Genomic DNA, 57671 nt, shown 5'->3' with positions numbered 1-57671 from the left:
AAGCCTTTTCCCACACCGGGAACGTCAGCCACGCCCTTGATGCCGTACGCGGCAAGTTCCGCGGCGGGACCAACACCGGAAAGGAGAAGCACATGCGGCGAGTTGAAGGCGCCACCGCACAGGATAACCTCGCGCTCGGCTTCAACTGACTGAACCACGCCATCCTTCTCGAATGTGACACCGACAGCTTTCCGCCCACTGAAATCGACCTTGTGAACCAGGGCGTTCAAAAGCAGCTCGACATTGCCGCGCTTGATGGCTGGGCGAAGATAGGCTCTGCCCCCACTCGCGCGGATGCCATTGTCGATGTTGGCCTGATAGGCGTGGACGCCTTCCTGGCGATAGGCGTTGTAGTCTTCGCTCAACGGGTGCCCGGCCTGTTGCCCGGCTTCCAGGAACGCACGGAAGGGCTCGAGCTCGGCCTTCAGCGTCGTGATCCGTATTGGCCCCTGCCCGCCCCTGTATTCATTGCCTCCCTTGTCATACGATTCCAGTTTCTTGAAATAGGGAAGGCAGTGGGCATAGGACCAGTTGGGCAGACCATTTTCCGCCCAGCGGTCGAAGTCGCGTGGATTTCCCCGCACATAGACCATGCCATTCAGGGATCCCGAGCCGCCAAGCATCTTGCCGCGAAGATGGGTGACCATGCGGCCATCGAGAGCCGCCTCGGGCCCCGTTTCGAATTCCCACGTCCGCTTTTTGTCAGTCAGCGGATAGGACATTGCGGCGGGCATGCGAACATAGATTGAATTGTCGTGCGGCCCCGCCTCGAGGACGAGAACATTTACATTACGGTCCTCGCCGAGCCGGGCGGCGACAATGGAACCGGCCGCTCCAGATCCCACGACAATATAATCGTATTTCTTCGAACGCACCTGGCTCACTCCGGCTTCAGAATTCGGCGATAAACCGGCGGACAAGCTAGTGCCACTGTCCGCCGGTTCTTCTCAATATGACGATCCGAAGATCATGATGATGATCCAGAGATCATGCGGCCTGCGGCAGCGAGTAGTTTTCGAGCTGCTTGATCGCGTCCTTGATTGTACGCGTCACGAATTCCCGCTCGTCGCCAACGAGCGGCAGGCGCGGTCCACGCACCCACTCGGGCGCGCCATAGACCAGGCTCTCGGAGAGCTTGATGTACTGGACGAGCTTCACGTGAGTATCGAGATGGAAAGCCGGCGTCAGCAACCTGTAAAGCTGCAGCGCCTCATCCTTGCGCCCCTGGTTGCAAAGGTTGAACAGCGTGACGCATTCCTTGGGCCATACATTTGTCATGCCCGACACCCAGCCGACCGCACCGAGGGCGACGCTCTCGACGACCTGATCGTCGACGCCACAGAAAATCTGATACCGATTGCCGAGCGCGACATACATGTCGGTCACGCGACGGACATCGCCGGTCTCTTCCTTGACGGCTACGATGGTCGGCGAGTCGGCCAGTTCCTGCAAAACCCGAGGGGTAACGTCGACACCGTAGGCGATCGGATTGTTGTATATCATGATCGGTAGCCCACTGGCCCTGGCAAGGCTCTTGTACCATTCGGCTGTCTCTCGAGCATCGGACTTGTACCCAAGGGTGGGGAACGCCATCAGGCCCTCCACACCAAGTTTCTCGAATTCGCGGGCACGAGAATTGGCGTCGGCCTGGGTGATCTCGGCAAGTCCGGACAGAACTGGAACCCGCCCGCCAGCCGCTTCCTGCGCGCTGCGGATGACGAGTTCCTTCTCGGAAGGAGTGAGGCAGGCATTTTCGCCGAGCATCGGCAAAACGATCACGCCCGAAACCCCGTTGGTGATCAGCCTGTCAATGGCAGACTGATTAGCCTGCACATTGATCGAGCCGTCCTGATTCAGCTTGGTGGTTACGGCGGGAAACACCCCAGTCCAGTTGTTCATTTTTTCCTCTTGCGTTCGATGGCATACCTTACGCCATCACTATATCCAATCTACAATATCCAATATTTCGAGTCTAGCCCTGACCTTCCCGGCAATTCGAAAACCCTGGACGAAAAGCTCAACTCCGTTTCGGAATGGAGTGGCCTACGCCTCCCGCAGAAAGTGACGGAGCACGTTGCCCGTCAGCGTCGCGACGTTGTTGTCGTAGTTGTCGTAGGCAAGCGATCCGGCCCAACAGATCGACCCGACGGAGAATATCCCGCCACCAGCACCGGTTTCGATGAAGACGACATCGGACCTGACATTCGGGTTGTTCGGTCCGCTGACATTTGGCTCGACCTGCGTGACGGACTCGAGGAACGGATAGTAGGTATCGTTGTGCCGCGAGCTCAGGATCACGCGGGCATTGCCCGGCGTCCCGGCGGCGAAGTCAGCGCTGTCCAACTCGTCGCCCGCGGCGCCCCCGAGGACATAGCCAAAGTCACCGATCATCTCATCGCCGATGCCCTCGAACATGAAGGCGAGGTCGGGACTGTACGAGTCCTGCGTGCGAGAATAGCCCGAAGCGGTGCCCCAACCGACGCCGGCCGATGCGACGCCGAAAAACAGGCGGCTGCTTTGACCTCGGTGCGAATAGAGGCCTCCGATCTCTCCGGTCGTGGTATGCATCAACTCAGCCGGATGAGACGTCCAGTTGCGCTCACCCGAATAGCCGCGCCGGCACTCCAGCGTCATGGTGTCGTCGCCGTCATAGCTCGTCACCCAATACCAGCCATTGCCGCCGAGATACATGAGGCTCCCGCCCTGTCCGGCATAGGCCTTCAGCGCATCCATCTCCAGCGATGTCGGATATTCCGGGTGAGATCCCGAGACAACGACATCATAGCGGGCCAGCAGTTCCAGGCCCATGCGATGCAGGTCCTCGTCCGTCGCCACGTCGAAACCGACGCCGGATCTCTCCAGCCAGCCGGTGATGTAAAAGTCCGCCGCGAAATGCCGGCGCGCGGCGTTGAGCCAGGTGATGTAGTTGGGCGAAAAATTGACGACAGGCCGCTTCCACGAGGAGTGCATGACCCCGCTGCCATCCGCATGCCGATCGTAAATCGAAAGCCCCAGTTCGGGGTGCGTATGAACGAAAACATCCGTCTCATTGAGCTGGATCTTGTCGCGCATGCGCTTTTGGTGAGCCTCGCCGCGTTCACCGTATCCCAGATGCTCGTTGGCATAGGCGAGATAGGTGTTCGTGGGCGCCAGAAACAGGACCTTGTTTTTGGATCGCTCGGTCGGCTGGATGTAGAAGGGCAGATGCTCGACCTGGTCGCCCTGTGTGAGCTTGGCGGCATAAATGCCGCTCGGCGTCGCCTCGGGAAACGTGGCACTGAAGTCAGTTTCCCATCGTGCATCGTTCAGATCATCCTCATGGAAATGGATGGCGGACCACTCGGATGGATTTTCCTGATAGCGGACCTTCGTTCCTTTCCACAGATGCCCCCGAACCCCGCGTGCCGGCCGATTGACAAGCGTTCCATGCAGGTCGTTGCCTGAAACATCGGTGACGATAAGTGTGTCGATCCCCATCGCAAAGTCCCATGACGCGATCGGCCTTCCCCCCTCTCCGGGTGCGGACAACACGGAGGGATTGTCGATCCGGCCGTTGAACCGGTCCACCGGGCGGTCGCGCTCATCCAGGTTTGAACCGATGAGAATGCGATCGACTCGGGCGGGCTCCGGCGTATCCGGCAATGCGAGAAATCGCGTTTGCCCAAAGCGTTGCGATGGCCATAGTCCATCGACGGCAAACTCAAGGGCAATGCCGCGATCGCTGCGCCCGCCCTTGATATGGATCCACTTCCCCACGTGGTCATCGAGGTTCATGGAAAGAACCTTGGCGTCGTCTCCCCAGCCGACGCGCAATTCAAGCTGGTCCCTCGCGATGACGAGAGACCAGGAAGCCGTGGTCCGGTCGGTGGCGACAGCCAGGATTGTCTGGCGCTCGCGATCCTTGAGAGTTGGCTGGACCCAGACCTCGAAACCAAAAGTCGAGATCACCGGGGAAAACGTTGGCACCACGATCGCGTACGAACCCGGATCAAGGTCCTGAAGCCGCCCCTCGTAGAAACCGGCCGCCGCGTTGACAATCCTTTCTTCTCTCACTGATTGGTCATCGCCATTGATGGCTACGCCATGCAGCCGAACAAACTCGACCGAATATGGCGCTTGGGCCGCACTGACCTTGAAATCGATCGTACCACCCGGCTGGATGCTCACATGACTTGCATACCCCAGAATTTTCACCGTGTTTCCTCGAAATACACTGCTGCACACCCGGTCAACACCGCCGCCGAACCAAGTTGCGTCGGCAAGCTCATGATTTTGCATCCCGCGACAGGAGCCCATCGGCGGTGACGGCAAGCACCAGTATCAACCCCTGAACCAGGTACTTGATCTCGGTGGGGGCACTGAGCAGCGAAAGCCCATTGGTGATGCTGCCGATAAGCAAGGCCCCAAGGAGGGCTGCCCATACGGACCCACGGCCGCCAAAAAGGCTGGCCCCGCCGATGACTGCGGCGGCCACCGCCTCGAGCAAGAGCGTTCCGCTGCCGGATTGAGCGGAAACCCCCAATGTGCGTGACGCGGAGATGATGCCGGCAATGCCGGCCAGCGCGCCAGCGATGATGAACGTGTAAATGCGGATCCGGCCGACATTGATGGCGGCGCGCCGGCTGGCCTCCACGTTCCCGCCAATGGCGTAGAGATAGGTGCCGAACTTCGTCTGGGTCGTGACATAGGCCATGATCGAGAGGAGAACGATCAATATCGCCACCGGCGTTGGAACGCCGCGATCGAGATTGAGAATGGCGACGACGAGACCGCCGGCTAGGCTCAGAGCCGCGATTGGCAGCAAAACATTGCTCGGGATTGATTGATGGATGCCGAGACGCCTCTTGTGGTTTGACGACTGGACAAGGAGCGCGGCAACCACGCCGATACCGATGGCCAGAAGCAGGTAGCCGGCCATCGGCGGCAAGAAGCTGTTGGCGATCCACTGGATATCGGTCCCCGATAGCGGGATCGACCCGCTCCTCGGCAAGAGCATCAGCAGCACGCCCTGCATGGCAAGCGAGGTGCCTAGGGTAACGATGAAAGCGGGCGCCCGGAATCTCGAGATGATCAGACCCTGGACCAAGCCGACCGCCGATCCCGTGACAATTGCCGCCAACAGGCACAGCCACGACGGAAGGCCGACCGTGACCAACAGATAACCCATGACACCGGATGCCACCGCACTAAGTGCGGCCACCGAAAGATCGATCTCCTTCACGATGAGAACGAGCACGAGACCCAGCGCCAGCATGGCCGTCACAACGATCTGAACGGCGAGGTTCGTCAGGTTTCGCGGTGAGAGGAAGCGGTCGTTCATCGCATAGAAGAAAGCCCAGACGAGCGCGATCGCGATAAGGACGGGGATAAACCGATACTTGCCGCTGATCCCACTCAGTATCCGTCTCTGCAGATCCCGGGAGCGTGTACGATCATTTTGCAAATTGGCCCCCTTGCTTATCCGCAGGCCTTTTGAATTGTTCATGGACTTTCCTAGGCGGCTGATGCGGACAGACCGGTGATTGCCGAGACCAGATCGTCGCGCGAGAACGTTCCACGGCTGAATTCAGCCACTTTGCGACCAAGCCGCAGGACGACAACCGTATCAGCCATCTCCTGTACATCGGCCAGGTCGTGCGAAATGACGATGACGCCATGATTGGTCTGACGAAGTCGCATGATCAACGCCATGACCTCCTTGCGCTGGGCGACCCCCAGCGCCGCCGTCGGCTCGTCGAGCAATACAACTTTCGGTTCCCAGAGCACCGAGCGGCAGATGGCGACCGACTGGCGTTGGCCCCCCGAGAGGCTGCCTACCGGCACCGTGAGGTCGCGCAATGTACTGACCCCCAGTTCGCGCAACACCTTCCGCGCCCGGCTCTCCATGTCGGCACGACGCAAACGGCCAGCGGTCAGGATCCCGCCCTGCAGTTCACGCCCCAGAAACAGGTTCTGGACCGTATCGAGATTGTCGCACAAGGCGAGATCCTGATAGACGGTCTGGATACCCAGCCGCATTGCATCATGTGGCGCGGTGATCCTGACTTTTGCGCCATTGACCCGCATTTCCCCGGCATCGGGCATGTTGATGCCGGCGATGGTTTTGACCAAGGTCGACTTTCCGGCGCCGTTGTCGCCAACCAGTGCGACAACCTCTCCAGGACGAACCGCCAAGGATACGCTTTCGAGAGCGTGGACGCCGCCGAAGTGCTTGCTGATATTTATGAGTTCGAGAACGGGCTGGCTGTTCGTGTTTGTGGAACCCATCGCGCTCACCGTCACTTGGTGCACAAGGCGCTCTTGACGGCGGGACCCGCGCAGACTTCCTCGCGTGTCAGAATTCCCTTGTCGATCAGTTCCGCCTGCACGTTGTCGCGGGTGATGAAGACGTTCTCGTTGAAGATCGCCGGAACCGCCTTCATGCCGTTATCGTAGGTCCCGTTCACCATCTTCTTTTCTTCGCCATTCTTTTCGAGAAGGGCGACGACCAGCCGGACGGCGCTGTCGGCCATCGCACGATATGGCGGCACCATATCGTTCTCGATGTTGCCGGCGAGAAGATGCTGGATCGTCCCGGCCTGACTGTCATAGCCGCCGAAAACCTTGACCTTTCCAAGCAGATCCTGTGCCGCCAGCGCGGCTATGGTGCCGTTCGCGGAACTGTCATTATGGACAAGGAACGCGTCGATATCGCCACCCGCCTGCTGCAGGCAACCGTCCGTCGCGACGCGGGCATTTTCCTCCGAGAGCTGCAGGTTGTCGCTCTTGCAGACGATCTCGACCTCGCCTTTTTGAACCAGGGGGGCGAGGACCTTCTCCGTGCCGCTGACGATCTCGCGGTCAAAGAAGAAGGATGGGTCGCCCGTAATCAGGCCAATTCGGATCGGCTTCTTTGCATCGGCCAGCGTCTTGACCGCGAAATTGGCAGCCGCCTCGCCGATCGGCTCAAACGGCACGGTGACATAGTAGTCGATGTCGCTGTTGTCGGAATTGTAGGCATACCCGACGATCGGAATGCTGGCGTCGTGCGCCACCTGCACAATGCCCTGGCTTTGATTGGGCACAGCCGGCGCCAGAATGATCGCCTTGGCGCCTTGGGTCACGGCCGCCTGGGCCTGCTCGAGTTGCCTCGACGGATCGTTGTCGGCGCTCAGAACGACAAGCTTGAGATTGGGAGCGTATTTCTTCAGTGCCTCATCCATCCCCGGTTTGTCATAGGCTTCAAACCGCGTGATTTGGGAATTGGGCGTAAGGAAATATACCGTTCCCTCGATCTTTGAGGCGACTTCCTCGGCTTGGGCCGTGAGAGCCCCCATCGCGCCCAATCCCGAAAAGGCAACCGTCAATGCGAACAGGCCGCGCGCAACATTCCTGGTGAGTTTCATACCATTCCCCTTGGTTTTCATGTTTATAAAGGATATTGGATACAAAAAAGAAAGCTGTCAAGCCGCATGGTGACGGGTATGAGGGCCTGAGCCTCAAAAAAAGCTGTTCGCCCTTGAGCAGGCGCGACATGACGCAGATAGCTGAGATGCTTCGCAAGCGGAGTGGCCGCCGCGGAATAACGGACGACGCGCCTTGACGACGGCGCCGCGCGATCGCGAGGCGATCGGGCGATTGGCCTGAATGCTGGCGCGCTGACCGTAACCAAACCGGGAGCGGTTGCCCGATACGATCCGTCCTGAATGCGATACCCACCGCCGGCTTTCTTCGCGGCGGCGCGATGAAGGGCCGCTTGTCCAATTATCCCCGGCCTTTTCCGCTTCGATCGCCACATCAGGGCGCCTGTCGTCGCGGACCAACTTGACGATCGGCTGGCTATGAGCAATTGTCGACTAGTATACCAGTTGGAGTTGCCATGCTTGAGATCCTTGTCCGGACCCCGCAGTTGCTGGAAGTTCGGCAGGGCGCGATGCCCGCGCCCGGTCCTGGCGAGGTCGTCGTGCATGTCAGCCGGGCTGGCATCTGCGGCTCCGACATTCACATCTTGCACGGCTCCAATCCGTTCGCCGTCTATCCGCGCATCATCGGCCATGAATTCGCGGGCACCGTAACCGCGCTCGGCCGCGATGTGACCGGCATCGCGGCCGGAGACCGCGTGGTGGTCGATCCCGTGGTGTCGTGCGGCCACTGCTATCCCTGCCGGGTCGGCCGCTCCAATGTCTGTGCCAATCTCGAAGTGATGGGCGTTCACCGCGATGGCGGTTTTCGCGGCTTCGTGGCAGTGCCGGCTGCCAATGCCATACCGATTCCGGCGAACATGCCGTTTGGGCTGGCGGCACTGGCCGAGCCGTTTTCCATCGCCGCCAATGTGCTTGATCGCACCGGCTGTAGACCCGAGGACACGGTGCTGATCTATGGCGCCGGCACGGTCGGCGTCACCGTGCTGCAGGTCGCCAAGCTCAAGGGTGCCCGTTGCATCGTGGCCGATATCGATGAAGCGCGCCTGGAGCGAGCGCTTCGCTTCGGGGCCGACAGGGTAATCCACTCCGTACGCGATCCGGTGCCGGCCGCGGTGCGCACTGAAAATGATGGCCTTGGCCCGACGCTGGTCATCGACGGCGCCGGCATTCCCGCCCTTCTGGACGAGGCTTGCCGCCTGGCCAGTCCGGCAGGCCGCATCGGCCTGCTCGGCTTTTCGGATGCCCCGTCCAACCTCAGCCAGCAGGAAGTGGTGCGCAAGGAACTGGCCATCGTCGGTTCCCGCCTGAACCGCCGGCTGTTGCCGCGCGTCGTCGAATGGCTAGCCGACGAGCGGCTCGATCCGCAAGACATGATCACGCAGGTTTTCGCCGCGTCGGAAGCGCGCGCTGCCTTCGATCTGATCGAGCGGGAACCGCAGCGAACGCTCAAGGTTCAGCTGGATTTTTCTTAGACTAGACCAGCGCCACGGCGCGCAGCGGCGATCCGGTGCCGCCCTCGATCGGAAGCGGCAGCGTGATCAGGAAACACAGCGGCGGCATTTCGCCTAGCCGGGCGAAATTCTCGCCGATTAGGACGCCAGCCGAAAGCAGCGTATTGTGCGCCGGGAAATCCTCGCTGCCGAAACAATCGACCGACAGGCAATCCGAACCGACAATGCGCACGCCACGCTCGACCAGCAATTCGCAGGTCCGCCGCGACAGGCCGGGCCAGTCGGCGAGAAACGCGGCGTGCTGCGCCGGATCGTCCCAGAATTGGTCCCAGCCGAAATGGAAGAACACGGCGTCGCCTTGCTGTATGCGGCCATGCTCGGCCTCGAAAGCGAACACATGCCCCGGCTCGACCGCTTGCCGGGGCTGGCAGCCACGAGCATCGATTGTCACCATGCGGCCGAAGAACCGTTCGACCGGAATGTCCGAGATGGCGGCGCCGCCGCGGATGAAATGGACCGGCGCGTCGAAATGCGTGCCGGTGTGCTCGCTCATGGCCAGTGCGTGATTGCAGGCGACGTCGCCACGGTCGTAGGATTCCACCATCTTCTGGCAGTAGTGCGGGTGCGTCGGCCACACCGGCATGCCAGGCTTCATCGGATGTGTCAGGTCGACTAAGGAGACCGCCTTTGTTTCGAACAGGTCAGCGAGGGTGTCGGTGGCGGATGTCATCTGACGCGCGGCCTCGGCACCAGAGCGACGATCAGGATGATCAGCACGCCGGTCAGAAGGAAGCGCACGCCTGCCTGGATGCCGAAGGTGTTGAGCATGGTGGACATCAGGTTGAAGAACAATGCGGCCCCCCATATGCCGATGGCGTTGGCCTGTCCACCGGCGACGCTGGTGCCGCCAAGCACCACCACGGCGATCGATTCCATCAGATAGGCATCGCCCATGTTGAGGGCTGCCCCGCCGCTGAAGCCGGCAAGCAGGAAGCCGGCTAGCGCGGCGGCCGTGCCGCACAGCATATAGGCCATCAGCCGCACCCGGGCGACGTTGATGCCGGCAAGCCGCGCCGCCGGTTCGCTCTGGCCGGTGGCCAGCAATTGCCGGCCCCAGACCGTGCGTTTGAGGGCAAACATCGCAACGAGGGTTAGCGCCATCACGACTATAGGCATGACCTGCACACCCCCCAGGCTCAACGAGGTGAAGCGGGAAAGGCCTGCCGGCGGCTTCAGCGTCGCCTGGCCGCCGAGATTGAAGGCAAGCGACTGGAAGACGAAGCTCCAGGCAAGCGTGGCGATGATCGGCGGCAGCCTGAGCGCGACGATGGCAAGGAAGTTCGCGGCCCCTGCGAAGGCGCCGACGGCAAGTGCTGCAAGCAGGCCGGGCAACAGCATGCCATCGGCCCCTTGCATGACCGTCATCGACACATAGGCGGCGAGCGTCAGCACGGATGGCACGGACAGGTCGATATTGCCCGGTCCGGAGGCGACCACGAACATCTGCCCGGTTCCCACCACGACGCTGAAAGCCCCGAAGGCCAGCGCACCCGAAAGCGTGGCGCCGGCGCTGCCGATACCCGAATAGGCCGATGTCGCCATCCACATGGCGAGCGCCACGACGAAGCCGTACGTCCACGGCGCGAGGCTCAACCTTCGGGTCATCGCGCCCGCTCCGACAACAGCACCCGCCCGGCCAGGACGAGAAACAGGATAATGCCCTGGGCACCGATCTGCCATGTCGGCGGCACCTGCAGGAAGGACAAAAGCGAGCCCGCGAGCGACAGCGTCAACGCACCGATCACCGTGCCGACCGGCGAGACGACCCCGCCGGTGAAAGCGCCGCCACCAAGGATGACCGCGCCGACGCCGAGCAGCGTATAGGCCGGCGCGACATTGGCGTCGCCCGATGTGGTGAGGCCGGTCAGCGTCAGCCCGGCCAGACAGGCGAGCAGGCCGGCTGAGGCATAGACCGCGACGCGGATGCCGATAACGGACCAGCCGGCGCGCTCGACGGCGCGCGGATTGCCGCCGGCGCCGCGCAGCACCGCGCCATAGGAGGAGCGCGAGATGACGAGATGGCCGGCGAGCGCGGCCAGCGCCGCCAGCCAGATCGACAGCGGCATCAGAGGCGGCTGCCAGCTCATGAACGAAGCCAGCCATGCCGGTGCCGAGCCACCCGGCGCCGGCAGCAGGATGACGGCGATGCCAAGCCAGATGAAGGACATGCCCAGCGTCACGATGATCGACGGCAGTTGCCGTGAGTGGATGAGCAGGCCGAAGCCGGCATAGGCGGCGACGAGGACCAGATAGCACAGCAGCGCGAGCGCAGGCGCGTCCTGCAGATAGAGCGCGGTGACGCAGGTGACCAGCCCGACAAAGGCGCCATTCGAAAGATCGATGTCGCCCAGCATAATCACCATCATCTGCGCCAGCGCGGCGAACACCAGCGGCACCGAGAGCTTGAACAACAGGTGGAAGCCGAAATAGCTCATCGCCGCCGGGCGAATGCTGAAGATGATGGCAAGCATGACCAGCAGCGCGATCGCCGGCAGGCCGACCTGCAGGGCATTGAGCAAGGCCGGGCGCGCCTGGGAAGACGAACGGGCAGCAACACGGGCAGCCGCGTCAGACATGCTCGCCTCCGAATGACGCCTGCAGGATACGGCCGGTCTCAATGGCGTCGCCTTCCAGCCTGGTCACGGCGCGGCCTTCGCGGAAGACATAGATACGCTCGCAATTGGTGAGTTCTTCGAGCTCGGTGGTGTACCAGACGAAGGAACGTCCGCTCTCGGCCTCTGCACGGATCAGCCGGTAGACTTCCTGCTTGGTGCCGACATCGACGCCGCGCATCGGATCGTCGAGAAAGATCACTTGCGCGTCGGAGGCCAGCGCTCGGGCGAACAGCACCTTCTGCTGGTTGCCGCCGGACAGCGACAGGATCGGCGTGTCGATCGAAGGCGCCTTGACCCTGAGCCGGTCCGACCAGTTGCCGGCCAGCTTGCGGGCGGCGGCGCTCGAGATCATGCCGCCGCGGGTCAGCGCATTGAGGCTGCGGATGGTCAGGTTGTCGGCGATCGACCACAGCGCGAAGACGCCCTCCGAGCCGCGATCGCCGGCGACATAGGCACCAGGTAAGGCTTCCCGTTGGCCGCGCGCGGCATAGAACATGGCGCGCAGCCGGTCGCGCTGGCCGTGACCGTCAAGCCCGGCGAAGCCGATGATCTCGCCCTTGCCGACTTCGATGGTCAGATCGGCGGTGTCTCGGCCGGCATGCCGGATCACCGGGGCTTGCGTCGGGGCCGCCTTGCCGACGGAACGGTCGTGCGGCCGTTCGATGCTGCCCATCAGCTCGACCAATGCGGCGCGCGACAGGCCGGCTGTCGGCCGCTCGGCAACCACCTTGCCGTCGACCATGACCACGGTGCGGTCGCAGACGGCGAGGATCTCGTTCAGGCGATGGGTGATCAGGATGCAGGCGATACCGCGTCCTGCGGCGCGACGGATATGGGCGAGCAATTGTTCCGTCGCCTCATGGCCAAGCGCCGACGTCGGCTCGTCGAGAATGACGCAGCGCAGCCCGATGTCGGTTTGCGTGAAGGCGCGGGCGATCTCGACCATCTGTCGCTCGCCGATCGGCAGGTCGGCGACCTTCCTGTCGAGGTCGATGCCATGGCCGGGGAATATCTCGTCCAGCGCCGGGCCGATCACCTGGCGCGCGCGCCGGCGCCAGCCCAGACCACGCAAGGGCCTGTGCACGATGCGGGTGTTTTCCGCCGACGTCAGGTTGGCGCACAGCGACAGTTCCTGGAAGATGCAGCGCAATCCGGCTTGCTGGGCTCTGGCCGGGCTCCAGGCACCAATCTCGCTCCCGCCAAGGCGAAAGCTGCCGCTGCTGCGCTCGATCGTGCCGGCCAGCACGTTCATCAGCGTCGACTTGCCGGCGCCGTTGTGGCCGACGATGCCGACGACCTCGCCGGGTTTCAGATGAAAATCCACGCCGCCCAGGGCATGCACGGCATCATAGTGCTTGCGGACATCGCGCACCTCGATAAAGGGGCTGTCCGCATCACTTGCAGTGGCTGCGTCCGTCCTGGGCGGCGTGGGATCGTTCATCATTCAGCCATGCTGCTCATTTCGGCGCGGGAACGCCCGGCAGGGGCTCCTTCTTTACGTTTGCGTCGATGATCTTGGCCACCAGTTCCTGTGGGTACTCGGCATTGACCACGCCGCCCTCGGGAACTGTCTTCAGCCACGCGTCGAGATCCGGCTGATTGATCTGCAGCAGCGGCACTTCGACGAATTTCGGCACCTGCTTGCCGGCCAGGATCTGCTGCGCAACCCAGAACGCGACCTGGGAGACGCTGGGCGTCGCACCCAGCGAGAAGGTTTCGTAGCCGCCGGCGTCGTGCTCCTGCTTCCACAGCGCCAGTTCGTCCTGGCGGTTGCCCATGATGATGATCGGCAGCGGCCGGTTGGCGGCCTTGAATGCCTGCGCGGCACCATAACCGTCGCCGCCCTGCGTCAGCACCGCATCGACCTGCGGCAGCGATGGCAGGATGCCCGACACTTCCTTCTGCGCCACCGTCGCCGTCCACTGGCCATAGACCTCGCCGACAGCCTTGTAGCTGGCGTGAGCCTTCATCGCCTTCTCGACGCCTTCATGCAGACGCTTGTCGAAACCGTCGCCGGCCATGCCGCGGATTTCGAGGATGTTGGCCGGCTTGTCGCCGAGCTTGCTTGAGATGAAATCGAGTTCGGCCTTGGCGTAGGAATCGAGATTGTAGTCGACGACGTAGGCGCAAGGCTCGGTAACGCCGCTGGCGAAAGCGACGACGGTGATGCCGGCGTTGCAGGCATCCTTGATAGCGCCGTTGAGCGCGGTGTCGGAGCCGGCAAGCACGATGATGGCGTCATAGCCCTGCAGGATCAGGTTCTCGATCTGCGAGGCCTGCTCGGTCACTGAATTGTTCGAGCTGACGACGGTGGTCGAAGCGATAAGCTTGTCGGCCACGGCCTTGGCGCCCATCTCCTCAAAACTCTTGATCATCACCTGGCGGAAGGAATTGCCGGCATAGGAATTGCTGAAGGCGATCTTCTTGCCCGAAGTGTCGCCCTTGGCGACGCCGTCCTCGGCCTGGGCGCCTGTCGTGGCAAGGGCCGTGCAAGAAAGCAGCGCCGCGATAAGCAAGGTTCTTCCAGTTGTTCTGGTTCTGCTCATTTTCGTTCTCCTCCTGTTGAAAGTCATAGCGTCCTCCCACCGACCATTTCGAACGAAAAAATCACCCCAGCCCGAGATCGGGCACGGCGGCGTCTCGATGGTCGGCGAAATTCGTGTTGGGTAAAAGCGGATACCAGCCTGGGCGGCCGGGATCGCGGTCATAGGCATAGCCGCCCAGAGAGCGGTAGAGCTCGGCATATGTCTGCAGCTTGTCGCGATCGAGTTCGACGCCGAGGCCCGGTGCCTCCGGCACGGCGATAGCACCGTTCTCGTAGCGCATCTTGCCGCCGACGATGATGTCGTCGGCGAGATGGTGGTAGTGCGCGTCGGCCGTGAAGACGAGATTGGGCAGGACGGCGCCAAGATGCAGCATTGTGGCTAGCTGGATGCCGAGTTCGCCAGAGGAATGCACCGCGATGCCGAGGCCGAAGGTGTCGCAGATCTGGGCGGCGCGCACGCAGGCGCGAATGCCACCCCAGAAGGTGGTATCGAGCAGGATCACATCGACGGCGGGATCCCGCACATTGGTGGCGAGCTGTTCGAAATCGATGACGATGGTGTTGGTCGCGAGCGGAATGGAGAGCTTTTCACGCAAGCGGCGCATGCCGGCCAGCCCCCAGGTCGGGTCCTCGAAGTAGTCGTTCCTGAGGCCCGAGATGGCCTGGCCGAAACGCAGCGCCTCTTCGACCGACAGGGCTGCGTTGGGATCGTAGCGCAGCGTGTCGCCAGGGAATTCCGCGGCGAGCGCCCTGTAGCACTCCAGCTCGTAGTCGGGATGAAACACGCCCGCCTTGAGCTTGTGGGCGGAAAACCCATGCTCGGCCTTCAGGGCACGGGCGTGGTCGAGCAATTGCTCGATTGTACGCACCTCGCCCTTGCCGTTGCGGCGGTCGGCATAACGGAAGAACAGATAGGAGGCGAAGCCGATCGAGTCACGCACGCGTCCGCCAAGCAACTGGTAGACCGGCACGCCGAGCTTCTTGCCGACGATGTCGAGGCAAGCGAATTCGAGCGCTGCGTGCAATTGCGTGCGGTTGTTGTAGAGCGATGCCGTCGGATTGCAGATGGCGTAGCGCATGCGGTTGAGATCGAAGGGATCGTGGCCGACGAGGTAGGGCTTCAAGCCGGCGAAGGCCAGCTCGGCGCCGGCGCCGCCGCCACCCATCTCACCGAGGCCGACAATGCCTTCGTCCGTCTCGACCTCGACAACGGTGCGGACAAAGCGCCCCCAATGCGTGCCGTTGCTGTGCCGCAATGCTGCTTCCAGCGGGACGGTGACGGTGGTGGCCTTGATGTCCGTAATCTTCATGCCGGCTCCTCTCCCCTAGCCGAGTGGCGTTCTACACACTACCATGGTAGTATGTCAACAACGGTCCCGATTGTTGCTTGGCGCTTGAGTTGCGGCGTGCGCAGTGTCATGACCGGAGCCGCACTGGCAGCCGCAGAACGGATTCGTCATGGGGAAGATTTCGGGGGAGGCTAGGTCCCCAAGGAACAAAGGCGCCGCGCCGCGCGAGCCGTCGCGCCTGCTGGAGCCGGTCAACAACCGCATGCCGATCTCGCCGCAGATCTACGAGCGCCTGCGCCGTGCCATTACGACGCTTGTAATGCTGCCGTCCGAAGCCTTGAGCGAACAGGATTTGGCCCAGCAACTCGGCGTCAGCCGCACGCCGGTGCGCGAAGCGCTGATCCGGCTCGCCGATGAGGGCTTGATCGACATCCTGCCGCAGCGCGGCAGCTTCGTCGCTCCGATCCGGCTAAGCGACGTCGAGGAAGCTCAGTTCATTCGCGAGGCGCTCGAAGTTTCGGTTGTGCAAAAACTCGCCGGGCATGGTTCTGAGGGGTTCGTCGCTACTGTCAGAGCCAACCTCGCCATGCAGGCGAAAGCTGTGGCGGAAGGCGACCGCGAGCTGTTCCTCGAGCTCGACGAGGCGTTCCACCGAAGCCTGTGCGAGGAGGCCGGCCTGCCGAAGAGCTGGCGGGTCATCCAGGTGGTCAAGCTGCAGATGGACCGCGTGCGCTATCTCAGCCTGCCCGAGCCCGGCCATCTCGAGACGCTGCTGGCCCAGCATGTGGCGATCTTCGAGGCCGTGGAGACCGGCGAGGTCAAGCAGGCCGGCGCCCGCATGACGGCGCATCTGCGCGAAGTGTTGCGCACCGTGCAACGGCTCAGCCTGGCGCGGCCTGATCTTTTTGGGCGGTGATTTGGGGGAGATAGGTGACTTTGAGTCCTAGGTCCTCCCACTGACGAATACATCCCGCGATCGATACGCGACATTGAAGAGGCAGATGCTCGACGGGCACGGCCACTTCGCTGAATCGGGCAGCCAAGCGCCGGCAGGCCGCGTCGCTTCGATTCGATGCATAGTTCCCGCGCGCCACTGCCCGTCGGCAGCGGCGCGCGGAATCTGTTCGCCCTGCGGGATGCTTCCAGTTGCCCGGGCAGCCTCGGCATAAGCCGAGATAGGCAACCACCCACGAACAGGAGATCGCGTTCGATCGCCATGCCGAATGTAATTCCGAGAGGCTGTCGAGATCGGCCAAACCGAATAGGGTATCGCCATCCTCGTCGAGTTCGGCCGCAAGTCAGGTACCCGCATCGACCGGGCTGAAGAATTGGCCGCGATTATCAAGACCCTGACCTCTGCAGGGACCCTTCGTCGGCAATGGAAATAGCCGCCCCTCAAGTGGAGGTAGCGAGCAGGATCTTCCTCTTCGCGCCTTCGTCCCATGGCCTCGCAGAGGCCATTTGTATCACAATAGGTAGCACGATTTGTGACACAAAATCGCCTTCAGGGCAGGCCTGGAAGCCGGCAGTCAGGATTTTGCAAAGCAAAAACAGCCACTTAAGGAATAAGCCGATGGTACCGTTGGCTGGGATCGAACCAGCGACCTCCGGATCCACAATCCGGCGCTCTAACCAGCTGAGCTACAACGGCACATTTGCCTGGGCGTGATCTCGTCGGAAACGCGTTCCACTTGACCCACTCTGTCGTTCGGCGATGCGTCCTTACGGGCTTATGGATTTTAATTCAAGGCTTTTGCGAAGCAAAGACCACTTCCCCACATGTCGCCGCGTCGAGCAGGATCCACCGGGCAAAGAAAAAGGCCGGCGGGAGGAGGTGCCGGCCTTTTCCTGTTACGAGCCAGCGGGAGGAGGTGCTGGCTGGTCACCCCGGGGAGCAGAGGGAGGAGGTTCCACTCGCCGGGTATTCCTTGATGGCTGGCATCATACGCTTGATCAGTTTGAAGAAAATGCGACCTTTTGTTGCATCTCCTGATCTTGCGTAAATATTAGGCAGCCTTAATGTCCTTGATCGCCTTCTCGAAGGCGGTCTTGATCGGCTTGGAGACGTCTTCGGCCGCCTTGGAAGCGACAGCCTGCAACTCCTTGGCCTGCTCGACGGACAACTCGACGCGCTTGCGCAGGAAGGCGGTCTGCAGTTCGATGACTTCCGACAGCGACTTGGCGCCGATAAGGGCTTCGAGATGCGAGAAACCGGCTTCGGCATTGGCGCGCAGTGCCGCGATGGTCTTGAGCGACAGGTCGCTGGAAACGGTCTTGGCAGTCTCGTAGGTCGACTCCAGAGCCTTCTGGGTCTCCTCGGCGCCGGTCTTGAGCTTGGCATAGGCCTCTTTCGACTGCTCAACGCCCTTTTCGGCGAAAGCGCGGATCTGGTCGGTGGCCTTGGAAGCGTCGAAGCTCGGGAATTCAACGTTTTCGATGGTCTCGGCAGTCTTGGTCCTGGACATTTTCCATCCTTTCAGCGGCAGCGGCTTTGACAGAAAGCCGTCTCGTTCATGTATGATGTCAATATAAAGGCAAATTTTGTGCATTGCAATATCTTTGTTGCAGTGCACAAAAAAATCTTTCGGGCCGTTAACCAAGAGCCCAAATTCCAGCCTTTGCACGTTCTGGCTTGTGGACCTTCGTGGCTGCGGCTTTTATTAACAAAGCGTTAACTGCAATTTTCGCCGCTCCGTGAGGGTTCGCCAAGCGCATGCCGTCCGAATATTCCTTCCTCGACGTCGCCGTGCTCGATGCGGTCCGCCAGCGCTTTGCCGCCGGCGACGCGATCGCGATCCTGTCGGGGGACCTGGAGCAGGTAATCTGGGCCAACGGGCCGGGCGCAGCCGTGTTCGGCTATCCCGACATTGAAGCGATCATCGGCGCCTCGGCCCGGCTGCCGCTGATCGCCCGCCGCCAGATCATGGCGACCAGCGGCTTTCCCGAGATCGGCAGCGATCGCGCCATCATGGTGCGGCTGGCAACGGGAATGACCAGCCGCGCTGTCAGCTTCCTTGCCAGTGCCGTGGCGCTGCCCGATGGCGAGAAAGCGATCATGCTGGCGGTGCCGGCGGCGCAGACAGGCTCGCGCGGTGCCGCCGAGATCGCCAGCCGGGCGATCGGCGGCTTCACCGAAGACGGCCATTTCATCGCCTTCATCGACGCGGGGGGCAATGTCGAGGCGGCATCGGACGGGTTTTCGAGGCTCGGCATCCAGCCCGCGACGCTGGCCGCCCTGGTGGCGGATGTGACCGCCGAAGGCGAGCGTATCGTCAAGCGCCTCGTTCCAGGCGGCAGCACCTCCTACCCGGCCGGCCTGGCGCGGCTGACGCCGGAGCGGCATCTCCTGGTGGTGATCGACGAGGATCAGCTCGAGGACAGCATGCCTGCCGCAGAAGCTTCGGCGGACGGAGTGCCCGAAGCAACGGAAAGCCCCGCCAACCAGACTGGCGGCGCGAAGAGCGTTTCCGCCGAATCGGAGTCTCATCAGGACAATCAGCCGCCGGCGGATGTTTCACAGACAACGGCGATCGAGGGACCGACGGGCACCGCCGCGCCTGAGCAGCAGCCAGCCCTCTCTCCAGCCGGGCCAACACCAGCTGCCGCCGACAATGATCGGCCGGTGGTGGGCGGCACGACTGCACAGCATGATCATTGGTACTTCAATGCGGGTGAGGAGGACGCGCCAGCCGCGCCGGAGCCAGAAGCCGTGGCCGAAGCAAACGGCACCGAGGCTTCGGTGGACAGCGCGAAAAAAGACGAGGCCGCCTCCCCGGCCACAAGCTCGGCCGCCCGGACGATAGACCGCTCGGCGGCGCCGATGCGCTTTGTCTGGCGCACCGACGCCGAGGGCAGGTTCAGCGCGCTGTCGCCGGAATTCGCCGATATCGTCGGCAAGCCGGCCGCTGACGTGATCGGCCGGCGTTTCAGGGATGTCGCGGCGACCTTCGGCCTTGACGCGTCCGGCGAGATAGCCGGCCTGCTGGAGCGACGCGACACCTGGTCCGGCCGCTCCGTGCTGTGGCCCGTGGTCGGCACCGACCTCAAGATTCCCGTCGACCTCGCGGCTTTGCCTGTCTATGGCCGCAGCCGTGCCTTCGAGGGTTTTCGCGGCTTCGGCGTTGCCCGCGCCAGCGACGCGGTCGTCGATCCGGAAGCGATCGGCATGGCCCTCGTACCCAATGGCCAGGCTCCAGCGTCGTCCGTGCCGGAAACCGTCGAAGCTCCCGCCGAAGAGCCGAAGGCCGAGGAGCCGAACGCGGACCCGTTCAAGGGCGAGGTGCCGGCGCTGACCATCGTGCCAAAACAGGAGCGGCGCTTTGCCGACAAGGTCATCCGGCTGGCCGAACACCGGCAACCGGCCAATGACAAGGGACTGTCGACACTGGAGCGCAGCGCCTTCCGTGAGATCGGCGAGCGGCTGAAGAAGGAGAGTGCGCCGGCCGAGCCGCCGGAAACCGACAAGCCCGGCATCGAAAGCCCGACGGAACCGGCGATCAACACGCCGGCTGAGCCCACGGCGGAGGCCCCGGCCGCGAAGACGGAGACTGCGATCGAACCCGCCGGCGAGGTCGCGGCGACGCCTGATGCCGTGCCGGATCAGGAGGATGCGGCGCTGGCCGAGCCAGCCGAGACCGATGCCGAGGACGAGGCGGATCTCGCACGGCTTGATGGCGGTCACCCGGATGAAGTGGATGATGTGGAACCCGTCGGCACCTTGCCTGGTGTGAGCGGTTCGTTGCTTGACTACGCCGACCGGAATGATGAACCCGGTCCTGTCGCGAACAATGACGAGCCCCCGGTTTCAGAACCCGCTGTGGCGGAACCGCAGGGGACCGAGCCGGTCGCGGCCGAAGGACCTGGTACCAAAGACGCCACGCATGATGCCGTCGAGGACGACGACAGCATGACATCGGCCGATTTTCGCGATGCCGAGGACAATGAGGACTGGGCCGACGGCGAGGAAGCCGCGGCCGCTGATGAGCAGGCCGCCGCACGCACCGGTGAAGCCGCCAGTGCAGCCGACACCGTCGATAGCCTGGCTGAACGTCCTCGCCTGCGGGTGCCGCCGCTCAAGACCGAAGGGTTCGTGCCGTCGGCCTTTTCCGTCGGCGACGAAAGCAAGGCTCCGGACACCTTGCTGCTCGGCAAGCTGCCGGTGCCGCTGCTCATCCATTCGGGCGACCAGTTGCACTATGCGAACGATGAGTTCCTGAACCTGACAGGTTACCCAGCACTCGAGGACCTCGCTGATGCGGGCGGCCTGGGCGCGCTGTTTGCCGATCCCTATGGGGATGACGGCGCCTCCGACGGGAGCGACCGGTCGCTGCGGCTGAAGACGCGCGATGGCCAGGAATTCCCGATCGACGCCATCCTGCGCTCCGTGCCCTGGCGCGACGGCAAGGCCCTGATGCTGGTCGTGCGCCGTTCCGGCGAGGATGACGCGCCGGCGGCCCTGCACGTGGTCGGCGAGGAGCCGACGCAGCCCGACATTTCCGAACTCAAGGCACGCATCGCCGAGATGCGCACCATCATCGATACCGCCACCGACGGCGTCGTGCTGATCGGCAGCGACGGCACCATCCGCTCGATCAGCCGCCCGGCCGAAGCGCTGTTCGGCTTCGACAGCGACGAGGTGACCGGCAAGCCATTCGCCTCGCTGTTTGCCATCGAAAGCCAGCGCGCGGCACGCGACTATCTCACCGGCCTGTCCGAGCCAGGCGTGGCAAGCGTGCTGAACGACGGCCGCGAGGTGATCGGGCGCGAAGCGCAGGGGCGCTTCATCCCGCTGTTCATGACCATCGGCCGGCTGCCCAACGACAGCGGCTTCTGTGCCGTGGTGCGCGACATCACGCAGTGGAAGCGCGCCGAGGAGGATTTGACGCAAGCACGCGCGGTGGCCGAACGGGCGTCCTCGCAGAAGACCGATTTCCTGGCTCGCATCAGCCACGAGATCCGCACGCCGCTCAATGCCATTATCGGCTTTTCCGAATTGATGGTCGACGAGAAGTTCGGGCCGGTCGCCAATGACCGCTACCGCGACTATCTGCGTGACATCAACCGCTCGGGCAACCATGTGCTCGACCTCGTCAACGATCTGCTGGACATCTCGAAGATCGAAGCCGGCCAGCAGGAAATGGCCTATGAGGCGGTGTCGCTCAACGACACGCTGGCCGAGACGGTGGCGATGATGCAGCCGCAGGCCAACCGCGAACGTGTCATTATCCGCTCCAGCTTTGCCTCGCGGCTGCCGGAAGTGGTGGCGGATCTGCGCTCCGTGCGCCAGATCGCGCTCAACATCCTGTCGAACGCCATCCGCTACACCCAGGCCGGCGGCCAGGTGATCGTCTCGACCGCCTACGAGACCTCGGGGGATGTCGTCATGCGGGTGCGCGACACCGGTATCGGCATGAGCCAGGCCGAGATCGAACAGGCGCTGAAGCCGTTCAAGCAGATCAATGCGCTGAAGCGCGGGCGCGGCGACGGCACCGGCCTTGGTCTGCCGCTGACCAAGGCGATGGTGGAAGCGAACCGCGCTCGCTTCACCATCAATTCGACACCGGGCGAAGGCACGCTCGTCGAGGTCGCTTTTCCCTCGACCCGGGTGCTCGCGGAATAGCGGCTCCAAAAGAAAAGGCGCCCAAAGGACGCCTTAAGAGATGGGATTGCTGTCACAACGGGGGCTTGAGCGAATTCAGATCCTCCGGGGGCTGAGGAACGGGATTTCTCCCTCAAGTTACATGCGACTATCGGGGTCGGGCCTTAACAAGTCCTTACCAGGCCGCCAAAAAATTTACGAATGTGTACCACTCGTGAAATCTAGGTAAATTCCCGAGAGATAATCCGTTAACCATGACGGACCGGTCATTCGGCAAGCTGCGGCAGATTGCGGAACAGCTCCAGCGCCTCCGGATTGGCAAGCGCTTCCTTGTTCTTGATGGCGCGCCCATGCACCACGTCGCGCACGGCGAGTTCGGTGATCTTGCCCGATTTGGTGCGGGGAATGTCCGACACGGCGACGATCCTGGCCGGGACATGGCGGGGGCTGGCGCCGCCGCGGATCTTGGCACGAATGCGTTTTTCCAGATCCTCGTCCAACTGGACGCCCGCGGCCAGCCGCACGAACAGCACGACGCGCACATCATTGTCGAAATCCTGTCCGATGCACAGCGCTTCCAGGATTTCCGGCATCTGTTCGACCTGGTTGTAGATCTCCGCCGTGCCTATGCGCACGCCACCCGGGTTGAGCGTGGCGTCGGAACGGCCGTGGATGATCATGCCGCCATGCTCGGTCCATTCGGCGAAATCGCCATGGCACCAGACATTATCGAAACGCTCGAAATAGGCCGCCTGGTATTTCTTGCCGTCTGGGTCGTTCCAGAAACCGATCGGCATGGACGGAAAGGCCTTGGTGCAGACCAGCTCGCCCTTTTCCTGCCGGATCGGCTTGCCGTCGTCATCCCAGACATCGACAGCCAAGCCAAGGCCAGGGCCCTGGATCTCGCCGGTCCAGACCGGTTCGGTCGGCACGCCGAGCACGAAACACGAGACGATGTCGGTGCCGCCGGAAACCGAGGCGAGATGCACGTCCTTCTTGATGCCCTCGTAGACGAAGCGGAAATCCTCGGGCGACAGCGGCGAACCGGTGGAGGATATCGCCCGCACGGTCGACAGATCGTGGCTGCCGATCGGCTTGAGACCGGCCTTGCGCACGGAATCGATAAACTTCGCGGAGGTGCCGAAGAAGGTCATCTTCTCGACGTCGGCGAAGTCGAACAGGACATTGCCGTTGGGGTAGAAGGGCGAGCCGTCATAGAGCAGCAGCGTCGCACCGGACGCCAGGCCCGACACCAGCCAGTTCCACATCATCCAACCGCAGGTGGTGAAATAGAAGAAGCGATCGCCGTCGACGAGCCCGGCATGCAGCCGGTGCTCCTTGACATGCTGGATCAACGTCCCGCCGGCCGAATGGACGATGCATTTGGGAATGCCCGTGGTTCCGGATGAAAACAGGATGTAGAGCGGATGCGAAAACGCCAGCCGCTCGAAGGTGACGGGCTTGACGGCGAAGGGCGCCAGCGCCTCCTCCATCGCCACGGCCTTGTCGATGATCGCGGCCACGTCGGTCGAGGTGCCAAGATAATCGACGAGCAGAACCTTGCGGACACTGCCGAGCTTGGCCGCGATCGCCGCGACCTTGTCGGCGACCTCGATCGCCTTGCCATTGTACCAATAGCCGTCGGGCGCGATGAAGATGACAGGCTCGATCTGGCCGAAGCGGTCGAGCACGCCCTGCTCGCCGAAATCGGGGGAGCAGGATGACCACACCGCGCCGATCGAGGCCGCCGCCAGCATGGCCGCGACGGTTTCCGGCATGTTGGGCATCATCGCGGCAATGCGGTCGCCCTTCTTCACCTTGAGCGACAGGAAGAGCTGCTGCAGACGCGAGACCAGGCCATGCAGCTCATTCCAGGACAGCCGCCGCTCGACCTTGTCCTCGCCGCGAAAGACAATCGCCTCGCCGGCGCCGGTCTTCTTCAGCAGGTTCTCGGCGAAATTCAGCGTCGCGTCGGGGAAGAACGAGGCACCCGGCATTTTGTCGCCATCGGCCAGCACGCGCTCGCCGCCATTGGTCCATTTGTCGCCGACGATGCCGGAAAAGTCCCACATCAGGCTCCAGAACGCCTTGCGATCCTCGATCGACCAGCGGTGAAGGTCGGCATAGGAGGAGAATGTGGCGCCGGCTTTCGCCTCCGCGGCCTTCAGGAAAGCCGTCAATGGCGAAGCATCGATCCGGTCTTGCGTCGGGGTCCAGAGCGGTACTTCGGCAGCCATCATCGATCCTCCCACGGTCGTCATCGCTTATGCATATCGCAGCGCAGCAGAGCAAGATTTTGTTGGGCCGAAGCGACCAGGTGTGCGCAAATGCCATCGCCGGGCCATAAAGACTTGAAATGCCTCAGTCCTAAGTCGTAGTGACGACTGGGGTTACACACGTCGGGCAATTAATCGGAACGGAAGCATATAGGGCGAGATGCCATCATCCTTGATCCGCCGCGGAGTATGGGCGATCGGCGCTGCCGTGATCGTCATTGCTCTGGTGGTCGCCGCGCTGCCGCTGATCGCCTCGACGCGCATCGTGCGCGACCGCATCGCCTGGGAGATGAGCGCGTGGAGCGGCTTCCGGGTCGCCATCGAAGGCTCGCCGCGCATCGAGGTCTGGCCGAAATTCCGGGCAATCCTGACCGATGTGACGCTGTCCAGGTGGACGGACACCGATGCACCGCCGGTCGTCGAAGCCGAACGGGTGGAAATCGACCTCTCGGCCATGGCGGCATTGCAGGGCGACGTGGCGTTTTCCACGGCGCGGCTGGTGCGTCCGACGATCCGGGTCCAGCGCACGGCCGATGGCCTGTTCCTGCCCACCGCGCCGACGGGCGGGCGCATCGCGCGCTCCATCGACACGGCGCGCGGCGTGGTCAATGCCGATCCCGCCAAGCCCGACCTCGACAAGCTGCCAACCGACGCCTTCGGCACGGTCGAATTCAGGGACGGCCGCATGGTGGCGTCCGTGAACGGCAAGGACGTGGAGATCCTCAGCAGCCTTAGCGGCCAAGCGACCTGGGCGGCGATGAACAGCAATGCGACATTGTCGGCAACCGGTATCTGGCGTGGCGAAAGCGTGGCCCTGGACGCTGCCTCGCCGAAGCCGCTGGTGCTGTTTGCCGGCGGCATGGCGCCGCTCACCCTGACCTTCAAGGCTGCGCCCGCCACCTTCTCCTTCGACGGCACCGCCAACATGTCCCAGAACGCCTATTTCGACGGCCAGGTGAAGTTCGCGGCACCTTCGCTGCGCCGCGTGCTGGAATGGTCGCAGGCCGGCATCGCGCCGAGCGCGGCGATCGGTTCCGTCAGCATTTCCAGCAAGGTCACGGCGTCGGCCGGACGCGTCAAATTCGAGAACACCGCGCTGGCGCTGGACAACAATCCGGGTATGGGCGCACTGGACCTGTCGCTTGGCGACGCCCAGCCGGTGATATCGGGCACCCTAGCCTTCGATACGCTCGACCTCAGATCGTTCCTGTCCGCCTTCACGCCGCTGGGGCCGACGAGCGGCACTGGACCGGGTGACGTCGACACAAGCTTCGCCGATCGGGTCAATCTCGACCTCAGACTGTCGGCGGCGCATGCCACGGCCGGCTCCATCCAGCTTGCCGACGTCGCCGCCACCGCCCAGGTCAAGGACGGTCTTTCCGTCTTCGATATCTCCGACGCGTCGGCCTTTGGCGGCAACATCCAGACCAGCCTTCGTTTCGACCGCAAGCCCGAGGGCACCCAGGTCGAGATCCGGCTGCTTGCTTCCGATGTCGATGGCGGTGCGTTCGGTACGGCGGCCGGGATGACCCGGCTGGTGCCGGTCGGCACGGGCACCGTTTCGGTCATCCTCAAGGGACCCGGCAGGACCTGGGATTCGATCTTTGAAAACGCCGACGGCTCGGTCACGGCGACCTTCGGACCCGGCGCGCTCAGCAAGTTCAACCTGCCTGCCTTTCTCAAGCATACAGAACAGGGCGGCTTCTTCGCGCTCGACGATGTCTCGGACGGGACACTGCCGATCGACGGTGCTGAAGTGAAGGCGACCATTTCACGCGGCGTGGCGAGGCTGGACAAGGCCGAAGCCAATTCGGCGAAATACAAGATCTGGCTTTCCGGCATCGCCTCCTATGCGGGGCGTGGGCTGGCACTGTCAGGCGGCGTCATCCAGCCTGACCAGGCGGCGCAGAAGAACGGCCAGCAGGGGCCCAACCAGTCGTCCTTCTTCGTCGGCGGAACCTGGAGCACACCGTTCATATCCCCGATAAGCCGCGGCGTTTCGGGCGAATAGAAACGCGCTTTCCTTCAGTTGAACATCGTATCGTCCGAAAACCGGTGTCACCCTCGGGGCCAAGCCCGAGGGCACGCTGTCGAGATGCTCACCCGCGCTGCGCAGCCTGTTCGTCGAGCTGACGCTGCACCTCACGCCGCTTATTGGCGATCGAGGCGACGATGACACCGACCGCGACGACGGCGATCAGGATGGTGCAGGCGGCATTGATCTCCGGTGTCACACCGAGGCGGACCTGGCTGTAGATCTTCATAGGCAGCGTTGTGGCGCCCGGGCCAGAGGTGAAGCTGGCAATCACAAGATCGTCGAGCGACAGCGTGAAGGCCAGCATCCAGCCTGACACGATCGCCGGCAGGATGACCGGCAGCGTGATCTGGAAGAAGGTCTTCGCCGGCGTTGCGCCGAGATCCATTGCCGCCTCCTCCAGCGAACGATCGAAGGAGACCAGGCGCGATTGCACCACGACGGCCACGAAGCACATTGTGAGCGTGATGTGGGCGAGCGTTACCGTGAAGAAGCCGCGGTCGAGGCCGACGGCAACGAAGAGCAGCAGCAGCGACAGGCCGGTGATGACTTCCGGCATGACCAGCGGCGCGAAGACCATGCCGGAAAACAGCACCCTGCCCCGGAAGCGGGTGTAGCGCGTCAGGGTGAGCGCCGCCAGCGTGCCGAGCACGGTCGCCACCGTCGCCGAAATGACGCCGACACGCGCCGTGACCCAGGTGGCGTCCATCAGGCCCTGATTGTGGAACAGCGACACGTACCATTTGGTCGAGAAGCCGCCCCAGACGGTGACGAGCTTGGATTCGTTGAAGGAGAAGACGATGAGCAGCACGATCGGCAGGTACAGGAAGGCAAAGCCAAGCACGATCGAGGTGACGTTGAAGCGGCTCCAGGTGGCGTTCATTTGCCCTGCTCCTGGGCACGCGCCTGTGCCTGTTGGAAAAGCATGATCGGCACGGTCAGCAACAACAGCAGGATGACGGCCACGGCAGACGACACCGGCCAGTCACGATTGGCGAAGAACTCGTTCCAGAGCGTCTTGCCGATCATCAGCGTCTGCGATCCGCCGAGCAGATCGGGGATGACGAACTCGCCGACAGCCGGGATGAACACCAGCAGGCAGCCGGCGATGACGCCGGGCAGCGACAGCGGGAAGGTGATCTTCCAGAAAGCCGATGTCGGCGGGCAGCCGAGATCCTTGGCCGCCTCGATCAGCGAATAGTCCATCTTCTCCAGCGACGAATAGAGAGGCAGCACCATGAACGGCAGATAGGAATAGACGATGCCGATGAAGATCGCCGTGTAGGTGTTGAGGATGACCAGCGGCTGGTTGATGACGTGCAGCGACAAGAGCAGCTGGTTGAGCAGGCCCTCGGGCTTGAGAATGCCGATCCAGGCATAGACGCGGATCAGGAACGAGGTCCAGAACGGCAGGATGACCAGCATCAGCAAGGTCGGACGGATGGTGGCCGGCGCACGTGACATGCCATAGGCGATCGGGTAGCCGACGATCAGTGTCAGCACGGTCGAGATGGCGGCAATGATGACGCTCGTCACATAGGCCTTGAAATAGAGCGCGTCCTGCGTCAGCCAGACATAGTTGTCGAAATTGAGGTCGCGGAACCCGGCAAAGAAGCCGGAGACGCCATCGCTGAAATCGAGCACCGGCGTGTAAGGCGGCATGGCGATCGCCGTCTGCGACAGGGAAATCTTGAAGACGATGATGAACGGGATGAGGAAGAAGAACAGAAGCCAGAGGTAAGGAACGATGATGACGAGCCGGTTGACGAAGCCGCCACCCAGCCGCGTCAGGAACGGCTTGGCGACGGTCGATGGTCCGGCGGCATCGGTGACAGCGATGTTGGACATATCAGCCCCCTACCGCGCCAGCACGACGCCGGCGTCGGGCCGGAAGGACACCCAGGCGCGGTCGTTCCAAGTCAGCGGATCGTCGGTCACCCGCGCCGCATTGAGCGCGCTTGCCCTGATGATCTGCCCGTCATCCAGCCTGATGTGGTAGACGGTCATGTCGCCGAGATAGGCGACGTCGTAGACCTCGCCTTCCAACGCATTGACAGCGTCCGCCGGCTTCTTCGACGACACCTTGATCTTCTCCGGCCTGATGGCGAAAACGATCTCGGAACCGGCTGCGGTATCGGCGTTGTTTTCAACGACGATCTGGGCACCTGTCGCGCCAGTGATGCGGGTGGTGTTGGCCGACCGCTCGGCGACCTTGCCCTCGAACATGTTCACGTTGCCGACGAAATGCGCGACGAAGCGCGAGGCCGGGGCTTCATAGACTTCCGCCGGCGTCGCCACCTGCATGACCTCGCCCTTGTCCATGATGGCGATGCGATCGGCCATGGTCATCGCTTCTTCCTGGTCGTGGGTGACGACGACGAAGGTCAGCCCAAGTTCCTGCTGCAAATCCATCAGTTCGAACTGGGTCTCCTCGCGCAGCTTCTTGTCGAGAGCCCCCAGCGGCTCGTCGAGCAGCAGCACCTTCGGCCGCTTGGCGACCGAGCGGGCGAGCGCGACGCGCTGGCGCTGGCCGCCGGAAAGCTGGTGCGGCTTGCGCTTGGCGAACTGCTCGAGCTTGACCAGCTTCAGCATCTCGGCGACGCGCTTTTCGATATCGGGCTTGGGCATGCCTTCCTGCTTGAGGCCGAAGGCGATGTTGTTCTCCACCGTCATATGCGGGAACAGGGCATAGGACTGGAACATCATGTTGACCGGCCGGCGATAGGGCGGAATGCCGCGCAGGTCCTGGCCGTCGAGCAGAATGCGGCCGGCCGTCGGTTCCTCGAAGCCGGCAAGCATCCTGAGCAGCGTCGACTTTCCGCAACCGGACGCGCCGAGCAGGGCGAAGAATTCGCGCTCGAAGATCGTCAGCGACAGATTGTTGACGGCGGTGAAGTCACCGAACTTCTTGGTGACGTTGTCGAACTGGATGTATGGCTTGGCGTTCGGGTCGTTCCATGGCGCGAAATCCCTGCGGATGCTGCCAAGCGATTTCATATCCCCACTCCGTGCTGTTTCTTGCTTCGTGCCCCAAAATGAGCGACCCCGGCAGTCGTCTGTCGGGGTCGCTTCAGTTGCTTATTGGCCGGTGACGATCTTGGTCCAGCTGCGCGTGATGATACGCTGTGTCTTGGGATCGTAAGGGGAGACCGTGTAGAGCTTCTGCAAGGTCGCGTCGTCCGGATAGACAGCCGGATCCCCCAGCAGCGCCTTGTCGACAAATTGCTGCGATGCCTTGTTGCCGTTGGCATAGAGCACGTAGTTCGACGATTTGGCGATCACTTCGGGCGTCATCATGTAGTTGATGAATTCAAGTGCCTCGGCGACATGCGGCGCATCGGCGGGGATCGCCATCTGGTCGAACCACATCTGTGCGCCTTCCTTCGGCACGGAATAGCCGATTTCAACGCCTTGCTTGGCCTCGACCGCGCGGTTGCGGGCCTGGAACACGTCACCAGACCAGCCGACCGCGAGGCAGATGTCGCCGTTGGCGAGCGCGTTGATGTACTCGGACGAATGGAACTTCCTGATGTAGGGACGGACCTTGAGCAAAGCTTCCTCGGCCTTGGCGATATCGTCCGGCGAGGTGCTGTTCGGGTCGAGACCCAGATACTTCAACGCCGCCGGTATGATGTCGGCCGGCGAGTCCAGCACGTAGACGCCGCAGTCCTTCAACTTGGCAAGACTATCCGGATTGAAGAACACGTCCCAGCTGTCGATCTTGTCCGTGCCCAGTGCAGCCTGCACTTTCTTCGTGTTGTAGCCGATGCCGACCGTGCCCCACATGTAGTTGACCGAGTATTCGTTGCCGGGGTCATATTTGGCGGTTCGCTCGGAAACCGTGTCCCACATGTTGGAGAGGTTCGGCAGTTTCGACTTGTCGAGCTTCTGGAACACACCGGCCTGAATCTGGCGGGCGAGGAAGTTGCCGCTGGGCACGACGACGTCATAGCCGCTGCCGCCGGCGAGCAGTTTGGTTTCCAGGATCTCGTTGGAATCGAACGTGTCGTAGACGACCTTGATGCCGGTCTTCTTGGTGAAATCGTCGATGATCGAACTGTCGATATAATCCGACCAGTTGAAGACATTGACGACGCGATCCTCGGCATGCCCGGCGGGCGTGAACAATGTCAGAAATACCGAGGTCGCCGAAAGCCAGAGCGCTTTGCGGATCATGCTATTCTCCTTTGGTGAGTGTTCCATCGCCGGCTCGTCGCGACGCGCGACCGGGCATTTGTTTCAGACTATTGAGCTTTCCAGGGGACAACAAGCGGCGATCGGCGCGCCGGTCGCGGCCACGCAATTGACCCGGACTGGAAGGAATCGCGGTGCCGTCAGAAGCTTTCGCCGCCGCGCGGACAGAAATACAGAAATATGGTCCGGTCTCGATCGGGCCGCCGGGGAGACTTGGCAAGATACGCCTGTCTTGTTGTTGCCGTGTTCCCAGCCTGCCCGGGCGGCAGCGAGGTTGTCAATGGCAAAGCATCGGCGCCCGCATCAATTCGGCGACGGCACCCCGGTGACGCCTGCCCGCCGCGGCCGTGCCTGGCGTTTGAACTCGAGACCAATATGGACGAGCAGCGCCGTGACCACCACCGCGCCGCCGATGATGGTGCGTCCGGACGGCACTTCGGAATGGATGAGCCAGACCCATATCGGCCCAAGGATCGGCTCGAAAGTGCCAAGCAGTGCCGCGATAGCAGCCGGGATCAGCCTCGCGCCGGTTGCGAAGAAGGCAAGACCGATGCCGAGATTGACCACGCCGAACGCGAAGAGAAAGCCCATGTCGCCGGCCGAGACCGTGAAGGTCGACGCCTGCGAGGCGGCAAGGCCCGCGGCCAGGATCGTGCCGAGACAGGTCGCCGGGGTCATCCTGACGCTGGCGAACCGCCTTGTGATGACGGTGGCGATCGAGAACATGAACGCGATCAGCAGCGCCAGCCCGTCGCCTATGGGCGAGACGGCGCCATTGAGCGATTCCGACACCATGATGGCGACGCCGGCGATGACGGCGGCAATCGCCACCCAGGTCACGACGCCAACCCGTTCGCGAAACAGCGCCCAGGCAAACAGCGCCGCCAGAAGCGGCACGCCGGCCTGCATCAAAAGGATGTTGGCAACGGTGGTGTAGGCGAGCGCCACGACGAAGGAGGTCGATGCGATGGCGAAGCAGAAGCCGACGGCAAGGCCGGGCAGGCCCATGTCGCGAAACGATCTCAGCATGCCGCGCCAGCCGTCACGCCAGGCCATGAAGGAGAGCAGGAAGGCGGCGGCCCAAACCGAGCGCCAGAAGATAACCGTCCAGCTGTCACCGACTGTGATGAAGCGGGCGATGGTGCCGCCGAAACTCCACATCAGCGCCGAGAGGAAGACCAGAAGCATCCCGACGCGCTCCTCGCGCGGCGAGGTGGTCGAAGCGACAAGGGCCGGTGATGATGCTGCGTCTGTCATGGGCGCGACTGTCGAGCTTTTGTGGACGGGACGATGCGCAAGGCACGACAAAGAACTGCCCTGTTCGCGTAACGCAAGGACTTGAGCCGCGGGTGATCCAGACACAGGCGACGATTATGGCACCTTTGCTGCCGCGTTACTGGAAGTCGAAGGCGCTCAGGCCCGTCACCATCTCGTCGAGACCGAGCGGGCGTGTCACCGGCGGTTCGGCACGCGCCAGGCAGCCGACGCGCTCGCAAAGCCGGCAGGCGGGTCCGACCGGCGTCGCCACGACGGCGCCTGCTCCCGACTTTCCGGCGGCGGCCGCTCCGGGCAGCGCCGCGCCATAGACGATGTCGTCGCGAAAGCCGATGTCGCAACCGAGCAGCAGCGCAGTGCGGCGCGGACGCTCCGAGAATGCGCCCTGCGGCCCCTCCAGCGTGCGGGCGAGGCACAAGAACTCGGCGCCATCGGGCATTTCCACCGCTTCGACGAAAACCTGGCCGGGCTGGGTGAAGGCAACGTGCACGGGCAGCTTCGGACAGCCGCCGCCAAAGCGGCTGTGCGGAAAGCCCTGGCTGCCGGCCCTGCGAAAGCGGTTGCCCGCATTGTCGACCTCCAGCATGAAGAACGGCACGCCAAGTGCGCCCTGCCGCTGCAGCATCGTCAGCCGGTTCGCCGCCTGCTCGAACGAGACGCCGAAGCGCGAGCGAAGGACGTCGATGTCGTAGCGCGCGCGGACGGCGGCAGCATGAAAGGCCTGATAGGGCATCATCAGCGCATGCGCGGCATAGCGGCCGAGTTCGAAGCGGGCAAGGCGACGGGCTTCGTCCGTACTCAGCTTGAGCGCCTGGATTTGACCGGCGACCGCGACCGTCATGCGGATCAGGCAGGCTTCCATCGCCACTTCGCGCAACTGGTCGAACGGCGACAGCCGCTCCGACAGGAACAGGCGCTGCGAATGGCGATCGTAGCGGCGGCGCCAGTTCGGCATGGTGGCGACCGGCAGAACCTTGACGACGATGCCGTATTCGCGCTTCAGCCAGGCCTTCAAGGCACCGAACAGGTCATCGCCGGGATCGAGCACCGCGGTGAACGCCTCCGCCTCTTCCTCGAGTGTCGTGAAATGGTTCGGCCGCCGCTCGAAGGTCTCGTGCACCTCGTCGATCGGCAAGCGGGCGCCCGAAAGCGCTGTCGCCCGCCCCTCGCGCGCCAGAAGCTCGTTGAGGTCGGACAGCCGCTCGGCTTGCTCGCGATAGGCGCGGAACAGTTTTATTACCGCGGCCGACGCGTTGGGCGCCGCCTCGGCAAGTTCGATCAGCTCTTGATCTCCCGGCAATTCGCCGACCAGCAGCGGATCGGTGAACACCTCCTTCAAGGCCGCGACCGACCCTCTTGCCTCGCCCTGCAGCTCATGCGGGTCGACCTTGTAGACGGAGGCCAGCTTCAGGATCAGCTGCACCGTCAGCGGCCGCTGGTTGCGCTCGATAAGGTTGAGATAGGACGGCGAGATGCCGAGCCCCTCGGCCATAGCCGTCTGGGTGAGGCCCTTGGCGTTGCGGATGCGGCGAATGCGCGGCCCCGCGAAAATCTTCTGGTCAGCCATCGACTGTCCTTGACAGGAATTTACACGGCATTCGCGATAATTCATCGCTCACAGGTTTTACAAGTATGACAAATTTACAGCGGCTGTCTGTCAAACACAACACAGATTTTCCCTTATCTCCGGCTGTAATTGCTGATTTTTCTAGCTGATTTTGCGCCGCAATGTAAATTCAGTCATATCGCAGCTCGCCAAAAGATTGGTGCGCGGACAAAGTACAGCAATCCTTCGGAGTGACCCATGACTGATTTTTACAACCTCGTTCCCTCGGCGCCTGAAGGTCGCTTCGACGGCGTTGAACGCCCCTATTCGCCGGAGGATGTGAAGCGGCTGCGCGGTTCGGTGCAGATCCGCCAGAGCCTGGCCGAAATGGGTGCCAACCGGCTGTGGAAGCTGATCCACGAGGAGGATTTCGTCAACGCGCTCGGCGCCATGTCCGGCAACCAAGCGATGCAGCAGGTGCGCGCCGGGCTGAAGGCGATCTACTTGTCGGGCTGGCAGGTCGCGGCCGACGCCAACACCGCCTCGGCGATGTATCCCGACCAGTCGCTTTATCCGGCCAATGCCGCGCCGGAGCTGGTCAAGCGCATCAACCGGACGCTGCAGCGCGCCGACCAGATCGAGACCTCCGAGGGCAACGGGCTTTCGGTCGAGACCTGGTTCGCGCCCATCGTCGCCGACGCGGAAGCCGGCTTCGGCGGGCCGCTCAACGCCTTCGAGATCATGAAGGCGTTCATCGAGGCGGGTGCCGCCGGCGTCCATTACGAGGACCAGCTGGCGTCGGAAAAGAAATGTGGCCATCTCGGCGGGAAGGTGCTGATCCCGACCGCCGCGCATATTCGCAACCTCAACGCCGCGCGGCTCGCGGCCGACGTGATGGGCACGCCGACGCTCGTCGTGGCGCGTACCGACGCGGAAGCCGCCAAGCTTCTGACATCCGACATCGACGAGCGCGACCAGCCCTTCGTCGACTACGATGCCGGGCGCACGGTGGAAGGCTTCTACCAGGTCAGGAACGGCATCGAACCATGCATCGCGCGGGCCGTCGCCTATGCACCGTACGCGGACCTGATCTGGTGCGAAACCTCCAAGCCGGACCTGGCGCAGGCCAAGAAGTTCGCCGAGGGCGTGCGCAAGCACCATCCGGGCAAGCTGCTCGCCTATAATTGCTCGCCCTCGTTCAACTGGAAGAAGAATCTCGACGACGCGACGATCGCGAAGTTCCAGAAGGAACTCGGCGCCATGGGCTACAAGTTCCAGTTCATCACGCTGGCCGGCTTCCACCAGCTCAACTACGGCATGTTCGAGCTGGCGCGTGGCTACAAGGCGCGGCAGATGGCGGCCTATTCCGAGTTGCAGGAAGCCGAGTTCGCCGCGGAGGCCAATGGCTACACCGCCACGAAGCACCAGCGTGAGGTCGGCACCGGCTATTTCGACGCCGTGTCGATGGCGATCACCGGCGGCAAGTCGTCGACCACCGCCATGCATGAATCGACCGAGCACGCACAATTCAAGCCGGCCGCCGAATAGCGGGTCGGAAAATACAGAGGAAACGCCCAGCAGGGCTCAGAAACGGGAGAAGACCAATGGCATCGATAAGCCGCGTCAAGGAACGGGCGGAAGAGCAATCGACCACGATGAGCGTCGATCAGCAGGCGACGATCCGCATGCTCGCCAACGATCTGCACAGGCTCAACCAGTCGGTGATGAAGGCGGTCGAGGCGGGCGTCTCGGTGGAGCTGGTGCGCTCGGCCAGGCACCATGGCGGCGACGGCAATTGGGGCGATCTGCTGATCCCGGTGATCGTCACACAACAGAGCCATGGCTGACCGGCAATCGTTGCAACCGACCTCTCACCTGCGCAGCGTATGCGCAGGTGAATTCTATTTTTATGCAACCAATGCGTGGACAGGACAGTACAGTACTATTGCTTGACTCCACTGTTGGAGGAGGCGTCTCCAAGGTCTTTTATTTCAACTTGACATGGGGTGCGATCTCACGCCAATTGTCACCCAGATTTCAACTCTGCATTGAAATAGGGGCGAGCTTCTTGGCCGACTTGGGTGCCCAGTGAGTAGCAAGGACGAGACCGCAAAACGTCCGAATCTGGTGACCCAGGGTTCAAGCGCCGAAACGATCCGCAGTCCCCCGCAAGCGCTTGTTGTCGGGAAATCGCCGATCAATCGTGTGGTGGTGTCGAAGATCGTCGAGCGATCCGGGCTCAGGCCAATCTCGGAATCGCCTGACATGGCGGCGAAGACCTTGCGAACACTTGTGCCGAGCGTGATTGTCCTGGACGGCGGCGCGGACAACAAGGACTGCGACAATCTGATGTCCGGCATCGAAACGTTGCGGCGGGCCTCGGGCAAATCGATGCCTCCCGTCATCCTGCTTTCAACCAAGAATGGCACGCCGGAAAGCCTGGGCCTGCCGAGCGTGATCGACGTCGTGGTCGCGAAGCCGATCACGCCCGAACGGCTGCAACCGGTGATCGATCGCCTGATCAGGCGCTAGCCAAGCGCGATCAATCTCGCTTCGTGATGTCTTGTATCAGTTCGGGCAATTGCCCAAGGTCGGATATCTGGCGGAATCGCGGGTCGGCGACCGGCGCCTCGACATGCTCGAGCACCCAGGTCAGCTCGTGCGGCACATGGACACCCCAGCCGCCGGCCTCGATGGCCGGCACCACGTCCGACTTCAGCGAATTGCCAACCATCATGCTCTTTGCCGGACCGTCGCCGTGGCGGCTGAAGAGGCGGGCATAGGTGGCGGCGTTCTTGTCGCTGACGATCTCGACCGCATCGAACAGGTCGCCGAGGCCGGAGCCAGCCAGCTTGCGCTCCTGGTCGAAGAGATCGCCCTTGGTGATCATCACGAGGCGGTATGCGCCGGCGAGCTTCTCCACCGTCTCACGCACATGCGGCAAGACCTCGATCGGGTGGCTCAGCATCTCGCGGCCGGCATCGAGGATCTGCGCTATGACCGAAGCCGGGACCCGTCCGTCGGTAACCTCGATCGCCGTCTCGACCATCGACAGCGTAAATCCCTTGATGCCGAAGCCATAAACGGCAAGGTTGCGCCGTTCGGCTTCGAGCAATCGAGCCGAGATCTGCTTCTCCTCGCCATGGTCGGCAAGCATGGCGGCGAAGCGCTTCTCCGTCATGCGGAAGAACTGTTCGTTCTGCCAAAGCGTGTCGTCGGCGTCGAATCCTATCGTGGTCACTTCACTACTGGTTCGCATCGTCGAGTTCTTGAGTTCAGGGACAGGCTGAGCCTAAGCCGAGCCGGGCACGATTTTCAACCGCGGCGGCAAATGCCGGCAGCGGCTCCCCTTCCCTTCCACAGTGGGGCACGGCTATACTCCGAAATCCGCAACCCAATCTGGTGAATGATGCCGCCTGCAAAAAAGGAAGTCCGTCCGTCGAGCCGCGGAGGACGGGCTCGCACGCCTGCCTTCGTGAAAAACCTGCGTGGTGTGAAGAACTGGAAGGAAGTCAGCGAATGGCTGGAATGGCGCGGCATCGAGGATATCGAATGCATCACGCCTGATCAGGCAGGCGTGGCACGCGGCAAGATGATGCCGTCGAAGAAATTCACCTCCAACACCTCTCTGGCGCTGCCTTCGGCCGTCTTCATGACGACGATTTCCGGCGGCTATCCCGAAGATGGCAACGGCTTCCACTATCCCGAGGATGACGGCGACCTCAAATTGATGCCGGATCTTTCGACACTGACGGTGGTGCCGTGGGAAGAAGACCCGACGGCGGCCGTCATCTGCGACCTCGTCCACCAGGATGGCCGCTCGGTCGAATTCACGCCGCGCAATGTGTTGAAGCGCGTGCTTGCAGCCTACGACAAGCTTGGGCTGAGGCCGGTGGTGGCGCCCGAGATCGAATTCTACCTGGTGCGCAAGAATCCGGATCCGGACTATCCCCTGACCCCGCCCGTAGGCCGCTCGGGGCGCGCAATCGGCGGCGGCGCCGGCTATTCGATCGCCGGCGTCAACGAGTTCGACGAACTGATCGACGACATCTACCATTTCTCCGAAAGCCAGGGGCTGGAGATCGACACGCTCATTCATGAAGAGGGCGCTGGCCAGCTCGAGATCAATCTGCGCCATGGCGACCCGATCGAGCTCGCCGACCAGGTGTTCATGTTCAAGCGCACCATTCGCGAAGCCGCGCTCAAGCATGAAATCTACGCGACCTTCATGGCCAAGCCGATCCAGGGCCAGCCGGGTTCGGCCATGCACATCCATCAGTCGATCGTCGACAAGAAGACAGGCAGGAACATCTTTTCGGCCGAGGACGGCTCGGAAACCGAGGAGTTCTTCCATTTCATCGGCGGCATGCAAAAGCACGTGCCGAACGCGCTGGTGATGTTCGCGCCCTATGTCAATTCCTACCGTCGGCTGACGCAGGCGGCTTCGGCTCCGGTCAACAACAAATGGGGCTATGACAACCGCACCACCGCGTTCCGCGTGCCGCGCTCCGACCCGGCGGCGCGACGCGTCGAAAACCGCATCCCGTCCTCCGACGCCAATCCCTATCTGGCGCTGGCGGCATCGCTTGCCTGCGGGCTGATCGGCATCACCAGGAAGATCAAGGCCGAGCCTCCGGTGCTGACGACCGCCAATGCGGACGAGATCGACCTGCCACGCAGCCTGCTCGAAGCAGTCGACCTGTTCGAGGGCGATGAGGAGCTTTGCGCATTGCTGGGCAAGTCCTTCGCCGCCACCTATGCAGCGATCAAGCGGGCGGAATTCGAGACCTTCATGGAAGTGATCAGCCCGTGGGAGCGGGAGTATTTGTTGCTGAATGTGTGATGATTGAGTGAGTAGTGAGTAGTGAGTAGTGAGTAGTGAGTAGACTTATCACTAGCCTATTCACTACTGACTACTGACTACTGACTACTCACTACTCACCATCGGCTGCACCGTCCTCCGAACACCCGAGTCTTCACAATACCATGTCTTACCAATCCCCCATTTCTCCCGGCCGCTCGTGGTACGAAGACACGGCGGGACCTAGACCCGAATACCCGGTGCTCGACGGCGACCGGGCCTGCGATGTCGTCATCATCGGCGGCGGCTTTACCGGGCTGTCGGCGGCGACACATCTAGCCAAGGCTGGAACCAATGTCGTTCTGATCGAGGCGTATCGCTTCGGCGACGGCGCTTCCGGGCGCAATGGCGGGCAGCTCGGCACCGGCCAGCGCGCCTGGGCCGAAGACCTGGAGGCGGAGTACGGCTTGTCCCGTGCCAGAGCTTTGTTCGATCTTGCCGAGGAGGCGAAGGCGCATCTCATCGAATTCGCCGCCGCCAACCAGATCGATATCGATTATATGCCGGGCCAGCTCTCCGTGGCGCACAAGCCTCGCTATGTCGACGATTACAAGGCGCATGCGGAGATCATGGCCAGCCGTTTCTCCTATCCGCACATCTCATTCATGGATGCCAAGGAGACGGCGGAGCGGCTTGGCTCGACCGCCTATTTCGGCGGCACACGCGACACCGGCACCGGCCATATCCATCCCATGAAGCTGGTGATCGGCACGGCGCGGGTGGCGGCGCAGGCGGGCGCGCAGCTGTTCGAAGGGACACCATCGACCGGCATTGTTTCGACCGGCGGCAAGGTCAGGGTTTCGACGCCAAGAGGCACCGTGACAGCGCAGAAATGCCTGATCGCGGTCAACGCCTATGGCGGCACGCTCGAACCGGTGAGTGCGGCGCACATCATGCCGATCGGCTCCTTCATCGGTGCGACCGTGCCTTTGGGGGCGGACTTGAAAGTGCTGCCCGGCGGCGAAGCGGTCGACGATTCCCGCTTTGTCGTGCGCTATTTCCGCAAGTCGAGGGATGGACGGTTGTTGTTCGGGGGACGCGAAGTCTATGGCGTCAACGACCCCAAGGACATCCACATCCATATCCGCCGCCAGATCGTGGAGCTCTATCCGGCATTGAAGGATATCGAGATCACGCATGGCTGGGGCGGCTATGTCGGCATCACAGTGCCGAGGAAACCGTTCGTGCGCGAAGTGATGCCCAATGTGATCTCGGCTGGGGGCTATTCAGGCCACGGCGTCATGCTGTCGAACTTCTTCGGCAAACTCTATGCCGAGACCGTTGCCGGCAACCGCAACCGGCTGAAGCTGATCGAGGACCTGAAAATTCCACCATTTCCGGGCGGCCGCCGTTTCCGTACGCCCCTGCTTTTCCTGGCGCTCAACTGGTTCGCGCTTCGCGACAGGATCTAGTTGCCCCCCAAAACTGACTCCAGGTTTGGGAGAACAACATCCACAAAGTAAGGGGTGAAGCGCGTCGCCTGAAATCCGTTTCGGCGCGACGCGCCTCATGCGGGATCGGATCGCCATCACGACCCCATGTAATATTGTAATATTCATTGTAACATTTGTGCCCTAGCGGCACATTGCGGAAATGCCGGCAATGGCGCAGAATCCCTTATAATGGCGTACTGATGCCACAATCGCGGGTGAAAGGTTCCCGCTTCTGGGCGATTATTCGGGGATTGCTGCGGGCTTGCCCGCGTTGATTTAGGGACCGATGCCGATCAGACGCCGGACTTCCGGTACCGATCGAAAGAACATTGGCCCGCTTATGGAGGTGGCGAGAGTGAGAGAGCCCTTCAGTTTCGGTGCGCCGGAACGTCGGCGCTTTGCCATGCAGTTTGGATACGACATGCGGCCGTCCTTCTGGCAGGAAGTCCGTTCGAACTCGCATCTGGTGATTGCCGCGGTTGGCACCGCCGCGCTGCTTGGCGTCGCCGCGGTGGCGCTCTGGCTGGCATTGCCGACGAGCGAGCGGCAGGCAGCCGCCAGCCAGGAACAGAGCATTCCGGCCATTCCGGTGAAGACGACGAAGATCGTCCCCGCCGGAACCACGGTGGCCGCGGCGGTCGTGCCGGCTCGCAAGTCCGATCAGGTTTCATCGACCGCAGCGCCGGCGAAAGCAAGCATACAGGCGCTTGCGGCCAACGATCCCCGCTGGACCGAGGCACAGCCGAAGCCCGCTTCCGCCTCCACCGCCCCCAATCAAACGGCCAACCAGGCCGAGCCGGCGGCGGGCAAGGCAGTGGCGTTCGCGCAGCCGTCAACCAGTACCGATGCCGTTAACGAGCTTGCCAAGGTTGCCGCGCCAGCGCCGTCTGCGAATGGCGGCAAACCCGATGGCGCGCGGACCGCTGCCATCCCCGAGACGCAGCCGCAAGTGCCGGAACAAAAACCCGCGAATGCACAAGGCGACGATGGCGCGGCCAAAGCGAAGCCGCGAAAGGTGGCGGCGGCAGGCACCGGCCGCGTGCTGCGGGCTGTGACCATGCGCAATGCCCCGAAGAAGGGGGCTACCCCCATCGGCACCGTGCCCGCCCGGACTTCAGTGCAATTGATGGGCTGCAAGCAGTGGTGCGAGATCGTCTACAACGGCAAGCACGGCTGGGTCTACAAGAGCTACATCAAGCCCGGCGCGTGAGGCTTAAACCGCCAGGCAACCGCCCAAAGCGACGCCTGCTGCCTTGCTACTTGTGAGCCTGCAGGGTTCGATGGCGCCGCTCGACGTCTCAAGTCGTTACGGATTTCTCCGGAGCCTGATCGATACAAGCTCATCGGCTGAAGAGCCGCCGGAAACGCCGCAGGCGACGCGCCGATTTGCGTTGCCTTACAAACTCCCGATGTTGTTCGAAGGGCACTCCATAGAGGCCGCACTGCTGGCATCCCTCGGTTTTGCCACATACCGGTACCCAGCACTGAACATCGCATGTCCAGGCGAGCGGGACGCGTTCCAGATGAAGATTGGAAGAACTCTTCAACAGGATCAACTCGCCAGGCACTGCCGTCTGCCTGATGTAATCCGAGACCTCTTTCGGCGTGCGCAATTCGACGAAGCGGCCGGTGTCGCGATCGGCCTGGCTGGCCTTCGAGCGATGCGCATGCTCGCCAACATAGATCACCTGGTTCGCGATCCCACGCGCGCTTTTGTAGGCGCGGGCATACTTTGCGTTCGAATCGGTAAAGTCCGACAGTTGGCCAAGCACGATCCGCTTTTGGCCAAGGGTAGATCTTGCCATCATATCCAATGCAAGGGGTAGCGAATGCCAAGGCGCCTTGACAGAGTCCACGATGAAGTGCGGCCCGCCCTCGGGGGTGATCACCTGGCACCGGTTTTCCACGGGCTGGAACGTTTCGATCCTGTCCCTCACTGTTTGCGGAGGCACTCCAAGTTCGAGGGCCGCAGTCGCGGCCGCGGCCGTCGGCAGCCAGAAATGCTCACCTGGGAATGGGGTTTTGAGGTCGAGCGTGCCGCCGCGCCAGTGTAACTTGAAGCTGAGCATGCGGGGATAGCCGGCACTGACCTCGGTGACACGGTAGTCGGCCGATTCGGACTCGCCGAATGTGACGAAGCGTTGTGCTCTTCCCGATGCCATGGCCAGCACATTGGGATCATCGGCATTGAGCACGGGGAGGCCGCCCGGTTCCAGCGCCTCGACGAGTGCGCCTTTTTCGTGAGCGACATTCTCCAGGGTTCTGAAACTGGAGACATGCTCAAGCCGGACCATGGTGACGATAGCGACATGCGGCCGCAACATTTCTGCCATCGGCTTGATGGAATTGATCGCCGACGCTGACACCTCAACGACGACGTAGTTCACGCCGCCGATCCGGCGCGAAAGCATCCTCGACAGCATCTTCAGCGAATGGAAAAGAAGTTGAACATGGACCGAACCATGGCCGGCCAATATGTGCCCAAGCAGCGCCGTCGCGGTCGATTTGCCAGAGCTACCGGTTATGCCGATGAAGGTCGCGTTGCTTTTAGAGCGGGCGCGCCCTGCCCTGTAAGCCATCAGGCGCTGCCTCAGGCTTTCGCGGATTTTCCGCAGTTTCGCATTCATGGCGCCGCCAGATTTCCCAAGCCTCTCAGCTTATGCCTTCTCGCGGATGATCAAGTCAAACCACAGCCATGCATAGCGCAAATCAGGTCAGATGCAGCGGCCGCCATCGACCTCCAGCGCCACGCCGGTGATGAAGGCGGCTTCATCCGATGCCAGCCAGAGCGCGGCATTGGCGATATCGAGCGGGGTCGAAAGCCGGCCGAGCGGGATCGAGGCCCGGAATTTCTCGCGGATCTCGGGGGTGTCGGCGCCCATGAATTTCTCCAGCATACCGGTCTCGCCGGCGACCGGGCAGAGGCAGTTGACGCGGATGTTCTTGGGCGCCAGCTCCACCGCCATCGATTTGGTGGCGGTGATCGCCCAGCCTTTCGAAGCATTGTACCAGGTGAGGCCGGGCCGCGGCCGCAGGCCCGCGGTGGAGGCCGTGGTCAAGATGACGCCGCCGCCTTGCCGGTCCATGATCGGCACCACGGCAAGGGCCGCGTGATAGATCGCCTTCATATTGACAGCGGTAATCAGGTCGAAAGTGTCCTCGTCGACCTTTAGCATGTCGCCGTTGCGATGGGTGTAACCGGCATTGTTGACCATGATGTCGATGCGGCCGAAGGCGCTCTTTGCGGCATAGACCATCTCGTCGAACTCGGAGCGCAGCGAAACGTCGGTCTGCGTCCAGATCGCCGCCTCGCCGATTTCATTGGCGACGCGCTCGGCGCCCTTGGCATTGAGATCGGCGACAACCACCCTGGCACCCTCTTGCGCGAAGCGCTTGGCCATGCCTTCGCCAAATCCCGATGCCGCGCCGGTGATGACGGCAACCTTGTTTTCCAGACGCATGCTTTTCCCGCTCATTGATGTCTTCCCGGAATTAATAAGACGGCCGACCGCCATGGCCCATGCGGCAACAGACAGCGCGCCATTTCTCCCTTAGCTTTCGTCACATTCACGTTCTATGCTGCAACTGCGAAAGCTTCCGGAGTCTCCGTCCACCGACAAGCCTCCGGCAAGCGCCAGTGTCAAGCGCACATATGGAGCCAATCAATATCGTGCGATTGGTCCCTGATGTGACACCATGGCACTGGAAAATTTAAATCGATTAGAATATATCAGCCGCGTACTCGCGACCGGCGTCAAAGCGGACAGACCATGACCAGCCAGATCATTCCCGTCGACCCTTTCGACTTCATCATTTTCGGCGGCACCGGCGACCTGTCGGAACGCAAGCTGCTGCCGTCGCTCTACTACCGCCAGCGTGACCATCAATTCTCCGAGCCGACGCGCATCATCGGCACCTCGCGCTCGAAGATGAGCGACGAGGAATTCCGGGCTTTCGCTAGCCAGGCGATCTCCGATCACGTCAAGCCGGCCGATATCGACGCCAAGGAGTTGAAGACCTTCCTGGCGCGGCTTTCCTACGTCTCGGCCGATGCGACGAGCGGTGCGGGCTTCGACAAGCTTAAGAAGGCGATCGGCGAGAGCGACAGCATCCGCGCCTTTTATCTCGCCGTTGCGCCGGCGCTGTTCGGCGATATCTCGCACAAACTCAAAGAGCACAAGCTGATCACGCCGAACTCGCGCATCGTGCTGGAGAAGCCGATCGGCCGCGACCTTGCCTCGGCGCAGGCGCTCAACGATCTGGTCGGCGACGACTTCCACGAAAGCCAGATCTTCCGCATCGACCACTATCTCGGCAAGGAGACGGTGCAGAACCTGATGGCGCTGCGCTTCGCCAACGCGCTCTACGAGCCGCTGTGGAACTCCGCCCATATCGACCATGTGCAGATCACCGTCGCCGAGACGGTCGGCCTGGAAGACCGCGTCACCTATTACGACAAGGCCGGCGCGCTGCGTGACATGGTGCAGAACCACATGCTGCAGCTGCTCTGCCTCGTCGCCATGGAGGCGCCGTCGTCGATGGACGCGGACGCCGTGCGCGACGAGAAGCTGAAGGTGCTGCGGGCGCTGAAGCGCATCAACGGCAACGAGGCGCCAAAGCACACGGTGCGCGGCCAATATCGCGCGGGTGCGTCCGCCGGCGGACCGGTGAAGGGCTATGTCGAGGAGCTCGGCAAGGACAGCAACACCGAGACCTTCGTCGCCATCAAGGCCGAGATCGGCACATGGCGCTGGGCGGGCGTTCCGTTCTACCTCAGGACCGGCAAGCGGCTTGCGACCCGGGTTTCGGAGATCGTCATCGAGTTCAAGCCGATCCCGCATTCGATCTTCGGCGACAGCGCCGGGCCGATCTTCGCCAACCAGCTGGTCATCCGGCTGCAGCCCGATGAAGGCGTCAAGCAGTTCATCATGATCAAGGATCCAGGCCCCGGCGGCATGCGGCTGCGGCAGATCTCGCTCGACATGAGCTTCGCGCAATCCTTCGATGGCCGTGCGCCCGATGCCTATGAACGGCTGATCATGGATGTCATCCGCGGCAACCAGACGCTGTTCATGCGCCGTGACGAAGTCGAGGCGGCATGGAAGTGGATCGACCCGATCCAAAATGCCTGGGAAGGCGCCAAGCAGGAAGCACAGGGCTATACGGCAGGCACCTGGGGGCCGTCGGCCTCGATAGCGCTGATCGAACGTGACGGGCGGACATGGCACGAGAGCAATTGAACAGCGCCAGCTACAACTGGAACGCTTTCCCGGACCGTCCGCATCTGGCGGCGGCGCTGGCCGGCCGTGTGGCCGATCGCCTGGCCGGGGCGATAGCCGAACGCGGCACGGCGGTGCTGGCGGTCTCCGGCGGTACAACGCCGGCGAAGTTCTTTGCCGCGCTTTCGGTGGCGCCGATCGCCTGGGACAAGGTGATCGTGACGCTCGTCGATGAGCGTTTCGTGCCGGCCTCCTCGCCGCGTTCCAATGCCGGGCTGGTGGCCGCCAATCTGTTGCAGAACGCGGCCAAGGCAGCACGCTTCGTGCCGCTCTACCATGAGGCATCAGGCATCGAGGATGCCGCCGCATCCGACGATGCGGCACTGCGATCCCTGCCTTGGCCGCTCGACGTCGTGGTGCTCGGCATGGGGCCGGACGGCCACACCGCCTCGTTCTTTCCCGATGCCGACGATCTGGCAAGGTTGCTCGACCCGGCCTCCGACAGGATCATCCTGCCGGTTCATGCGGCCAGTGCGGGCGAACCACGGCTGACGCTGACGCTCGCGCGCATCATCGATGCCGGCTTCATCGCGCTGCACATCGAGGGCGAGGACAAGCGCACTGCCTTCGACGGCGCGGTCGCGCCCGGACCGCGAAAGCCAATCCGCGCCGTGCTCGATGCCGCCCCCATGCCCGTAGAGGTTTTCTGGGCGCCCTGATTTTACGTTTAGTGGTCCCGGCAACGGCGGGAGGATGTTTCCGGGACCTCGCCTGAAAGGACCGACCGCCATGACCGCAAGACGCGACATCGAAGCCATCACCGAGCGGATCCGCCAGCGCTCCAGACCGGGCCGCGAGCGCTATCTCGGCCGTATAGCCGAAGCGTCGAACCAGACCGCCAACCGCTCGGTGCTGTCCTGCGGCAACCTCGCCCACGGCTTCGCGGTCTGCAGTCCTTCGGAAAAGCTGGCGCTCGGTGCCGACAAGGTGCCCAATCTCGGCATCATCACCTCCTATAATGACATGCTGTCGGCGCATCAGCCCTTTGAGACCTACCCCGCCCTGATCAAGGAGGCAGCGCGCGAGGCCGGCGGCATCGCCCAGGTGGCCGGTGGCGTGCCGGCGATGTGCGATGGTGTGACACAAGGCCAGCCCGGCATGGAGCTGTCGCTATTTTCACGCGACGTGATCGCCATGGCCGCAGCGGTCGGCCTGTCGCACAACATGTTCGACGCCGCCGTCTTTCTCGGCGTCTGCGACAAGATCGTACCGGGCCTGGTGATCGCGGCGCTGACCTTCGGCCATCTGCCGGCTGTGTTCATCCCGGCCGGGCCGATGACGACAGGCCTGCCCAACGATGAAAAGGCCAAGGTCCGCCAACTCTATGCCGAGGGCAAGGCGGGACGCGCCGAACTCCTGGAAGCCGAGTCCAAATCCTACCATGGGCCGGGCACCTGCACCTTCTACGGCACGGCCAACTCCAATCAGATGCTGATGGAGATCATGGGCCTGCACACGCCGGGCGCCTCCTTCGTCAATCCTGGCACGCCGTTGCGCGAGGCCCTGACCCGCGAGGCTACGAAGCGGGCATTGGCGATCACCGCGCTCGGCAATGCCTATACGCCGGTCGGGCGGATGATCGACGAGCGCTCGATCGTCAATGGTGTCGTCGGCCTGCACGCAACCGGTGGCTCGACCAACCACACGATCCACCTGATCGCGATGGCGGCGGCGGCCGGCATCGCACTGACCTGGCAGGACATTTCCGACCTCTCGGAAGCGGTGCCGCTCTTGGCGCGCGTCTATCCGAACGGGCTTGCCGACGTGAACCATTTCCATGCCGCCGGCGGGCTCGGCTTCCTGATCCGCGAGCTGCTTGACGAAGGCGTCCTGCACGAGGACGTGCAGACGGTGTGGGGCGAAGGCCTGCGGCCCTACGCCGTCGAAGCAAAGCTCGGCGCCGATGGCTCCGTGGTGCGCGAGGCTTCGCCGCGCGCCAGCGGTGACGAAAAGGTGCTGGCGCCATTCAGCAAGGCCTTCCAGCCCACCGGCGGCCTGAAGGTGCTGGCTGGCAATCTCGGCCACGCTGTCATCAAGACTTCCGCCGTCAAGCCGGAACGACGTATCATCGAGGCGCCGGCCAAGGTGTTCGACAGCCAGCAGGGCCTGAACGATGCGTTCAAGGCCGGCACGCTCACCGGCGATTTCATCGCCGTCATCCGCTTCCAGGGGCCGAAGGCCAATGGCATGCCGGAACTGCACAAATTGACCACCGTGCTCGGCATCCTGCAGGATCGCGGCCAGCGCGTCGCACTGGTCACCGACGGGCGCATGTCGGGCGCCTCCGGCAAGGTGCCGGCGGCGATCCATGTGACACCGGAAGCGGTCGAGGATGGGCCGATCGCCAGGCTCCATGACGGCGACATCATCCGCCTCGACGCCGACGCCGGCACGCTCGAAGTGCTGGTGCCAGGGACCGAGTTCGCACTGCGCCGCACCGCCGAAGTCGATCTCATCGGCAACGAGTTCGGTTTCGGCCGCGAGCTTTTCGCCGGCTTCCGCCAGATGGTGGGCCGTGCCGACCACGGCGCCAGCGCCTTCGGAACGGCTTGAGCTTTCTCATGCCCAAATGAAAAGGGCGGCCTTGAGCCGCCCTTTTTTTGCTTATCCTGCCGGAGCTATTCGACCTTGAGTTCACTGCGCTCGCCGGCCTTGACCGTAAAGGGAGTCTCCTTGTCGGCCTTGTCGGTGGTGAAATTGGTTACGAGCACGTAGTCGCCCGCCGCCAGCGTGGTCTGCATCTTCTCTCCATAGGCGTAGGTCACCTGCTTGCGCTCGCCCTGGATGTTCTTCTTGGCCTCAAAGATCTTGAACCCATCCGCGCCGGGCGCGTCGACGGCCAGGACGCCTGCGTTCAGCGTCACGTTGACATCGGTCATCTGCCCGACCGTGACGCTGAAGGGCTGCTCCGTGGACACGGCCTGCACATCGACGCCCATCACATAGTCGCCAGGAGGCAGGTCGAACTGGCTGTCGGGGCCGTAGGCGTAGGTCACCTGATCGCGGGTGCCGTCGAGTTTCTTGGCCGCCTTGTAAACCTTCCAACCCACATCGGTTTCGGCCTTTTCGCCGCCTTGCGTGTAGAAGGCGTTGGCCTTGGCCTTGCCGACACCGACGATGATATCCTTATCGACGACCTGGCCGGCGACGAGTTGCATGGTCTCGCTCGCCTCGCCGGCTCCCAGCTTCACCGTGACCTTGGTCTCGCCGGCCGGAACGACGTACTTGACCTCGCCGTAGTTGGCGTCCGACGTGCCGCCGGGATAAGCGATGCTGATCTGCGCATTGCGGTCGACATCGGCCCCAGGGGCCGGCCGGGCGTGGATGGAGATCTGCGCAGCGTTCAGATTGAGCGCCAGCTCCGTTGCCTTGTCGGCTGTCAGCGAAACCTTCTGCTCCGCCTTGGCGGCGCCACTCGAGGCGACGACGATGTAGTTGCCGGCAGCAAGATGGAACTTGACGACGTTGTAGCCGGAGTCGACATGGTCGCCGCCGCTTCCCTTGGCGTCATCCTTGAAGATTTCATAGTAGACATCGATCTTCGGCACCTCGCCGCCCTCTTTCAAGAACGCTTGCGGGATGAGGTTGTAGTCGACCTCGGCTGCCTTCGGTTCCGGCGCGGGAGCCGGTGCTGGTTCGGGGGCCGGCGCAGGAGCCGGTGCAGCGACGGTTTCGACCAACGCTTCCTGCAGCGCCTTCTCGTCGGAGGCCTGGATGTACTTGCCGCCCGTGTTGTCGGCGAGGCAGGCGATCTGCTTGCCTTCATCGGCGGTCAGGCCGAAGCCGACGACGTCGGCTGTGAAGTCGATGCCGGACGCCTCGAGTTCCTTGCCAAGCGCACACGGGTCGCCGCCGCAGGTTTCGAGCCCATCGGTGATGAGGACGACGGTCGCTTTGTCCTCGGTGTATTTCAGCGCTTCGGCTGCCTGCTTGACGGCCGCCGTCAGCGGCGTCTTGCCGAGGAATTTCAGACTGTCGGCGGCGTCCGTGATGGCGCTTGCCGAGCCCGCCTGGGGCGGCACGATCAGCTGGATATCATCGCAGCTGCCTTTTTCGCGATGGCCATAGGCCATGAAGCCTATTTCGTCGTCGGCGGGAACCGATTTGAGCACGGTCCTCAGCGATTCCCTGGCGATCTCGAGCTTGGGCTTGCCGTCGATCTGCGCCCACATCGACCCGGAAGCATCGAGAATGATGATGACCTTGTTGGCGGCGAAGCCAAACGTCGTCATCGACAAAAGGAGGATCGCCGCAGCGATGCTCCGTGCAAGTCCCACCATCAAAATCTCCTGAGTAGCCGCCCCGCCCGAGGCCCAAAACTATTTGAGCGCGCGTCGCGACACAAGCCCGGACGCAGCCACCTCGTTCAGGCGCCAACCGGTGGAGCCGGCCTGAAGCCTTCGTGCTCGACGATGGCGCGGTATCGGGCATCGGACCGCAATCCCTTGAAGGAAGGCTCTATGCGGATGCCCAGCATGTCGTCCTCCTTGCGCCGCATCGCCTCTTCGAGGTAGCGGATCGCGTCGTCATAACGCCCGAGCATCGCCGCCGTGCCCGCCACCTTGTAGGCGGGCTCCAGGTTTCTTTCATACTGGCGTATTTGCTCGGCATACATGGCCGACAACAGGCCCTGGCCGCCGGCTTCGCGCAAACCTTTCTCGGCGGCGTCGGCTATGGCCAGTCGGGCACTGTTGTTGGCGATCTCGGCGGCGCGCCGGTATTCGCGCAGGAAATCGGTGAAGCGGCCCTGATCGAGATAGATGGTGGCCAGATATTCGGGCGCGGAGCGCAGATTCGGCTCGGCCTTGGCCAGTTGCTGCAGGATCATCACGGCATCGTCGGCGCGCCCGGCATAAAACAGGATGAGCGCCTTGTTGGCGATGATGGCGCGGGATTCCGGATTCAACTGCTGCGCCTTGCCTATCTCGGCCAAGGGCGCGGCGGTCTCGCCTGTCACCATCAGGGTCAAGGCGTACCAGTGATGGGTCTGGGCCGCGTTCGGATCGAGCCGGATCGCGCGCTCGAACAATTCCCTCGATCTCGGAAAGTCCTTCGCCCAGTAGAAGGTGGTGAAGGCAAGGGCGGCATAGGCACCGGCATTGTCGGGATCGAGCGCGATCGCCCGCTCGGCGGCGGCGACGGCGCGTGGATAGGCCTCGTTCGGCGGCATCAGCGTGAACTGGCTGACCGTGTTGTAGGCCTCGGCAAGCTTGACATAGGCATCGGCATAGTTCGGGTCGAGCGTCGTCGCCTCGGTCAGCAGCTGGATCGCATGGGTGAAGCCGTCCGCCTGGCGGGTACCGAGATGATAGACGGCATCGAGGTAGAGATCCTGGACCCGGGAATCGGGCCGGTAGATAGTCCGTGCCGGAGGCGCATCCGCACGTTGCATGGCGAGGGTGCCGGCAACCGCGAGCAACACCAATCCGACCGCGCCGAGCGCCAGCAGCGAGGTTTGGGTCCATCTCGAAAACCGGGCCGAAACGCCTGGGGCAGTCGTAGCCGAGGGCGGCAAGACCGGTTCCTCGCCCGGAGGCTCGACGTTGTCGGATACGACCGGCTCACCGCCACGCAGCCACGCCTCAAGCTCGTCCGTATAGGCAAACACCAGGCTTCTGGCGCCGCCGGAAATGCGGTGCACGGGCAGCCCGCGCTGTCGCTCCCAACGCCGCACCGTGCGTTCGTCACGTCCGAAGAACGCGGCGATTTCCTTCCAATCGCGAAGGCGACGATCGCGCTTGTTTGCCAAGACCAGCCCCATTGTCCCCTAACGCCCGTATCTGCCCGCTTTCGCCTGATGCCCTCCAACACCAAGGCGAGCTATCATCGCCATCGACATCAACGCTTCGATGCCGACCGACGGCTCCCGCCGGCGGGCAGCATTGCTTGGCCTATCGCGGTTTTCAACCCGGCGAAAAAGTGGGGGAAGTCCGAGCTGCCTTCCAGGCGGCTCAGTAGGTGGTGCGGCGCTCCTCGGAAGGCGGACGGCCAAACTGCAGCCGGTAGCTCTGGGCAAAATAGGAATGCGAGGTGAAGCCGGTGGCGATCGCCACGTCGAGGATCGGCATATTGGTCTGGCGCAGCAATTCGCGCGCCCGCTCCAGCCGCAATCGCATATAGTAGCGGCCAGGCGTGACATTGAGGTGGCGCAGGAAAAGGCGTTCCACCTGGCGCACCGATAGACCCGCCGACTTGGCGAGTTGCACCGCTGACAAGGGTTCGTCGAGATGGTCGGCCATCAGTTCGACGATGCGCCTCAACTTCTCCGACTTGCCGGTCAGGTCGCGCTCCGGACCGACGCGCTGGCGGTCCCCGGCCGAGCGGATGCGCTCGTGCTGGAACTGGTTGGCGACGCCATTGGCGAGGTTCGAACCGAAATCGCCACGCACGATCTCCAGCATCAGGTCGATCGAGGTGGTGCCGCCGGCGCAGGTGTAGCGCTTGCGGTCGATCTCGAAGACATTGCCGGTGCAGTTGATGTCGGGGAAGCGCTCCATGAAGCCGGCGCGGTTTTCCCAATGGATGGTGCAGCGGTAGCCGTCGAGCTGTCCGGCCTCGGCCAGCAGGTAGGAACCAACCGACAGCGCGCCGAGCGCGTTGCCGCGCCGGCCCCAGCTGCGCAGGGCCGCCAGCACCTTGCTCTTGCCTGGAAATTCCGTCGTCAGGCCAACCGAGACGAAGAGGATGTCGACCGGCGGCAGGTCGGCGACGCTGTAGTCGATCTTGAGCGGCAGGCCGTTGGAGGCCATCACCGGATCGCCGTCGGCCGAGACCGTGGTCCAGCCATAGAAATCGCGGCCGAGCAGACGGTTCGCCGAACGGAACGTGTCTATCGCCGCGGCCAGCGAGAACATGGAGAACTTGTCGACCAGCAGAAAGGCGAACTGCCGGCCACCTTGAACGGGATCACTCGTGACCGGCCGTTCCTGGGAAACAGAGGGGTTCGGCAAAGCTGCGGCTTTCAGGGTCAACCCGGGCTCAGAAGGAGGGCCGTTTCAATCCGGCCGCAAGGTATGCGGAAGCTAACGTATTGGCCATCAGCATGGCAATGGTCATCGGCCCGACACCGCCGGGCACCGGGGTGATGGCGCCGGCTTCCCTGGCCGCCTCAGCATAAGCGACGTCGCCGACCAGGCGCGACTTGCCCTCGCCTTTCTCGGGCGCGGGAATGCGGTTGATGCCGACATCGATGACGGTGGCGCCGGGCTTCACCCAATCCCCCTTGATCATTTCCGGCCTGCCGACGGCGGCGACAAGAATGTCGGCCGTGCGGGCCAGCGCCGGCAGATCCTTCGTGCGGCTGTGAGCGATGGTGACGGTGCAGTTGGCGGCAAGCAGCAGATTGGCCATCGGCTTGCCGACGATGTTGGAACGGCCGACGACGACGGCGTTGAGGCCGGACAGATCCTTGCCGCGCACGCGCTCGATCAGAAGCATCGAGCCGGCGGGCGTGCAGGGAACAAAGGCCGTGTCGAGTTCGCCGGTGCCGAGCTTGCCGACATTGATGAAATGGAACCCGTCGACGTCCTTCTGAGGCGCGATAGCCTGGATGATCTTGCCTGCGTCGATATGGGCAGGCAGCGGCAGCTGGACCAGGATGCCGTTGATGGCCGGATCGGCGTTGAGTTCGGCGATGATCTTGAGCAGCGCCTGCTCAGAGGTCTCGGCCGGCAGCGTGTGCTGCAGCGAATGAAAGCCGCATTCCTTGGCGGTGCGGGATTTGGAGGCGACATAGACCTGGCTCGCCGGATCCTCGCCGACGATGACCACGGCCAGACCGGGCTTGGCCTTACCCTTGGCGACCAGTTCGGCAGTCAGGGTCTTGACCGTCCGCACCACATCCTCGGCGACGCTTTTTCCGTCAATCACTTCGGCCATGAACCATCCTCAACACTGTTTCGTCCAACGCCGCTTTCGGGAACACAACGCAGCGGCGCCGGCAACATGCAGCGCGGCATTGTCACGAAAATCCCACCACGCAATCCCGCCAAAACGCCGTCCGATGCCGTTTACGCGAAACCGGGTTGCTTTTGTTCGGCCTCGACCACGTATCTTTGTGGCTCAGAAGTAGCGGCGGCGGGCGCGGCTCTCGGTGAGTTCGCGAACCGCCTCTCGGAATTCGCGCAGGCTGGCGCGGATTTCCTCGATTGGCGCGTGTTCGGCGCTTTCCTCGACCTGTGATGGCTCCACCGGCGACTGGGCCGGATAGGCCGGTTGCTGCGGCGGAACGGGCTGCGATGGATGCGGCATTTGCCCGGCATAGGGCGCCATGGCCTGGGCGTAGGGATTGCTAGCCGGCGACTGCGCCTGCCACGGCTGCATTTGCGGATAGCCGGCCTGCTGTGCGGGGGGATAGGGCGGCGGCGGATAGAGCGGCTGCAGCGGCATTATCGGCGACCGCGACGGCGGCCCCATCGGCTGGGAATAGGCGGCATCGAAGCCTGGCGGGAAAGGCGGCCGCGCATAGTCCGACGACCGAGGCATGAAGGCGGAATCCGGATTCGGAAAGCCGGAAGGCATGGCAGCATCCGCCGGCCCCGCGTTTTCACCAAAGGCGGCGAATTCGCTGGCATCATCCGCCTCTGCGGAGGGCTTGCGGGACACGGCATCGCGCAGCTTCGCCATCAGTGCGCCGATCCGCCCGGGCCGTTCCGCGGGAGCGGTTTCGGTCTGCACGACGGGCGGCGGTGCAGGCGGTGGGGGTGGCGGTGCTGGAGGTATCGGCGCCGCCGGCATTGGCGGCGCGGGCGGTGGTGCTGTCCGCAATGCCTGATCTTCGAGAGGCGGCTTGCGGTCGCGGCGCGACCGCGATGTCGCGGTCTCGCGCAGGCTTTCATAGGCGCCGCGCATGGCGCCGAGGCCGACACCGGAGGCAAAGCCCAGGAGCAGGCCGGCAAGCGCCATCACGACCCGCGACGGACCGTTCGGCTCGAGCGGAACGGAGGGCGGCGAGATGACGGTCATATTGGCGGTGTTGATACCCTTCTGCTCGCCAATCTCCTTGGCGCGCAGCAGATATTGTTCATAGACGGAACGCTTGGCCGCGGCGTCGCGCTCCAGTTCGCGCATCGAGACGAGGTCGCTGTTGACGTCACCGCTACGGACCTTCATCTGCGCCAGTTGGGACGCAAGGTCCTGCTGGACCTGGATCGAGCGCTTCAGGTCAACCTGCAGCGACGAGGCAATGCGGCTGAGTTCGGTGGCGATGCGATCTCGCGCCCCGGCAATTTGCGCGTTGAGCGCCTGGAGTTCGGGATGACGCGGACCCAGCCGAACCGCCGCGCGATCAGCCTCCTGCTTGAGCGTGGCATACTGCGCGCGCAGGTCGCTCATCGTGTTGGAATTGATTTCTTCCGGCAACGTACCGCCGAGTACCGAATTGACATTGATCGAGCGGGCGGAGGCAGCGCGGGCGTTCAGCTCCGCAGTGCGGGCACGAGCAACGGACAGTTGCTCGTTGACCTTGAGCATCTGATCATCGCTGATCAGGTGGCCCTGCGCATCGACTAGGTCGTGCGTGGCCCTGAAATCCTCGACCTTGCGCTCGGCCGTCTCGACGCTTTTGCGCATTTCCTCGAGTTTCGCCGTCAATTCGTTGTTGGCCCGGCCGGCGGTGAGGGATTGAAATTCACCCGAGGTCTGCAGAAAGACATCCGTCATCGTTTCTGCGATGAGCGCCGATTTCTGTGCGTTCTGCGTGGTGACGCCGATCACGATCGTGGAGGTCTTGCCCGCGCGCTCGACCGAAAGCCTTTCGGCCAGATTGCCGACGGCAAGCGACAGGCGACGCGGTTCATCGCCACCGCCCGGCCCGTCATGGCGCAACAGGATCGAGCGGATCAGTGACATGACGCCCAGGCCGCCCGTGCCTTGGCCATTGAACTCCGGGTCGTCGGCAAGATTGAGCTTGTTGACGACCTTGCCCAGCACCGTGCCCGAGGTCAGCAATCTGATCTGGTTCTCAACGTTGACGAGTGTCGCGTCAGGAACAACCGCCATCTGGGTGAGATCACGGTCCGAAAGTTTCAGGTCGCGCGGATCGACGACCAATTCGGTCATTGATTCGTATTTCTTCGGCGTCGACAGCGCGATCGCTATGCCGAGGCCGGCACCGATCAGAGTGGTGGTGATGATCAGCAGCTTCGACCTGGCAATCCCGCGCACCACCTGCATCGGGTCGATCAGCGGCTTCCATTGCTGGTCGTCCCCACGATCGCCAAAGGAAGCATCCGCTTCACCCGCCCGGCGGGATCCGGATGTTTCGTCGGAATGAACGCTGCCGGGAGGTTCTCCCGCCGCCGGCCGTGCGCGCGGCATGGCCGGCGGCAGATCGCCGGTGTCGGCGTCCGCCCGCGAGCGCCAGGCGTCATCCTGTGCGGCCGCTTCCGGCTGCTCGTCCGGCTGGAACGGCTCAGCTTCGACCGCGGCCGCCGATGGCGTTGAGTTCGCCCGCGCCTCACGCTGCGAACGGGCAAGGCGGTGGCGCGTGGCGGCATCCTCGCGCCATGCCGAATCCGCCCGATCCCCTATCGAGACCAGGGACGCGTCGTCCTCACCGCGCATGGCCTGGCCGAGCGCCAGCAAGGAACGCTCGCGCCTCCAGTCTTCACGGTTTTCCCTGTCGACCATGTCTTGGAGCTTCACTCTTTAGCCGCTGGGCAGCGGCGGTCGGCTATTCGTTAAGCCACGCTAAACAAGCATAGGAAACAAAAGGTTAATTTTGGCCGGCCGGCGGGTAAGCTTTTCATAACCTCAAGCTCGGGAATTTCCGGGCATTCGGGCCTCAGAACGGCACGTTAAGCTTTCCAGCCTATGGCTTCCCGGCACATGACCGAGGCTCGCGGCATACCGCAAAGGCGTACTTTCGCCCGGATCGGCACTTTCGTGGCCGAGCGACGGGGGCTGGTCCGCGACTATTTCTCGGCGATCAGCGGCGCCGGCGGGCGGCTGGTTTTTTCGCTGGCCTATTTCATCGCCCTCGCCAACACCTTGTCCATCTCCGAGTTCGGCATGTTCGCCACCGCTTCGGCGGCCGGCGTGATGCTGTCACGGCTCCTGGCCTTCGGCTTCATCTCCGCGCTCTATCGCACCGCCACCATCCGCCCCAGGCTGATCGGCACCTTCACAGCCGGCTTCCTGCTGCTGGCCATCGTCTCGCTGCCGCTGCTGGCCGCGGCCTCGTTCGGCGTCTACCTGGTCTTCTTCGCCGGCACCGTGCCGCTGTCGGTGTTTTCGGCGATCGTGTTTGCCGAGGCGCTGTTGTGGCGGCCAGTGGAGGTGGCCCTGATCGTCAACAACGGGCTGGGCAAGTTCGGCCGTGCCGCCGTGCTGGCGATCCTGGCGACGGCGCTGCGGGCGCTTGGCGCGGTGCTGTTCATGATCTCGGCACAGCACAGCATCTGGGTGTGGTCGTGGTTCTATATCGGCGCCAATGCCGCCTCGCTGCTTCTGGCCTTCGGATGGTTCTATCCGCGCCAAAGACTGCGGCTGCGCATCGAGCTTTATCTGCGGCGGCTCGCCGATTCCATCTATGTCGCCGGCGCCGAGGTGCTGTTCTATCTGCAATCGGAATTCGACAAGCTTCTGGTGCTGGCGATCGGCGGCCCGCATCTGGCCGGTATCTATGCCATCATCATGCGGCTGGTCGACCTGACCGCGATCCCGATCCGCACCTTTTCCATGATGCTGGTGCAGCGCATGATGCGCGCGCCGGACCTGTTGTCACGGCTGACGGTCAAGAGCGGCATCGAGGGCGGCGTCTTCGTCGTTTCGACGCTGGCGCTGCTGGCGCTTGGCATCGTGCTGCACTTCTTCCCCAACGCGCTTGGCAGGAATGTCTCCGAGGCAGCACCCTTGGTGGCGCTGGCGATCTGCGTTCCGGGGCTGCGCAATCTGGTCGAATACCAGGCCGAGCTTCTGTTCGCGCGCGGCCAGACGGCGGTGCGGGCGCTCAATCTCGGCCTGCTCGCCGCGCTGAAGGCGCTGTTGCTCACCTATGTGCTGACCACCATCTCCGATACGTCGAAGTTGGTGCTGTCGCTCAATGTCGTCTTCCTGCTGCTTTATCTCGCATCGATGCTGCTGACCTATTCGGCGCTGCGCAAACCCGCGAAAGCAATCTAGAGCCAGCCGGCCTGATCTCTATCTATCCAGCCCAATCAAACGCCGGATGCGGCCGATATCGGTGCCTATGAAGGATTGCATGCCGATCGCCACCTGCTGCGGCGCCATGCCGGCAACGAAGCGGCGGAACTCGTCGTCCGACAGCGCTTCGCCCGTCCAGTGCACGCGGCAGAATTCTTCCGAACCGTGGAAGTGGCCGGCGCCGTCCAGCAGATCGTCGACATAGCGGCCATAGATCATGCATTCGGAGAATCTGCGCGCCGAGCCGACGACCTCGACCCAGTCGCGGCCATGGACCTTCTCGATCTGACCGCACATGGCAAGCACGGTGTCGCGGCGCCAGGCAATCAGGGTCGAGATGTAGTCGTGGGTTGATACGCGGGACGGGTCGATGCCAAGTGCCGAACCCGCGTTGCGCGACCAGATGCGATGCTCGTCATGACCTTCGTCCGCCAGAACGGCGTCGCGGCGAAACAGGCGCGCCTTGCCGTCGCGCCAGAAGGCGGCACAGTCAAAGGGCTTGAGGAAAGCGACGTCGGAATCGCAGAACACCAATATGTCTTCGCTGGCATGGGCCGATATGGCTATCCGGCGCAGTTGCTGCACGTGCCAGCCGCGCAGCGGTTGCGTCTTCAGGCTGAGCCAGACACGCCGGCGAAACAGGCTGAGCGGGTCGTCGAAAGCGCGC

Annotated in this window: 43 protein-coding genes, 1 tRNA gene and 1 pseudogene (2 of these 45 cut by a window edge); 14 read left to right on the top strand and 31 right to left on the bottom strand. The window is 63.0% G+C overall.

The features are described from left to right. From FJ977_RS25070 to FJ977_RS36435, 7 genes and pseudogenes are all read right to left on the bottom strand, one after another. On the bottom strand, window positions 1–875 hold the 5' portion of the coding sequence (locus FJ977_RS25070; RefSeq protein ID WP_140774859.1) for a choline dehydrogenase. It extends 772 nt beyond the left edge of the window; only the first 875 of its 1647 coding nucleotides appear in the window; it begins with the start codon at window positions 873–875; its stop codon lies off the left edge, out of view. Between the two features lie 112 nt (window positions 876–987). Then, window positions 988–1899, bottom strand: a complete 912-nt coding sequence (locus tag FJ977_RS25065) for a dihydrodipicolinate synthase family protein (RefSeq protein WP_140774858.1) — start codon at window positions 1897–1899, stop codon at window positions 988–990. A 144-nt stretch (window positions 1900–2043) separates the two neighbouring features. Continuing rightward, a complete protein-coding gene (locus tag FJ977_RS25060) occupies window positions 2044–4194 on the bottom strand; it encodes a N,N-dimethylformamidase beta subunit family domain-containing protein (RefSeq protein WP_140774857.1) in 2151 nt (716 codons plus the stop codon). Between the two features lie 70 nt (window positions 4195–4264). Further along, on the bottom strand, window positions 4265–5485 hold the full coding sequence (locus FJ977_RS25055; RefSeq protein ID WP_140774856.1) for an inner-membrane translocator: 1221 nt from the start codon (window positions 5483–5485) through the stop codon (window positions 4265–4267). Window positions 5486–5493: 8 nt separating this feature from the next. Then, a complete protein-coding gene (locus FJ977_RS25050; RefSeq protein ID WP_246683328.1) occupies window positions 5494–6291 on the bottom strand; it encodes an ATP-binding cassette domain-containing protein in 798 nt (265 codons plus the stop codon). Next, window positions 6279–7385, bottom strand: a complete 1107-nt coding sequence (locus tag FJ977_RS25045) for a sugar ABC transporter substrate-binding protein (RefSeq protein ID WP_181180058.1) — start codon at window positions 7383–7385, stop codon at window positions 6279–6281. The genes FJ977_RS25050 and FJ977_RS25045 overlap by 13 nt, the downstream gene beginning before the upstream one ends. 131 nt (window positions 7386–7516) lie before the next feature. Then, window positions 7517–7777 (bottom strand): annotated as a pseudogene (locus tag FJ977_RS36435) (type VI secretion protein); the annotation flags it as partial. Window positions 7778–7858: 81 nt separating this feature from the next. Between FJ977_RS36435 and FJ977_RS25035 the strand changes: the two are divergent. After that, window positions 7859–8875, top strand: a complete 1017-nt coding sequence (locus tag FJ977_RS25035; protein ID WP_140774854.1) for a Zn-dependent oxidoreductase — start codon at window positions 7859–7861, stop codon at window positions 8873–8875. Between the two features lies 1 nt (window position 8876). Here FJ977_RS25035 and FJ977_RS25030 read toward each other — a convergent pair whose 3' ends face one another. The 6 genes from FJ977_RS25030 to FJ977_RS25005 form a co-directional block, all read right to left on the bottom strand. Then, the gene (locus tag FJ977_RS25030; RefSeq protein ID WP_140774853.1) at window positions 8877–9584 is read right to left on the bottom strand and encodes a cyclase family protein; all 708 of its coding nucleotides are present in this window, start codon (window positions 9582–9584) and stop codon (window positions 8877–8879) included. Beyond that, window positions 9581–10519, bottom strand: coding sequence for an ABC transporter permease (locus tag FJ977_RS25025; RefSeq protein ID WP_140774852.1), 939 nt, complete (start codon window positions 10517–10519; stop codon window positions 9581–9583). Before FJ977_RS25025 ends, FJ977_RS25030 begins: the two co-directional genes overlap by 4 nt. After that, entirely contained in the window at window positions 10516–11490 is a 975-nt protein-coding gene (locus FJ977_RS25020; RefSeq protein ID WP_140774851.1) for an ABC transporter permease, read from the bottom strand. The genes FJ977_RS25025 and FJ977_RS25020 overlap by 4 nt, the downstream gene beginning before the upstream one ends. Further along, window positions 11483–12973: a sugar ABC transporter ATP-binding protein gene (locus FJ977_RS25015; protein WP_246683327.1), complete on the bottom strand. Its 1491-nt coding sequence runs from the start codon at window positions 12971–12973 to the stop codon at window positions 11483–11485. The genes FJ977_RS25020 and FJ977_RS25015 overlap by 8 nt, the downstream gene beginning before the upstream one ends. Before the next feature lie 13 nt (window positions 12974–12986). Then, window positions 12987–14075: an ABC transporter substrate-binding protein gene (locus FJ977_RS25010; protein WP_140774850.1), complete on the bottom strand. Its 1089-nt coding sequence runs from the start codon at window positions 14073–14075 to the stop codon at window positions 12987–12989. A 61-nt stretch (window positions 14076–14136) separates the two neighbouring features. Beyond that, window positions 14137–15384 (bottom strand): enolase C-terminal domain-like protein, encoded by a 1248-nt coding sequence (locus FJ977_RS25005; RefSeq protein WP_140774849.1) that lies wholly within the window; start codon window positions 15382–15384, stop codon window positions 14137–14139. A gap of 148 nt (window positions 15385–15532) precedes the next feature. On the opposite strand from FJ977_RS25005, the gene FJ977_RS25000 reads away from it, so the two are divergent. Further along, window positions 15533–16279 (top strand): GntR family transcriptional regulator, encoded by a 747-nt coding sequence (locus FJ977_RS25000; protein WP_140774848.1) that lies wholly within the window; start codon window positions 15533–15535, stop codon window positions 16277–16279. 658 nt (window positions 16280–16937) lie between these two features. Here FJ977_RS25000 and FJ977_RS24995 read toward each other — a convergent pair. Both FJ977_RS24995 and FJ977_RS24990 read right to left on the bottom strand, forming a co-directional pair. After that, window positions 16938–17014 (bottom strand) — tRNA-His (locus FJ977_RS24995). 355 nt (window positions 17015–17369) lie between these two features. Next, the gene (locus FJ977_RS24990; protein WP_056566362.1) at window positions 17370–17828 is read right to left on the bottom strand and encodes a phasin; all 459 of its coding nucleotides are present in this window, start codon (window positions 17826–17828) and stop codon (window positions 17370–17372) included. Window positions 17829–18076: 248 nt separating this feature from the next. Between FJ977_RS24990 and FJ977_RS24985 the strand changes: the two genes are divergently transcribed. Further along, entirely contained in the window at window positions 18077–21982 is a 3906-nt protein-coding gene (locus FJ977_RS24985; RefSeq protein ID WP_140774847.1) for a PAS domain S-box protein, read from the top strand. 245 nt (window positions 21983–22227) lie between these two features. Here FJ977_RS24985 and FJ977_RS24980 read toward each other — a convergent pair whose 3' ends face one another. After that, window positions 22228–24198 carry an acetoacetate--CoA ligase gene (locus tag FJ977_RS24980; protein WP_140774846.1) on the bottom strand — a complete coding sequence of 657 codons (1971 nt, stop codon included), beginning with the start codon at window positions 24196–24198 and terminating at the stop codon, window positions 22228–22230. A 199-nt stretch (window positions 24199–24397) separates the two neighbouring features. Between FJ977_RS24980 and FJ977_RS24975 the strand changes: the two genes are divergently transcribed. Beyond that, complete coding sequence (locus FJ977_RS24975) at window positions 24398–26248, top strand: AsmA family protein (RefSeq protein WP_140774845.1); 1851 nt, start codon at window positions 24398–24400, stop codon at window positions 26246–26248. 88 nt (window positions 26249–26336) lie between these two features. On the opposite strand, the gene FJ977_RS24970 is transcribed toward FJ977_RS24975, so the two are convergent. The 6 genes from FJ977_RS24970 to FJ977_RS24945 all read right to left on the bottom strand — a co-directional run bounded on the left by FJ977_RS24970 (window position 26337) and on the right by FJ977_RS24945 (window position 33308). Then, window positions 26337–27155 (bottom strand): ABC transporter permease subunit, encoded by an 819-nt coding sequence (locus FJ977_RS24970; RefSeq protein WP_140774844.1) that lies wholly within the window; start codon window positions 27153–27155, stop codon window positions 26337–26339. Further along, window positions 27152–28120, bottom strand: a complete 969-nt coding sequence (locus FJ977_RS24965) for an ABC transporter permease subunit (RefSeq protein WP_140774843.1) — start codon at window positions 28118–28120, stop codon at window positions 27152–27154. Before FJ977_RS24965 ends, FJ977_RS24970 begins: the two co-directional genes overlap by 4 nt. Before the next feature lie 9 nt (window positions 28121–28129). Beyond that, window positions 28130–29269 carry an ABC transporter ATP-binding protein gene (locus FJ977_RS24960; protein ID WP_140774842.1) on the bottom strand — a complete coding sequence of 380 codons (1140 nt, stop codon included), beginning with the start codon at window positions 29267–29269 and terminating at the stop codon, window positions 28130–28132. 81 nt (window positions 29270–29350) lie between these two features. Further along, window positions 29351–30448 carry a polyamine ABC transporter substrate-binding protein gene (locus FJ977_RS24955; RefSeq protein ID WP_140774841.1) on the bottom strand — a complete coding sequence of 366 codons (1098 nt, stop codon included), beginning with the start codon at window positions 30446–30448 and terminating at the stop codon, window positions 29351–29353. A 321-nt stretch (window positions 30449–30769) separates the two neighbouring features. After that, complete coding sequence (locus FJ977_RS24950; RefSeq protein WP_140774840.1) at window positions 30770–31723, bottom strand: DMT family transporter; 954 nt, start codon at window positions 31721–31723, stop codon at window positions 30770–30772. Window positions 31724–31859: 136 nt separating this feature from the next. Further along, the gene (locus FJ977_RS24945) at window positions 31860–33308 is read right to left on the bottom strand and encodes an XRE family transcriptional regulator (protein WP_140774839.1); all 1449 of its coding nucleotides are present in this window, start codon (window positions 33306–33308) and stop codon (window positions 31860–31862) included. A 237-nt stretch (window positions 33309–33545) separates the two neighbouring features. Here FJ977_RS24945 and aceA point away from each other — a divergent pair, with 237 nt between their 5' ends. The 3 genes from aceA (at window position 33546) to FJ977_RS24930 (ending at window position 35819) form a co-directional block, all read left to right on the top strand. Further along, entirely contained in the window at window positions 33546–34835 is a 1290-nt protein-coding gene (gene aceA, locus FJ977_RS24940; RefSeq protein WP_140774838.1) for an isocitrate lyase, read from the top strand. 56 nt (window positions 34836–34891) lie between these two features. Beyond that, window positions 34892–35134: a hypothetical protein gene (locus FJ977_RS24935; protein ID WP_006202762.1), complete on the top strand. Its 243-nt coding sequence runs from the start codon at window positions 34892–34894 to the stop codon at window positions 35132–35134. Between the two features lie 277 nt (window positions 35135–35411). Then, the gene (locus FJ977_RS24930; RefSeq protein ID WP_246683349.1) at window positions 35412–35819 is read left to right on the top strand and encodes a response regulator; all 408 of its coding nucleotides are present in this window, start codon (window positions 35412–35414) and stop codon (window positions 35817–35819) included. 10 nt (window positions 35820–35829) lie between these two features. Here the strand turns inward: FJ977_RS24930 and FJ977_RS24925 are convergent, their stop codons facing one another. Then, the gene (locus FJ977_RS24925) at window positions 35830–36546 is read right to left on the bottom strand and encodes an HAD family hydrolase (protein WP_140774836.1); all 717 of its coding nucleotides are present in this window, start codon (window positions 36544–36546) and stop codon (window positions 35830–35832) included. 147 nt (window positions 36547–36693) lie between these two features. Here FJ977_RS24925 and FJ977_RS24920 point away from each other — a divergent pair, with 147 nt between their 5' ends. The 3 genes from FJ977_RS24920 (at window position 36694) to FJ977_RS24910 (ending at window position 40791) form a co-directional block, all read left to right on the top strand. Further along, window positions 36694–38130 (top strand): glutamine synthetase family protein, encoded by a 1437-nt coding sequence (locus tag FJ977_RS24920; RefSeq protein ID WP_181180057.1) that lies wholly within the window; start codon window positions 36694–36696, stop codon window positions 38128–38130. A gap of 143 nt (window positions 38131–38273) precedes the next feature. After that, a complete protein-coding gene (locus FJ977_RS24915) occupies window positions 38274–39560 on the top strand; it encodes an FAD-binding oxidoreductase (RefSeq protein ID WP_140774834.1) in 1287 nt (428 codons plus the stop codon). Window positions 39561–39936: 376 nt separating this feature from the next. After that, window positions 39937–40791, top strand: a complete 855-nt coding sequence (locus FJ977_RS24910) for an SH3 domain-containing protein (protein WP_244735243.1) — start codon at window positions 39937–39939, stop codon at window positions 40789–40791. Window positions 40792–40921: 130 nt separating this feature from the next. Here FJ977_RS24910 and FJ977_RS24905 read toward each other — a convergent pair whose 3' ends face one another. Both FJ977_RS24905 and FJ977_RS24900 read right to left on the bottom strand, forming a co-directional pair. Beyond that, a complete protein-coding gene (locus tag FJ977_RS24905) occupies window positions 40922–42208 on the bottom strand; it encodes a Mur ligase family protein (RefSeq protein ID WP_140774832.1) in 1287 nt (428 codons plus the stop codon). A gap of 87 nt (window positions 42209–42295) precedes the next feature. Next, entirely contained in the window at window positions 42296–43042 is a 747-nt protein-coding gene (locus tag FJ977_RS24900) for an SDR family oxidoreductase (RefSeq protein WP_140775209.1), read from the bottom strand. Between the two features lie 309 nt (window positions 43043–43351). Between FJ977_RS24900 and zwf the strand changes: the two genes are divergently transcribed. The 3 genes from zwf to edd all read left to right on the top strand — a co-directional run bounded on the left by zwf (window position 43352) and on the right by edd (window position 47413). Next, a complete protein-coding gene (gene zwf, locus FJ977_RS24895; RefSeq protein WP_140774831.1) occupies window positions 43352–44821 on the top strand; it encodes a glucose-6-phosphate dehydrogenase in 1470 nt (489 codons plus the stop codon). Continuing rightward, a complete protein-coding gene (gene pgl, locus FJ977_RS24890; protein WP_140774830.1) occupies window positions 44803–45519 on the top strand; it encodes a 6-phosphogluconolactonase in 717 nt (238 codons plus the stop codon). Before zwf ends, pgl begins: the two co-directional genes overlap by 19 nt. Before the next feature lie 70 nt (window positions 45520–45589). After that, complete coding sequence (gene edd / locus FJ977_RS24885; protein WP_140774829.1) at window positions 45590–47413, top strand: phosphogluconate dehydratase; 1824 nt, start codon at window positions 45590–45592, stop codon at window positions 47411–47413. 65 nt (window positions 47414–47478) lie between these two features. Here the strand turns inward: edd and FJ977_RS24880 are convergent, their stop codons facing one another. From FJ977_RS24880 to FJ977_RS24860, 5 genes are all read right to left on the bottom strand, one after another. Continuing rightward, on the bottom strand, window positions 47479–49140 hold the full coding sequence (locus tag FJ977_RS24880) for a VWA domain-containing protein (protein ID WP_140774828.1): 1662 nt from the start codon (window positions 49138–49140) through the stop codon (window positions 47479–47481). 86 nt (window positions 49141–49226) lie between these two features. Further along, the gene (locus FJ977_RS24875; protein WP_181180056.1) at window positions 49227–50609 is read right to left on the bottom strand and encodes a tetratricopeptide repeat protein; all 1383 of its coding nucleotides are present in this window, start codon (window positions 50607–50609) and stop codon (window positions 49227–49229) included. A 202-nt stretch (window positions 50610–50811) separates the two neighbouring features. Then, window positions 50812–51810: a GlxA family transcriptional regulator gene (locus FJ977_RS24870; RefSeq protein ID WP_140775208.1), complete on the bottom strand. Its 999-nt coding sequence runs from the start codon at window positions 51808–51810 to the stop codon at window positions 50812–50814. A 28-nt stretch (window positions 51811–51838) separates the two neighbouring features. Continuing rightward, window positions 51839–52738: a bifunctional methylenetetrahydrofolate dehydrogenase/methenyltetrahydrofolate cyclohydrolase FolD gene (gene folD / locus FJ977_RS24865; RefSeq protein WP_140774826.1), complete on the bottom strand. Its 900-nt coding sequence runs from the start codon at window positions 52736–52738 to the stop codon at window positions 51839–51841. Window positions 52739–52921: 183 nt separating this feature from the next. Beyond that, entirely contained in the window at window positions 52922–55489 is a 2568-nt protein-coding gene (locus tag FJ977_RS24860) for a GumC family protein (RefSeq protein ID WP_140774825.1), read from the bottom strand. A gap of 198 nt (window positions 55490–55687) precedes the next feature. On the opposite strand from FJ977_RS24860, the gene FJ977_RS24855 reads away from it, so the two are divergent. Continuing rightward, a complete protein-coding gene (locus FJ977_RS24855; protein WP_140774824.1) occupies window positions 55688–56983 on the top strand; it encodes a lipopolysaccharide biosynthesis protein in 1296 nt (431 codons plus the stop codon). An 18-nt stretch (window positions 56984–57001) separates the two neighbouring features. On the opposite strand, the gene FJ977_RS24850 is transcribed toward FJ977_RS24855, so the two are convergent. Beyond that, window positions 57002–57671: the 3' portion of a DUF6492 family protein gene (locus FJ977_RS24850; RefSeq protein WP_140774823.1), read on the bottom strand. It continues 257 nt past the right edge of the window; 670 of the gene's 927 nt are visible here — the last part of the coding sequence; its start codon lies beyond the right edge, outside the window; it ends in the stop codon at window positions 57002–57004.

The organism is Mesorhizobium sp. B2-1-3A, assembly GCF_006442655.1.
Taxonomy (GTDB): domain Bacteria; phylum Pseudomonadota; class Alphaproteobacteria; order Rhizobiales; family Rhizobiaceae; genus Mesorhizobium.
This window is presented reverse-complemented; position numbering and strand designations above follow the sequence as displayed.

Coding starts and splice junctions, on each gene's coding strand:
- zwf (WP_140774831.1), top strand. CDS start 43,352: ATGACCAGCCAGATCATTCCCGTCGACCCTTTCGACTTCATCATTTTC.
- FJ977_RS24880 (WP_140774828.1), bottom strand. CDS start 49,140: ATGGTGGGACTTGCACGGAGCATCGCTGCGGCGATCCTCCTTTTGTCG.
- FJ977_RS24915 (WP_140774834.1), top strand. CDS start 38,274: ATGTCTTACCAATCCCCCATTTCTCCCGGCCGCTCGTGGTACGAAGAC.
- FJ977_RS25045 (WP_181180058.1), bottom strand. CDS start 7,385: ATGAAACTCACCAGGAATGTTGCGCGCGGCCTGTTCGCATTGACGGTT.
- FJ977_RS25035 (WP_140774854.1), top strand. CDS start 7,859: ATGCTTGAGATCCTTGTCCGGACCCCGCAGTTGCTGGAAGTTCGGCAG.
- FJ977_RS24980 (WP_140774846.1), bottom strand. CDS start 24,198: ATGGCTGCCGAAGTACCGCTCTGGACCCCGACGCAAGACCGGATCGAT.
- FJ977_RS24945 (WP_140774839.1), bottom strand. CDS start 33,308: ATGGCTGACCAGAAGATTTTCGCGGGGCCGCGCATTCGCCGCATCCGC.
- FJ977_RS25005 (WP_140774849.1), bottom strand. CDS start 15,384: ATGAAGATTACGGACATCAAGGCCACCACCGTCACCGTCCCGCTGGAA.
- FJ977_RS25065 (WP_140774858.1), bottom strand. CDS start 1,899: ATGAACAACTGGACTGGGGTGTTTCCCGCCGTAACCACCAAGCTGAAT.
- FJ977_RS25025 (WP_140774852.1), bottom strand. CDS start 10,519: ATGACCCGAAGGTTGAGCCTCGCGCCGTGGACGTACGGCTTCGTCGTG.
- FJ977_RS24855 (WP_140774824.1), top strand. CDS start 55,688: ATGACCGAGGCTCGCGGCATACCGCAAAGGCGTACTTTCGCCCGGATC.
- FJ977_RS24975 (WP_140774845.1), top strand. CDS start 24,398: ATGCCATCATCCTTGATCCGCCGCGGAGTATGGGCGATCGGCGCTGCC.
- FJ977_RS24900 (WP_140775209.1), bottom strand. CDS start 43,042: ATGCGTCTGGAAAACAAGGTTGCCGTCATCACCGGCGCGGCATCGGGA.
- FJ977_RS24905 (WP_140774832.1), bottom strand. CDS start 42,208: ATGAATGCGAAACTGCGGAAAATCCGCGAAAGCCTGAGGCAGCGCCTG.
- FJ977_RS24950 (WP_140774840.1), bottom strand. CDS start 31,723: ATGACAGACGCAGCATCATCACCGGCCCTTGTCGCTTCGACCACCTCG.
- FJ977_RS25010 (WP_140774850.1), bottom strand. CDS start 14,075: ATGAGCAGAACCAGAACAACTGGAAGAACCTTGCTTATCGCGGCGCTG.
- FJ977_RS25000 (WP_140774848.1), top strand. CDS start 15,533: ATGGGGAAGATTTCGGGGGAGGCTAGGTCCCCAAGGAACAAAGGCGCC.
- FJ977_RS24920 (WP_181180057.1), top strand. CDS start 36,694: ATGATGCCGCCTGCAAAAAAGGAAGTCCGTCCGTCGAGCCGCGGAGGA.
- FJ977_RS25020 (WP_140774851.1), bottom strand. CDS start 11,490: ATGTCTGACGCGGCTGCCCGTGTTGCTGCCCGTTCGTCTTCCCAGGCG.
- edd (WP_140774829.1), top strand. CDS start 45,590: ATGACCGCAAGACGCGACATCGAAGCCATCACCGAGCGGATCCGCCAG.
- FJ977_RS24970 (WP_140774844.1), bottom strand. CDS start 27,155: ATGAACGCCACCTGGAGCCGCTTCAACGTCACCTCGATCGTGCTTGGC.
- folD (WP_140774826.1), bottom strand. CDS start 52,738: ATGGCCGAAGTGATTGACGGAAAAAGCGTCGCCGAGGATGTGGTGCGG.
- aceA (WP_140774838.1), top strand. CDS start 33,546: ATGACTGATTTTTACAACCTCGTTCCCTCGGCGCCTGAAGGTCGCTTC.
- pgl (WP_140774830.1), top strand. CDS start 44,803: ATGGCACGAGAGCAATTGAACAGCGCCAGCTACAACTGGAACGCTTTC.
- FJ977_RS24860 (WP_140774825.1), bottom strand. CDS start 55,489: ATGGTCGACAGGGAAAACCGTGAAGACTGGAGGCGCGAGCGTTCCTTG.
- FJ977_RS24955 (WP_140774841.1), bottom strand. CDS start 30,448: ATGATCCGCAAAGCGCTCTGGCTTTCGGCGACCTCGGTATTTCTGACA.
- FJ977_RS24985 (WP_140774847.1), top strand. CDS start 18,077: ATGCCGTCCGAATATTCCTTCCTCGACGTCGCCGTGCTCGATGCGGTC.
- FJ977_RS25055 (WP_140774856.1), bottom strand. CDS start 5,485: ATGAACAATTCAAAAGGCCTGCGGATAAGCAAGGGGGCCAATTTGCAA.
- FJ977_RS24925 (WP_140774836.1), bottom strand. CDS start 36,546: ATGCGAACCAGTAGTGAAGTGACCACGATAGGATTCGACGCCGACGAC.
- FJ977_RS24965 (WP_140774843.1), bottom strand. CDS start 28,120: ATGTCCAACATCGCTGTCACCGATGCCGCCGGACCATCGACCGTCGCC.
- FJ977_RS24990 (WP_056566362.1), bottom strand. CDS start 17,828: ATGTCCAGGACCAAGACTGCCGAGACCATCGAAAACGTTGAATTCCCG.
- FJ977_RS25015 (WP_246683327.1), bottom strand. CDS start 12,973: ATGATGAACGATCCCACGCCGCCCAGGACGGACGCAGCCACTGCAAGT.
- FJ977_RS25030 (WP_140774853.1), bottom strand. CDS start 9,584: ATGACATCCGCCACCGACACCCTCGCTGACCTGTTCGAAACAAAGGCG.
- FJ977_RS24935 (WP_006202762.1), top strand. CDS start 34,892: ATGGCATCGATAAGCCGCGTCAAGGAACGGGCGGAAGAGCAATCGACC.
- FJ977_RS24960 (WP_140774842.1), bottom strand. CDS start 29,269: ATGAAATCGCTTGGCAGCATCCGCAGGGATTTCGCGCCATGGAACGAC.